The sequence below is a fragment of the Streptomyces sp. NPDC046860 genome (assembly GCF_040645115.1).
In the GTDB taxonomy this organism is placed as follows: domain Bacteria; phylum Actinomycetota; class Actinomycetes; order Streptomycetales; family Streptomycetaceae; genus Streptomyces.
The window spans coordinates 167,503-222,639 of sequence record NZ_JBEYXQ010000009.1 but is presented as its reverse complement, the minus strand read 5'-3'; the positions used below and the strand labels follow the sequence as shown (position 1 = coordinate 222,639).

The following is a 55,137-nucleotide window of genomic DNA, read 5'->3' as shown; positions in this document are numbered from 1 at the left end:
GAGGTGGCGACCCGGTCGCGGGAGGTCTGCACGGCCGCGGACAGGATGTTGACGTGCTGGTCGGACAGGACCCGGGTGACGTCGGAGAGCAGCCGGGAGCGGTCCAGCGCCTCGACCTGGATGGCGACCAGGAAGACCGAGGACTGGGTCGGCGCCCACTCGACGTCGAGGATGCGCTCCGGCTCCCGCGACAGCGACTCCACGTTGACGCAGTCGCTGCGGTGCACCGAGACGCCGCTGCCCCGCGTGACGAAGCCGATGATCGGGTCGCCGGGGACCGGGGTGCAGCAGCGGGCCAGCTTGACCCACACGTCGTCGACGCCCTTGACGACCACACCGGGGTCGGAGCTGGAGCGGCGCTTGCGGCTGCGGCGCGTCGGCGGGACCGGCTCCTCGATCTCCTCGGTGGCCGCCTCCTCGCCGCCCAGCGCCTGGACCAGCTTCTGCACGATGTTCTGCGCGGAGACATGGCCCTCGCCGATCGCCGCGTACAGCGCGGAGATGTCGGAGTACCGCATCTCGTGCGCGAGCGTGACCAGGGAGTCGCCGGTCAGGATGCGCTGGATCGGAAGGTTCTGCTTGCGCATGGCACGGACGATCGCGTCCTTGCCCTGCTCGATCGCCTCGTCGCGGCGCTCCTTGGAGAACCAGCCGCGGATCTTGTTGCGGGCGCGCGGCGACTTGACGAAGCCCAGCCAGTCGCGGGACGGCCCGGCGCCGGGCGCCTTGGAGGTGAAGACCTCCACGAGGTCGCCGTTGTCCAGGGTGGACTCCAGCGGGACCAGGCGCCCGTTGACGCGTGCCCCTATGGTCCGGTGGCCGACCTCGGTGTGCACGGCGTAGGCGAAGTCGACCGGTGTGGCACCGGCCGGGAGCGCTATGACGTCGCCCTTGGGCGTGAAGACGAAGACCTCGTTGCGGGAGAGGTCGAAGCGCAGGGACTCCAGGAACTCGCCGGGGTCCTCGGTCTCCTTCTGCCAGTCCAGCAGCTGGCGCAGCCACGCCATGTCGTTGAGGTGGTCGTCCTTGCCCTTGCCGGACGACTTGGGCGCGTCGGTGCGCACCTTGGAGGCGCCGGCGACGGCCTCCTGCTTGTACTTCCAGTGCGCGGCGATGCCGTACTCGGCGCGGCGGTGCATGTCGAAGGTGCGGATCTGCAGCTCGACCGGCTTGCCGTTGGGTCCGATGACCGTCGTGTGCAGCGACTGGTACATGTTGAACTTCGGCATCGCGATGTAGTCCTTGAACCGGCCGGGGACCGGGTTCCATCGCGCGTGGATCGTGCCGAGCGCCGCGTAGCAGTCCCGGACGGTCTCCACCAGGACGCGGATGCCGACCAGGTCGTAGATCTCCGCGAAGTCACGGCCACGGACGATCATCTTCTGGTAGACGCTGTAGTAGTGCTTGGGGCGCCCGGTGACGGTCGCCTTGATGCGGGCGGCGCGCAGGTCGGCCTGCACCTCGTCGGTGACTATGGCCAGGTACTCGTCGCGCTTGGGGGCGCGCTCGGCGACCAGCCGAACGATCTCGTCGTACATCTTGGGGTAGAGGATCGCGAAGGCGAGGTCCTCCAGTTCCCACTTGATGGTGTTCATGCCCAGGCGGTGGGCGAGCGGCGCGTAGATCTCCAGGGTCTCGCGCGCCTTCTTCTCCTGCTTCTCGCGCTTGAGGTAGCGCATGGTGCGCATGTTGTGCAGGCGGTCGGCGAGCTTGATGACCAGGACGCGGGGGTCCTTGGCCATGGCGACGACCATCTTGCGCACGGTCTCGGCCTGCGCCGCCTCGCCGAACTTGACCTTGTCCAGCTTGGTGACGCCGTCCACGAGCAGCGCGACCACGTCGCCGAAGTCCCGGCGCAGGTCGTCCAGGCCGTACTCGGTGTCCTCGACGGTGTCGTGCAGCAGCCCGGCCATCAGGGTCGCCGGGTCCATGCCCAGCTCGGCCAGGATGGTGGTGACGGCGAGCGGGTGCGTGATGTACGGGTCGCCGCTCTTGCGCTTCTGGCCGCGGTGCCAGCGCTCGGCGACCTGGTAGGCGCGCTCGATCTGGCGGAGCGTCGCGTTCTCGATCTTGGGGTCGTTGCTGCGCACTATCCGCAGCAGCGGCTCCAGCACCGGGTTGTACGGGTTGGCGCGCTGCACGCCGAGGCGGGCCAGGCGGGCGCGGACGCGGTTGGAGGAGCCGGAGCGGGGCGCGGTCTGGCCTGCCGCCGGGCGCACCGGGGCCGGCTTGGGGCGCGCGGTGTCGGCGGTCTTCTCCACCGGCGCCGACTGGGCGTGCTCGACCGAGCCGTGCCGGTCGTTCTTCGCGTCGGACGCGTTCGGCGCGGGCTTCACCGCGGGCGCGGAGGCGGACTCCGGCTTTGCGGCGGTCAGTGGCTGGGCCTCGTCTGGCAAGAGGACTCCTAGTGCGCGATCCGGGTCCCCCGGTCAGGCTCCGGAAACCCCATGGTAGCGATCCCGTGCCCCGCCATCGTCTTCAGGCCGGGGGGAGAGCGGTCCACCAGGGGAACGCGTGGGGCGGGTGGTGGATTCCGGGAAGGCGGGGCGGAACGCGGAACGGCCGCGAGCACCGGCCGGGGCGAAGCCCCCGGCGCGCTCGCGGCCGCTCACGGTCCGTTCCGCTCCGTCACACCTGGAGCAGCGCCTCCAGGGGCGCGCCGTTCAGGGCGGACTCCAGACGGGCGCGGCCTTCGAGGAAGCCCAGCTCCATGAGGACGGCGACACCGGAGACCTGCGCGCCGGCCCGCTCGATCAGCTTGATCGCGGCCTCGGCGGTGCCGCCGGTGGCGAGCACGTCGTCCACGATGAACACGCGGTCGCCGTCGGACAGGTCCTCGGCGTGCACCTCGATCTCGGCGGAGCCGTACTCCAGGTCGTACGCCTGGCGCAGGGTCGCCCCGGGGAGCTTGCCGGCCTTGCGGACGGGGATGAAGCCGAGGCCCGCGCGGACGGCGACGGGCGCGCCCAGGATGAAGCCGCGCGCCTCCAGGCCGACGATCTTGGTCGCCCCGGTGTTGGCGGCGAGCTCCGCGAGGTTGTCGGTGAGGGCCGTGAACGCGGCGGGGTCGGCCAGGAGCGGGGTGATGTCCTTGAACATCACGCCCGGCTCCGGGTAGTCGGCCACGTCGCGGATACGGCTGAGCAGCAGCTCCTGGATGGAGGTCATCGGCGCTTTCCAGAGGGTCGGCCGCGGCCCCGGTTGCGGGGCGCGGACTGGTCGCGCGGGCCCACCACGGAGGGCGCCGCGTCGTCGGACGGTTCTCCGGTGGCGGACCGGGACTCCCCGTGGGCCTCTCCGGCCGCGGCCTGGGCACGCTTGGCCAGGACCCGCTTCCTGAGGGCCTTCATAGCCGGCTCGCGCTCCTTGAGGTCGGCGACGAGCGGCGTGGCGATGAAGATCGAGGAGTACGCGCCGGCCGCGAGGCCGACGAACAGCGACAGGGAGATGTCGTTGAGGGTGCCCGCTCCGAGGAAACCGCCGCCGATGAACAGCAGGCCCGCCACCGGGAGCAGTGCGACCACCGTGGTGTTGATGGAGCGCACCAGGGTGCTGTTGATCGAGTGGTTGGCGATGTCGCTGTAGGTGAAGCGGGTCTGCTTGGTGATGTCCTTGGTCTGTTCCTTGAGGCTGTCGAAGACCACGACCGTGTCGTAGAGCGAGTAGCCGAGGATGGTCAGCAGACCGATGACCGTGCCGGGCGTGACCTCGAAGCCGACGAGGGCGTAGATGCCGACGGTGATGGTGATGTCGTGGATCAGCGCGACGAGGGCCGCGACGGCCATGCGCCACTCGAAGGCGATCGCCAGGTAGATCACCACGAGCACCATGAAGATCGCCAGGCCCTGCCAGGCCTTGTTGGCGATCTGCTCGCCCCAGCTCGGGCCGACCAGGTCGGCGTTGAGCCGCTCGGAGTCGATCTTGAGGTCGTCGGCGAGGGTCTGCTTGATCTCGTCCGACCTGCCGGTGTCGATCCCGGCGATCTGGATGCGCAGGCTGCCGTTGCCGAGCTTCTGCACGACCGCCTCGTGACCGGAGGCTTCCTGGGCGTACTCCTCGACCTGGGCGACCGAGGCGCTCATCTTGGTCGGGGTGGTGAAGACGGCGCCGCCCTGGAAGTCGATGCCCATGTTCAGCCCGCGCACCGCCAGGCCGAGGATGGCCGTGATGGTGATCAGGATGGAGACGCCGTACCAGATCTTGCGCTTGCCGATGAAGTCGTAGCTGACCTCACCACGGTGCAGCCGCGCGCCGAGGTTACCGAGTTTCGACATCGCTCACGCCCCCTTGGGGTCGACGGGGCCCGCGGTGGGACCGGAGGGACGGCGGGTGCGGCGCAGCGGGGGCTTGGCACCCAGGCTCTTCGGGTCGAGCCCGGACCACTTGTGGCCGTCGGCGAAGAACCTGCGGCGGGCCAGCAGCGTCATGAGCGGCTTGGTGAAGAAGAAGACCACCACGACGTCGAGGACGGTGGTCAGACCGAGCGTGAACGCGAAGCCCTGGACCTTGCCGACGGTGACGATGAAGAGCACCACGGCGGAGAGGAACGACACGAAGTCGGAGACCAGGATCGTGCGCCGGGCACGTGGCCAGGCGCGCTCCACGGCGGGGCGCAGCGAGCGGCCCTCGCGGATCTCGTCCCGGATGCGTTCGAAGTACACGATGAACGAGTCCGCGGTGATACCGATGGCGACGATGGCACCGCAGACGGCGGGCAGGTTCAGCGCGAAGCCGATGGCCGGGCCGAGCAGCGACATGATCACGTAGGTGAGGATCGCGGAGACCAGCAGGGAGGCCAGGGCCACCAGCGACAGACCGCGGTAGTAGGCCACCAGGTAGATCACGACCAGGACGAGGCCGATGGCGCCCGCGATGAGGCCGGCCTGGAGCTGCTCGCCACCGAGCGCGGCGGTGACCGTGGTGACGGTCTCCTCCTGGAAGGACAGCGGGAGCGCGCCGTAGGACAGCATGTTGGAGAGGCTCTGGGCCTCCTCCTGCGTGAAGCGGCCGGAGATCTCGGCCTGGCCGCCGGTGATGGCCTGCTGCACGTACGGGCTGGAGACCACGTCGCCGTCGAGGACGATGCCGAACTCGTTCTGCGGCTGCTGGTTCTTGGCGAGCTCGCCGGTGATGTCGGCGAACTTCTTGGCGCCGGAGGAGGTGAAGTTCATCTGCACCTGCCAGCCGGAGGCGCCCTGGGTGTCGAAGACCGCCTGGGCCTTCTTCACCTCGGTGCCGTCCACGGCGGCGGGGCCGAGGAGGTACTTGTACCAGACCTTGTTGATCTCGCCGCAGGCCACGGTGGGCTCACCGGGCTTGCCGGACTGGCCGACCTTGGCGCGCTCGGCGGGCTTGGTGCAGTCGAGGGCCGCGTACTGGGCCTGGAGCTTGGCGGTGTCGCCGGAGCCGCCGGAGGCGGACGGGCTCGGGGCGCCGGAGGACTTGGCGCTCGGGGAGCCGGTGGGCGAGGGGGTGGCGTCGGCCTTCAGCGCGTCGCTGACGGCACGGCCCTGCGAGGTGGCCGTGGCGGTCGGCGAGGCGCTGCCGGCGGGCGAGGATGCCTTCTGGTCCCCGGAGGGGCTGCCGGACGGGCTCGGCGAGCCGCTGGCGCCGGAGGAGGTGCTCGGCGACGGCTTGGGGGTGGCGCCGCCGCTGGGCTCGCTGGCCAGGACCGGGCGGAAGTACAGCTTGGCGGTGGTGCCGACCTGCTGCTGGGCCTCCCGGGAGTTGGTGCCCTTGGGGATGTTGACGATGATGTGATCGTCGCCCTGGGTCTGCACCTCGGCCTCGGAGACACCCAGACCGTTGACACGGCGGTTCATGATGTCGACCGCGGTGTCCATGTTGGCCTTGTTGATCGCCGACCCCTGGTCGGCCTTCGCCTTGAGCGTGATGCTCGTACCGCCGGCAAGGTCGATGCCGAGACGCGGGGTGGTGTGACCGGAGAGGAACATGCCTCCGGTCATCGCCACGATGGCGATCAGGATGAGGACCAGCGAGCGCCCTGGCTTGCTCTGGGTGCTCGCGCCCCGGCCCTTCTTAGGTGCTGCCACCTTCTCGTACTCCCTCTCGGGCCGCCCGGTGCGCCGTGGGCGCCGGTGGCCATGACATGGTGTCGGGATTCCGTGCGGGGAACGACGGCGTCCGGGGCGTACCCGCGCCAGGTGAAAGGCGCCGGGACGCCCCGGAGACGTGACTACTTCGCGTCGGACTCGCCGTCGGTCTTCTTCGGCGTCTCGGCGGGCTCGGCGGCCTCGGGCTTGTCGGCCTTGCCGGCCACCGTGTCGTCCGCGGCCTCGGGCTTGTCGGCGACGGCCTCGGCCTCGGCGGGCTCGGCGTCCTTCTTGCCGAAGTCGACGGCCTTGTGCTCGGCGTCGGTCCCGGTGAGGGAGGACGCGTCGTCCGGGACGACCTCGGAGTCCGACTTCAGGTCGTGCTCGACGCCGTGGATGATCCGGTTGTACTCGTCGTCGGAGAGGACGGCGCCGATCGCGTTCTTGGCGAAGATCAGCTCGACGCCCGGCCCGGCGTCGAGGAGGACGGTGTCCTCCGTGACCTCCTTGACCGTCGCGTACATTCCCCCGATCGTGCGCACACCCGAGCCGGGCTGCATCTCGTTCCGCATGTTGGCGGCCTGCTGCTGCTTCTTCTTGGCCGAGCGCGTCATCAGGAACATGACCGCGATGAGCACGATGAAGGGGAGAAGGGTATAGACATTCACGAGACGGAATTTCCTTCGCGTGACCGCGCGGTGAGCGGCCTGTTGGAGGGGGCTGGTCGGCGTCGCCCACAAGGGCGGCATCGGCGGAGTCTAAGCGAGTCCGCGTGCATGGAACAACGCTCAGCATGGCACCAGGGTTCCGTCTGGGGCCAATGCGACCGTCTCACGCCCCGAACAGGTCCCCTTGTCCGTTTCCCGTGGCCTGGCCCCGGGGCGGGGTGAGACCGAGGTGCGCCCAGGCCGCCGGGGTGGCCACGCGGCCGCGCGGGGTGCGGGCGAGCAGGCCCTCGCGCACCAGGAACGGTTCGGCGACCTCCTCCACCGTCTCCCGCTCCTCCCCCACCGCGACGGCCAGCGTGGACAGGCCCACGGGACCGCCGCCGAACAGCTTCAGCAACGCCTGGAGCACGCCCCGGTCCAGCCGGTCGAGGCCGCGCTCGTCCACCTCGTAGACGGCGAGGGCGGCGGCCGCGACGTCCCGGGTGATCAGGCCGTCCGCCTTGACCTGGGCGTAGTCCCGCACGCGGCGCAGCAGGCGGTTGGCGATACGGGGCGTGCCGCGGGAGCGGCCGGCGATCTCGGCGGCGCCGGCCGGCTCGATCCCGACGTCCAGCAGGGCGGCCGAGCGGTGCACGACCCGCTCCAGCTCGTGGGGCTCGTAGAACTCCATGTGCGCGGTGAAGCCGAAGCGGTCGCGCAAGGGGGGCGGCAGCAGGCCCGCGCGGGTGGTGGCGCCGACCAGGGTGAACGGGGGCAGCTCCAGCGGGATGGCGGTGGCGCCGGGGCCCTTGCCGACGATGACGTCGACCCGGAAGTCCTCCATCGCCATGTACAGCATCTCCTCGGCGGGCCGGGACATGCGGTGGATCTCGTCCAGGAAGAGGACCTCGCCCTCCTGGAGGGAGGAGAGGATCGCGGCGAGGTCCCCGGCGTGCTGGATGGCGGGGCCGGAGGTGATGCGGATGGGGGCGCCCATCTCGGCCGCGATGATCATCGACAGGGTGGTCTTGCCCAGGCCGGGGGCGCCGGAGAGCAGGACGTGGTCGGCGGTGGCGCCCCGCGCGCGGGCGGCCCGCAGCACGAGGTCGAGCTGTTCGCGGACCTTCTCCTGGCCGATGAACTCGCCGAGGTCCTTGGGGCGCAGGGCGGCTTCGACGGCCTGGTCCTCCCGGTCGGCCGCGGTGTCCACCAGCCGTTCCGCGGCGACGCCGTCCGTCGTGTCGTCCCAGTTCACTTCAGGTGCTCCTAGCGGTGGCGCGCGGTCAGCGGGCGCGGTTCAGGGTCTGGAGGGCGGCCTTGAGCAGCTGGCCGACCTGGGGGGTGCCGCCCGCCGCCTCGGCCTGGGGGGTCACGGCGGTCACGGCCTCGTCCGCCTCGCGGGTGGCGTAGCCCAGCCCGATGAGGGCCGCGTGCAGCTGGTCGCGCCAGCCCTGGGTGACCGGGGCGCCGACGACGGGGGTGCCGACGGGCGCGCCGAGCCGGTCCTTCAGCTCCAGCAGCAGTTTCTGGGCGCCCTTCTTGCCGATGCCGGGCACGGCGGTCAGCGCCTTCTCGTCGGCGGTGGCGACGGCGCGGCGCAGGGCGTCCGGGCGGTGGGTGGCCAGCATGGCCTGGGCGAGGCGGGGGCCGACACCGCTGGCCGTCTGGAGCAGTTCGAAGACCTGGCGCTCGTCGTCGTCGGCGAAGCCGTACAGGGTGAGCGAGTCCTCGCGGACCACGAGGGAGGTGTGCAGCCGGGTGTCCTGGCCGACGCGGAGCTTCGCCAGGGTGTCCGGCGTGCACTGGACGGCCATGCCGACCCCGCCCACCTCGACGACCGCCGAGTCGGGGGCGAGGGCGGCGACGGTGCCGCTGACGAAGGCGATCATGCCGTTCGGCCTTTCGTTGCCTGAGGTGTGCGACGGGCCGTGTGCTCGGCGACCGCCTGCTGGAGCCGGTTCTGCGCGGGGGCGCGCCAGATGTGGCAGATGGCGAGGGCGAGGGCGTCGGCGGCGTCGGCGGGCTTGGGGGGCGCGCTGAGCCGGAGCAGCCGGGTGACCATGGCCCCGACCTGGGCCTTGTCGGCGCGGCCGGTGCCGGTGACGGCGGCCTTGACCTCGCTGGGGGTGTGCAGGGCGACCGGGATGCCGCGCCGGGCGGCGCACAGCATGGCGACGGCGCTGGCCTGGGCGGTGCCCATGACGGTGCTGACGTTGTGCTGGCTGAAGACGCGCTCCACGGCGACGAACTCCGGCTCGTGCTCGTCCAGCCACTGTTCGAGGCCCTGCTCGACGGCGAGCAGCCGGTGGCTCAGCTCGGCGTCGGGGGGTGTGCGGACGACTCCGACGCCGACCATGGTGAGCGGCCGCCCCGCGACCCCGTCGACCACGCCGACCCCGCACCGTGTCAGTCCGGGGTCCACCCCGAGCACTCGCACCTGTCGCCCCCTGGGCTCGATCATTTGTTTGTGCAGGCTATCGGGTGCCACCGACAACGCCCCGCAACCGGGCCCCGGCAACGGCGACGGGCCGGCGGGTTTCCCCGTCGGCCCGTGAACCTGGTGAAGCGCCGCAGGCGTTACGCGTCGACCTTCTCCATGACCTCGTCGCTGACGTCGAAGTTGGCGAAGACGTTCTGCACGTCGTCGCTGTCCTCCAGGGCGTCGATCAGCTTGAAGATCTTCTTGGCGCCCTCCTCGTCCAGCTCGACCTGCATGGTCGGGACGAAGTTGGAGTCGGCGGAGTCGTAGTCGATGCCGGCCTCCTGGAGGGCGGTGCGGACCGCGACCAGGTCGGTGGCCTCGCTGAGCACCTCGAAGGACTCGCCGAGGTCGTTGACCTCCTCGGCACCGGCGTCCAGCACCGCGCCGAGCACGTCGTCCTCGGTCAGCTCGCCCTTGGGGACGATGATGACGCCCTTGCGGTGGAACAGGTACGACACCGAGCCGGGGTCGGCCATGTTGCCGCCGTTGCGGGTCATGGCGACGCGCACGTCGGAGGCGGCGCGGTTGCGGTTGTCGGTGAGGCACTCGATGAGGACCGCGACACCGTTGGGGCCGTAACCCTCGTACATGATCGTCTCGTAGTCGGCGCCGCCGGCCTCGAGGCCGCCGCCGCGCTTGACCGCGGAGTCGATGTTCTTGTTGGGGACCGACTGCTTCTTCGCCTTCTGGATGGCGTCGTACAGCGTCGGGTTGCCCTCGATGTCGACGCCGCCCATGCGGGCCGCGACCTCGATGTTCTTGATGAGCTTCGCGAAGAGCTTGCCGCGCTTGGCGTCGATCACGGCCTTCTTGTGCTTCGTCGTAGCCCATTTAGAGTGGCCGGACATCTGCCTGTCTCCTTCGCGTAACCCGATCCGATACGGACTCCCCGGGCGTGGGAGAGCCTGAGGGGTACCGCCGCAGATCCTACAAGGACTCCGGTGTCCGGTTCGCGCGGACCATGTCGGTGAAGAGCGCGTGCACGCGGTGGTCGCCGGTCAGTTCCGGGTGGAAGGAGGTGGCGAGGACGTTGCCCTGGCGTACGGCGACGATGTGGCCGTCGTGCTCGGCGAGCACCTCGGCCTGCGCGCCCACCGACTCGACCCAGGGGGCGCGGATGAAGACGCCCTCGACCGGATCGCCGTCGATGCCCTTGACGTCGACGGCCGCCTCGAAGGACTCGTTCTGCCGGCCGAAGGCGTTGCGGCGCACGATCATGTCGATGCCGCCGACGGTCTCCTGGCCCGAGCGCGGGTCGAGGATCTTGTCGGCGAGCAGGATCAGTCCGGCGCAGGTGCCGTAGACCGGCATTCCCTCGCGGACGCGGGCGCGCAGGGGCTCCATCAGGCCGAAGAGGACGGCCAGTTTGGAGATGGTGGTGGACTCGCCGCCGGGGAGGACGAGGGCGTCGACCTCGGCGAGTTCCTCGGGGCGCCTGACCGGCCTGGCCACGGCGTCGGCCGCGGCCAGGGCGATGAGGTGTTCCCGGACGTCGCCCTGGAGGGCCAGGACGCCGATGACGGGGGTGTTCATGGTGAGGGGGTCCTACCAGCCGCGGTTGGCGTAGCGCTCGGTCTCGGGCAGGGTGTCGCAGTTGATGCCGACCATGGCCTCGCCGAGGTTGCGGGAGGCGTCCGCGACGATCTTCGGGTCGTCGTAGAAGGTGGTGGCCTTCACGATGGCGGCGGCGCGCTTGGCCGGGTCGCCGGACTTGAAGATGCCGGAGCCCACGAAGACGCCCTCGGCGCCGAGCTGGCGCATCAGCGCGGCGTCGGCCGGGGTGGCGACACCGCCGGCGGAGAAGAGGACCACGGGGAGCTTGCCCAGCTCGGCGACCTCCTTGACCAGCTCGTAGGGGGCGCGCAGCTCCTTGGCGGCGGCGAACAGCTCGTTGTGGTCGCAGCCGCGGAGCTTGGCGATCTCGCCCTTGATCTGGCGCAGGTGGCGCACGGCCTCCACGACGTTGCCGGTGCCGGCCTCGCCCTTGGAGCGGATCATCGCGGCGCCCTCGGCGATGCGGCGCAGGGCCTCGCCCAGGTTGGTGGCACCGCAGACGAACGGGGTGGTGAACGCCCACTTGTCGGAGTGGTTGACCTCGTCGGCCGGGGTGAGCACCTCGGACTCGTCGATGTAGTCCACGCCGAGGGACTGCAGGACCTGGGCCTCGACGAAGTGGCCGATGCGGGACTTGGCCATGACCGGGATCGAGACGGCCTCGATGATGCCCTCGATCATGTCCGGGTCGGACATGCGGGCCACGCCGCCGTCCTTGCGGATGTCGGCCGGGACCCGCTCCAGCGCCATGACGGCGACGGCGCCCGCGTCCTCGGCGATCTTCGCCTGCTCGGCGTTGACCACGTCCATGATCACGCCGCCCTTGAGCTGCTCGGCCATGCCGCGCTTCACACGGGCGGTGCCGGTCTCGGGACCCTGGTTGTCGATGATGGACACGCGTGACCTCACTGGTGGGTAAAGACGGGTTTCTGCACCGACGAGGAAACGCGACCGGACCAGGCCACATCAAGGGCCAATGGGAAGCCGGTGGATCGTTTTGCCTGCGGAACCGCCCCGCGGGGTCCCTTCAGGCCACCCGTTCGACGAGCGCGGCGGGCGGTTCGTCGTCCATCTCGAAGGCCAGCGGGAACGGCGCGTGCCCGGCCAGCCGGAACCAGCGGACCTTGCGGTGCTCGCGCAGCCGGCGGGCGGCGCCCACGGCGTCGTTGAGGAACCGGCGGGCCATCGGCACCCGGCGGACCGCCTCGGCCAGCTCGCGGGCCGCGTCCTCGCCACCGGGGGCGGCCCGTACGCCCTCCACCTGCCGGGGGTCCTCGAAGACGGCGCGCAGCGCCTGGCTCAGCTCGCTCTCCGCCACCTCGCGGTGCTCCTCCTCGGCCTGTCTCGCGGCGTGCGCGGCCTCGTAGAGCACGATCGAGGCGGCCGGGTCCAGGACGCCGGCGGTGGCCAGTTCCTGCGCCACGGACGCCCGGCGCAGCAGTTGGGCGTCCAGGGCGGCGCGGGCGGCGTCCATGCGCACGTGCAGCCGGTCCAGCCGGCCGGCGGTCCAGCTCAGGTAGACGCCGACCGCCACCAGCGCGACGAGAATCCAGATCAGGGTGGGGATCACGCGCGAAGGTTATCGGTGGAGCGCTCGGTGCCGGGTTCCGCGTCCCGCTCCGGGTAGCGGTCGCGGGCCAGGCCGAACCTCGACCACAGGCCCGGCCGCTCGTCGGTGGCGACCGCGGTGGTGCCGGTGGTGACCGTCTCGTACACCGACAGGATGTCCGCGCCGACCGTGGACCAGTCGAAGCGGCGCACATGGGCGCTGCCCCGCTCCCGCAGCTCGGCCCGGCGCCCGGGGTCGGCGAGCAGGGCGACCGCCTTCCGGGCGAGCGCGTCGGCGTCCTCGTTGGCGAACACCTCGCCCGCCTTCCCCTGGTCCAAGACCTGCACGAAGGCGTCCAGGTCGGAGGCGAGCACGGGGGCGCCCGCCGACATCGCCTCGACCAGGATGATGCCGAAGCTCTCGCCGCCGGTGTTGGGCGCCACGTACAGGTCGACGCTGCGCAGGAAGCGGGCCTTGTCCTCGTCGCTGACCATGCCGAGGAACTCCACCCGCGAGCGCAGCTCCTCGGGCAGCTCCTCGACGGCCGCCTCCTCGTCGCCCCGGCCCGCGACCAGCAGCCGGGCCCCGGGGTGCGCGGCGAGGATCTCGGGCAGCGCCCGCATCAGCACCGGCAGGCCCTTGCGGGGCTCGTCGATGCGCCCTATGAAGCCGATCGTGCCGCCCTGCCACTCGGCCTTGGGCTCGGCGTCGGCGAAGAAGTCCACGTCGACCCCGTTGGGGATCACCACCGCGTCGCCGCCCAGGTGCTCGACCAGGGTGCGGCGGGCGTACTCGCTGACCGCGATCCGGGCGCTGATCTTCTCCAGCGCGGCCTGGAGGATCGAGTAGGCGGCGATCATCGCGCGGGAGCGCGGGTTGGAGGTGTGGAAGGTGGCCACGATGGGCCCCTGCGCCGCCCAGCAGGTGAGCAGGCCGAGGGACGGCGAGGTCGGCTCGTGGATGTGCACCACGTCGAAGCCGCCGTCGTGCAGCCACCGCCGCACCCGCGCCGCCGAGAGGAACCCGAAGTTCAGCCGGGCCACCGAGCCGTTGTACGGCACCGGCACCGCGCGGCCCGCCGAGACCACGTACGGCGGCAGCGGGGTGTCGTCGTCGGCCGGGGCCAGCACGGACACCTCGTGGCCCAGGCGGATGAAGTACTCGGCGAGGTCCCGGATGTGGAACTGGACGCCCCCGGGCACGTCCCAGGAGTACGGGCAGACGATCCCGATTCTCACGCGGGTCCCTTCGCCGGGTCGAGGTCGGCGAGCCACAGCCGCTGGAGCATGTGCCAGTCCTCCGGGTGCTCGGCGATCCCGGAGGCGAAGGCGTCGGCCAGCGCCTGGGTCATCACGGCCGTCTTCCCGGTCCGCGTACCCTCCTCGGGCACCTCGACGGGCGGGTGCACCCGGCCCTGCATGACGGGCGAGTCGTCGTACCAGAGGGTCACCGGGAGCAGCTGGGCGCCGGTCTGCTGGGCGAGCAGGGCCGGTCCCGCGGGCATCCGGGCGCGCTCGCCGAAGAAGTCGACCTCGACGCCGCTGGCGGACAGGTCCCGGTCGGCGACCAGGCAGACCAGGCCGCCGTCGCGCAGCCGCCGGGCCAGGGTGCCGAACGCGGAGCCCCCGCTGTGCGCCAGCACCTCCATGCCCAGGCCCTCGCGGTAGGCGACGAACCGGTCGTACAGCGTCTCGGGCTTCAGGCGCTCGGCGACGGTGGTGAAGGGGATGCCGAGGCTCGTGGTGACCCAGGCGCCGGCCAGGTCCCAGTTGGCCAGGTGCGGCAGCGCCAGTATCACGCCCTTGCCCTTGGCCAGGCCGTCCGTCAGGTAGTGGGCGCCCTTGGGGTCGAAGCCCGTGCGCACCCGCTCCGGGCTCCACGCGGGCAGCCGGAAGGACTCCATCCAGTACCGCAGGTAGGAGCGCATGCCCGCGCGGGACAGCTCGGCCAGCCGCTCGGGAGTGGCGTCGGGCACCACGCGCGCGTAGTTGGCCTCCAGCCGCTGGACGCCCTTGCCGCGCCGCTTCCAGGCGATGTCGGCGACGGTCTGGCCCAGCCGGGCGGCGACCGGCTCGGGAAGCTTCCTCACGGTGCTCCAGCCGAGCCCGTACAGCCCGTCGGTGAGGCGTTCGGCGGTGCTCACTTGGCCGCCTCGCTCCCGGCGCCCGGCAGGGCCGCCTCCTCGGCCTCGGCGGACTCCCGGCGCACGGTGACGACCCGCTGGACCAGCGTGACGAGACTGCCGACCGCGACGATCCACAGGGCGATCGGCAGCAGCCACTGGATGCCCGGCACACCGAACTTGTGCAGGCCCGCGAAACCGGCCGCGACCAGCGAGATCACCAGCCGCTCGGCCCGCTCGACCAGCCCGTTGACCGCCACCGGCAGCCCGATCGACTCGCCGCGCGCCTTGGTGTACGAGACCACCTGGCCGCTGGCGAGACAGAAGATGGAGACCGCGCACAGCACGTTGTCGTCGCCGTTGCCCGCATACCAGAGGGCGAACCCGCCGAAGATCGCGCCGTCCGCGACCCGGTCCAGGGTGGAGTCCAGGAAGGCACCCCAGCGGCTGGAGCGGCCCAGCTGGCGGGCCATGTTCCCGTCGACCAGGTCCGAGAAGACGAACAGCGTGATCACGATCGTTCCCCAGAAGAACTCTCCCCGGGGGTAGAAGACCAGCGCACCCGCGACCACACCGGCCGTGCCGACGAGCGTGACGGCGTCGGGGCTCACCCCCCGCCGGATGAGAAACGCGGCGAACGGCGTGAGGACACGCGTGAAGAATGCACGCGCGTACTTGTTCAGCATGGCCTTCCCGACGGTCGGTGTCGCCGTGGCCCGTGGTGGCCGTCGGCTGGCCCATCGTAGCCACGCGCGCCCGCGCACGGGGGCGCGCACCCTCGGCGGCGGCACGATCCGTGACCGCCGGCGGCCCGCGGAGGTCCGTCGTATGGACGCGGGATGACGGGAGTGGAAAGCTCGAAGGACCGCGGGCGCCGCCGGAGCCGACGCATCCACACGGGTCCCCGCCGCGTTCGCGTCCCCGATGACCTCACCGTGCACGGGAGGCAGGATCATGGGCGACAAGACTCACGCACACCCCGGAGCCGCCGGCAGGGCAGTGACGGCCGACCACCCCGCGTCCATCCGGAACGTGGTGCTGGTCGGCCCCTCCGGATCGGGCAAGACCACCCTGGTGGAAGCCCTCGCACTGACCGCGGGAGCGGTGAACCGGGCGGGCCGTGTCGAGGACGGCGCCACCCTCTCCGACTACGACGACATCGAGCACCGCCAGCACCGCTCCGTACAGCTCTCGCTGGTCCCCGTCGAATGGGACGGCGTCAAGATCAACCTCCTCGACACCCCCGGATACGCCGACTTCGTCGGTGAACTCAGGGCCGGTCTGCGCGCGGCGGACGCGGCCCTCTTCGTCGTCTCCGCCTCCGACGGCGTGGACGGCGCGACGCGGCTGGTGTGGGAGGAGTGCCAGGCCGTCGGCATGCCCCGGGCCATCGTGGTCACACACCTGGAGTCCGCCCGCGCCGACTTCGAGGAGATGACCCGGGTGTGCGCCGAGGCGTTCGGCGCCGACGACCCCGACGCCGTCCTGCCCCTCTACCTCCCGCTGCGCGGCCCCGCCGGCCCCGACGGGCACGCCCCGGTGACCGGCCTCGTCGGCCTGCTCTCCCAGAAGCTCTTCGACTACTCCCCCGGCGAGCGCAAGGAGTCCGAGCCCGGCGAGGACCAGCTCCCCGGCCTCCAGGACTCCCGCGCCCGGCTCATCGAGGGGATCATCGCCGAGAGCGAGGACGAGACCCTGATGGACCGCTACCTCGGCGGCGAACAGGTCGACGTGGGAACCCTCGTCGAGGACCTCGAGAAGGGCGTGGCCCGGGGCACCTTCCACCCCGTCCTCGCCGCCGCACCCGCCGCCGAGGGCGCCCGCCAGGGCCTCGGCACCGTGGAACTCCTCGAACTGGTCACCCGGGGATTCCCCACCCCCTTCGAGCACCCCATGCCGGAGGTCACCGGCATCGACGGCACCCCCCGCCGCCTGAGCCCCTGCGACACCGACGGCCCGCTGGTCGCCGAGGTCGTCAAGACCTCCTCCGACCCCTACGTGGGCCGCATCTCCCTGGTCCGCGTCTTCTCCGGCACCCTGCGCCCCGAAGACACCGTCCACGTCTCCGGACACGGGCTCGCCGACCGCGGGCACGAGGACCACGACGTCGACGAGAAGTCCGGCGCCCTCAGCATGGCCTTCGGCAGGCAGCAGCGCCCGGTCACCCAGGCCGTCGCCGGCGACCTCGTCTGCGTCGCCAAGCTCGGGCGCGCCGAGACCGGCGACACCCTGTCCGCCAAGGACGACCCGCTGCTCATGGAACCCTGGCGGATGCCCGACCCGCTGCTCCCCCTCGCCATCCAGGCCCACAGCAAGGCCGACGAGGACAAACTCTCCCTCGGGCTGTCCCGGCTCGTCGCCGAGGACCCGACCATGCGCCTCGAACAGAACCAGGACACCCACCAGGTCGTCCTGTGGTGCCTGGGCGAGGCCCACTCCGACGTCGCGCTGGAACGGCTCCGCAGCCGCTACGGCGTCCAGGTCGACGTCGTCCCGCACAAGGTGCCGCTGCGCGAGACCTTCGCCGGCAAGGCGGCCGGACGCGGCCGGCACGTCAAGCAGTCCGGCGGCCACGGGCAGTACGCCATCTGCGAGATCGAGGTCGAACCGCTGCCCGGCGGCTCCGGCATCGAGTTCGTCGACAAGGTGGTCGGCGGCGCGGTGCCCCGCCAGTTCATCCCCTCCGTCGAGAAGGGCATCCGCGCCCAGGCCGCCAAGGGCGTCGCCGCCGGCTACCCCCTGGTCGACCTGCGCGTCACCCTGCTCGACGGCAAGTCGCACTCGGTGGACTCCTCCGACGCCGCCTTCCAGACCGCGGGCGCGCTCGCCCTGCGCGAGGCGGCCGGCGAGACCCGCATCCACCTGCTCGAACCCGTCGCCGAGGTCGGCGTCCTGGTGCCCGACGACTACGTCGGCGCCGTCATGAGCGACCTGTCCAGCAGGCGCGGCCGGGTCCTCGGCACCGAGCAGACCGGCTTCGGCCGCACCCTGATCCGCGCCGAGGTGCCCGAGTTCGAGATCGGCCGGTACGCCATCGACCTGCGCTCCCTCTCCCACGGCACGGCCACCTTCAGCCGCGCCTACGCCCGCCACGAACCGATGCCCCCACAGGTCGCCGAGCGGCTGCGCGAACAGGCCGGCCACACCCCCTGACCCGGCGCCGGCGGGCGGCTTCGGCCGTCCGCCGACGCGCGGGGGGCGGCTGCGGATACGCTTGCGACGCCGGTCCCGGCCCGGCCCGACCGGCGCCGTGGCCACCGGACTTCGCAACGATGTCCGGTTCGGCAGGTGTGCGCGGCGGGGAAGCCGGGAAGGCCGCAGGAGCGACACGGCGGCGATGGGGGCGGGAATGTCGGTAGGTACGGAGTGGGACGGTCCTCAGGTGCCCGTCTCCGGGGACGAGGGCCAGGCGGCCACCCTCGCGCTGGCCTCGGCGGCCTACCGGGACAACGCGATGGCGGACATCAAGAACGCCGACAACGAATGGCACGCGTCCACCGTCAAGCCCGGACGCGTTCCGCTGTTCCGCCCCAACCTGGGCGAGGCGTTCTCCCGCGCCGTGGCCGACCGCATGCTCGCACCGGGCCGCAAGCCCCTGATCCAGTCCTTCGGCGCCGAACCCCAGGTCGTCGTGGAACACTGCCTGGCCGCCAACAACATCCGCCGCGAGCGCGACAACAAACTGTCCCTCGTCATGGTCGTGTGCGGCCTGATCTTCCTGCCCGGCCTCCTCGCCTGGCTCCTCGTCTTCCTCCTGCGCTCCTTCCTCGCCAAACGCGAGGGCCGGGCCGGAGCCCTGGGCACCGCCCTGCTCGCCGGGGTCGGCGTCCTCGCCGTGCTCTTCCTGCTGAAGCTGCCCTTCGGCGGCATCCTCGGCTGGTACGTCCGCGCGGCCGTCGTCGCCCCGGTGCTGGGCTGGTTCTGGGCCCGCCGCATCTGCGAGCGCACCGCCGCCGATCTGCGCGAACGCTGGGCCGGACTGCTGTCGGGCAGCAGCGTCGGCGCCAAGGTCCCCGAGGCCGTGCCCCGCAGCCCCGGCGAGACCGCCGCCGAACAGCTGCGCCAGTCCCTGGCCCGGCTCGGCGCCGAACAGCGCTCCAACTCCGTCTTCTACGCCGGACCCAAGGGCATCCTCGGCATGGGCACCCGCTGGGGCTCCTGGCAGCTCGCCGAGGACCTCGTGTCGGCCGACCCGCCGCGCGAGATCCACCCCTTCAGGAGCTGGGACGTCATCCGCGCCATCCACGACCAGCTCAGCCTGCTGGAGCGCGGCCCGCTCAACACCGGCGGATTCCCCCGCCCGTCGATACGGCACTGGATCGTCACCCCGATCGGCGAGAAGGCCGACGCGGTCTCCCGCCCCGAGGGCACGGACGTCGAGGCGTTCCAGATCAAGCCGCACGCCATACAGGAGATCTGCAACAAGCAGCAGTTCGGCAGCGGCGACCGCCACTACCTCGGCGTCCAGTGGACGCTGTGGGACGGCCAGCTCGTCCTCACCATGATGATCACGGTGACCGTCCTGCACGAGACGCTGCGCATCGAGGTCACCGGCCACGCGCTCGGCCCGGTCAACCCCCTCTTCCACGCCAAGCCCGCGGCCCCCACCAAGGAGGTCGCCAAGTCCCTCAAGCCGTGGGAGAACCGCACCGTCAAGCTCCCCCTGGTCCCCACCGACGAGGTCGTACGGCTCGCCGTCCGCGCCCCGCTCACCTGGTACACCCCGGCCCTGAACTGGCTCGGCGGCTCCATCGCCCTCCCCGAGCCCTTCGGCCTGCGGCACGCCTGGGCCGACCAGCCCTGGCGCCACCGCTTCATGGCCGACGACGCCCTGCGCGCCGCCACCCCGGTGCTGCGGGTGGTGCACTCGGCCGCGATCAAGGTGCTCAAGGAGAACGGCGTGGACACCGAGAAGTTCGGCGCCCGCTCGGCGTTCCTCAGCGGCTTGGTCCAGGACCCGAGCCCGAGGAAGGCCGACCTCTACGACGCGTGACCTTCTGGCGCTCCCCCCGGGAGCGCCGGTCAGGTCAGGCGGCCGGCCACGCCTGCGCGAGCATCTCGCGGGTGTCGCCGAGCAGTTGCGGCAGCACCTTGGTGTGTCCCACCACCGGCATGAAGTTCGTGTCCCCGCCCCAGCGCGGCACGATGTGCTGGTGCAGATGGGCGGCGATGCCGGCACCGGCCACCGCGCCCTGGTTCATGCCGATGTTGAAGCCGTGCGCGCCGGACGCCGTGCGCAGCGCCGTCATCGCCTGCTTGGTCAGCTCCGCCAGCTCGGCGGTCTCCGGCCCGGTCAGATCGGTGTAGTCGGCCACGTGCCGGTACGGCACGGTCATCAGATGGCCGCCGTTGTACGGGTAGAGGTTGAGCACCGCGTACACGTGCTCACCGCGCCGGACGATCAGACCGTCCTCGTCGGACTTGGCCGGGATGGAACAGAACGGGCAGCCGTCGTCCGCACCCGGACCGCTCGGCTTGTTCTCGCCCTGGATGTAGGCCATCCGGTGGGGCGTCCACAGGCGCTGGAACGCGTCCTGCGTCCCCACTCCGATCTGCTGTTCCGGCTCACTCGTCATGCAAGGCAGCATATTACTTCGCCCGTTCGCGGCGTGTCGCCGGGGCGGCGGGGCGGCGGCGAGCGGCGAAGCTGGGCCGGTGCACCCCGACCGCTCCAGGACGCGCTGGGAGATCCGCGCCGAGATGCCCCTCACGGTGGCGTCGCTGACCTTCCTCGGCTCGTACGCCGCGCTCGTGCTCGCCCCGCGCCCCGGCACGGCGTGGGAGGACCTGTGGATCGCGCTGCTGCTGGCCTGCTGGGCCCTGTTCGCCGTGGACTACGCGGTGCGCTGGCGGCTCAGCGGCCAGGGCCCGAGTTTCGTGCACACCCATCTGCTGGACACGCTCGTGCTGATCCTGCCGCTGCTGCGCCCGCTGCGGATCGTGCGGATCTACGAGACGCTCCAGCACCGGCGCGGGCTGCCCCGGCTGCCTCTGTACTCGCGGGTGATCGCCTACTCGGGCCTGTCCACGCTGCTCATGGGGTTCACCGGCGCCCTCGCGGTCTACCAGCAGGAGCGGGGCGCGCCCGGCTCGAACATGCGGAACTTCGGGGACGCGGTCTGGTGGGCCTGCTCCACCCTCTCCACGGTCGGCTACGGCGACATCGTCCCGGTGACCACCGGCGGCCGGGTGATCGCGTCGGCGATGATGGCCGGCGGTCTGGCGCTGCTGGGCGCGGTGACGGGGTCGTTCTCCTCGTGGCTGCTGCAGGTGTTCTCGCGGGAGGAGGACTAAGAACCCCCGGGGCGGCGTTGACGCCCCGGGGGTTCTTCGTCAGCCGGTCGTGGATCAGACCTGGACCCGCTCCGCCACGACCTTCTCGATCTTGGCGATGGCGTCCTCGAAGGGGATGCCGTTCTCCTGCGAGCCGTCGCGGTAGCGGAAGGAGACGGTGTCCGCGTTCATGTCCTCGTCACCGACGATGATCATGAACGGCACCTTCTGCTTCTGCGCGGTGCGGATCTTCTTCTGCATCCGGTCGGAGGAGGAGTCCACCTCGACCCGCAGGCCCTTGCGCTTGGCCGCGGCCGCGAACTTCTCCAGGTACTCGACGTGGGCGTCACCGATCGGGATGCCGACCGCCTGCACGGGGGCGAGCCACGCCGGGAAGGCACCCGCGTAGTGCTCCAGGAGCACGGCGAAGAACCGCTCGATGGAGCCGAACAGGGCGCGGTGGATCATCACCGGGCGCTGCTTGGTGCCGTCGGGGCCGGTGTACTCCAGGTCGAACCGCTCGGGCAGGTTGAAGTCGAGCTGGATGGTCGACATCTGCCAGGTCCGGCCGATGGCGTCCTTGGCCTGGACGGAGATCTTCGGGCCGTAGAACGCGGCGCCACCGGGGTCGGGGACGAGAGGCAGACCCTGCTTCTCGGCGACCTGACGGAGGGTCTCGGTCGCCTCCTCCCACGCCTCGTCGGAGCCGACGAACTTCTCCGGGTCCTTGGTGGACAGCTCCAGGTAGAAGTCGGTCAGACCGTAGTCGCGCAGCAGGCCGAGGACGAAGGTGAGGGTCTTGTCCAGCTCCTCCGACATCTGCTCGCGGGTGCAGTAGATGTGCGCGTCGTCCTGGGTGAAGCCGCGGGCCCGGGTGAGGCCGTGTACGACGCCCGACTTCTCGTACCGGTACACGGTGCCGAACTCGAAGAGGCGCAGCGGCAGTTCACGGTACGAGCGGCCGCGCGCGTCGAAGATCAGGTTGTGCATCGGGCAGTTCATGGGCTTGAGGTAGTAGTCCACGCCCTCGTCGAGCTGCATGGGCGGGTACATGCCGTCGGCGTACCAGTCCAGGTGGCCCGAGGTCTCGAAGAGCTTCCCCTTCGTCGCGTGCGGGGTGTAGACGAACTCGTACCCCTCCTCCTCGTGGCGGCGGCGGGAGTAGTCCTCCATGACCCGGCGGATGATGCCGCCCTTGGGGTGGAAGACGGCGAGGCCCGAGCCGATCTGCTCCGGGACGGAGAAGAGGTCCAGCTCGTTGCCGAGCTTGCGGTGGTCGCGCTTCTCGGCCTCGGCGAGGAACTCCAGGTGCGCCTTCAGCTCGTCCTTGGACGGCCAGGCGGTGCCGTAGATGCGCTGGAGCATCGGGTTCTTCTCGCTGCCGCGCCAGTAGGCGGCCGCGTTGCGCATCAGCTTGAACGCCGGGATGTTCCGGGTGGAGGGCAGGTGGGGACCGCGGCAGAGGTCCTTCCAGCACAGCTCGCCGGTCTTGGCGTCCAGGTTGTCGTAGATGGTCAGCTCGCCGGCGCCGACCTCGACGTCCGCGCCGTCGTCGGAGGAGGCCGAGCCCTTGAGGCCGATCAGCTCCAGCTTGTACGGCTCGTCGGCCAGCTCGGCGCGGGCGTCCTCGTCGGAGACCACGCGGCGGGAGAACTTCTGGCCCCGCTTCTGGATCTCCTGCATCTTCTTCTCGATGGCCTTGAGGTCATCGGGGTGGAAGGGCTTCTCGACGTCGAAGTCGTAGTAGAAGCCGTCCTTGACCGGCGGACCGATGCCGAGCTTGGCCTCGGGGAACAGCTCCTGCACGGCCTGGGCCATGACGTGCGCGGTGGAGTGGCGCAGGATGGCGAGACCGTCCTCGGAGGAGATCTCGACGCCCTCGACCTCGTCGCCGTCGGACAGCTCGTAGGAGAGGTCCTTCAGCTCGCCCGCCACGCGCGCGGCGATGACCGAGCGCTCGCCCGGGAAGAGGTCGGCGGCGGTAGTGCCCGTCGTCACCACGCGCTCTTCCCGCTCGGAATCGCGTTGGATGATCACACGGACGTCTGACACCGGTCTCTCCTGACTGAAGGCTTGAGTGCGGCGCCGTACGAGGAGCGCGCGCACAAGGGATCGTACCGACCCGCCCCCGCCGACCGCGAAACGGTTACTTTCCGTCCCCGTCCTCGTACGCCTCCACCGCCTCCGCGCACGCCTCCTCCGGGAGGCCGGCGTTCTCCTGGAGGGTCTTCATCAGCCGGTCGCGTTCGGTCTCGTCGACCGGGACCGGGGCGACGCCCCCGGCGCCGGTGAGCCTGCGGAAGCCGCCCCGGCTCTCCAGCCGGCCGCGCACCCGCACGGGCAGGCCGACGAGGTGGGCGTGACCGGCGACGCGGTAGTCCTCCTCGCCGAGGGTGAGCCGCAGGTGCGGCACCTCGGCGCCCGCGAGGACCCGCAGGCGTACGGTGCCCGGCCCGCGGGGCCCGGAGCGGCGCAGCCGGACGACGACCCCGGTGACGGTGACCGGCACGGACGGTTCGGCGCGCAGGTAGCGGGTGCCGGCCGCGCGCAGGGCGGGGAGGTCGCCGGGCGAGAACTCCACGGGGCCCGTGACGGCGGCGCAGCCCTCGGGCACTCCGGCGGCGGGCGCCCAGGAGATGGCGACACGGGCGCCCTCGGTGCCCCGGACGAGCGCGGTGAGCGCCTCGGTGAGCTCGCGGCTGACCCCCGCGCCGACCGCGCCGTCGAAGGCGTCCGGGGAGCCGGTGGCCCGCTGGTAGTCGATGGCCTCGCGGGTGGCGTGCAGGGCGTGGTGGAGCCGGACGGCGAGGGGGCGGCCGGCGGGGAGCGGGGCGAAGGCGGTCAGGGCGCGGCCCTCGGTGGCGGGACCGACGAGGACGCCGGCGAGCAGGGCGCCGGCCGGGCCGCGGTGCCGGGCGCCGTGGTAGCCGGTGCGGGCGCGGGTGGCGAGGGCCGCGGCGAGGAGGGTCCGGCGGGCGGCGGTGCGCAGGTGCTCGTCGAGGGTCCAGGGGGCGGCGCCGTCGACGGGGCCGCCGGGGGTGTCGCGGTACCAGCGGATCTCGTCGGCGGGGACGGCGAGGGCGATGAGGATCTCGCGGGCGGAGGGCGCGGCGGTGCGGTCCAGGGCGTGGAGGGCCTCGCCGAGCAGGTCGTCGGCGTCGGGGAAGGCCCGGCTCTCGGGGACGAGGAGGCTGGTGGGGCCGTCGGCCGGGGCGGGCGGCGTCCAGCGGCCGTAGCGTCCGGGGACCCCGCCGCGCCGCTGCCAGCCGTGGCGGCGCAGCAGGGTGCCGAGGTGGGCGGGGTCGACGCGGGCGGGGTCGGGGGGCCGGTGCCAGGCCGGGTCGTCGGGGTGGGCGCGCAGGCGGCGGACGGGTTCGCCGGGGCCGGTCATGGTCTGCCTCCCGTACCGACCCGCGTCATGATCTCGCACAGGGCCCGGTCGTCGAAGATGCGCGCGGTGGGGACGCGGACGGTGGTGCGGGTGCGTCCGGTGACGGGGTGTCCGGCGAGGTTGACCCAGTAGCAGCAGTGTCTGAGGTCGAGCCGGTCGTGTCCGGCGCGCAGCCAGTCGTCCTGGGAGCGCGGGACGATCATGACGACGAGGATCTTGTGCACCGAGACGGGGGTGCGGGCGAGTTTGCGCAGGTGGTCGTTGTCGAGGGTGAAGGAGAAGAAGGGGCCGGGGGGCCGGGGGGCGATCTGGTAGGTGCACTTGAGCTGCACCTTGATGGTGACCTCGTCGTCGACGGTGTGGCCGGGGGCGCTGTGGCTGACGTGCCAGTCGATGCCGTTGTCGGGGAACGGCTGGGACAGCGAGCAGCCGGCCGCGGCGGCGACCGCGTGCAGATAGCCGACCTGCAGGGTCTCCATGCAGGCGGTGGTGGCGAGGGTGCCGCGAAGGTGGCCCGCGCTGTCGGGCAGCAGCCCGCTCCGCTCGGGCTGCGCCATGGCCATGAACAACAGCCTTCCGAACCAGGGGTTTCCCCACTGCGGGCCGCTGAACTGCAAAGACCCGTACTCCTGTTGTCTCCTCCCGGCGTACGGCGCAAACGGGCCGGGTATCACCAAACGGGCAGAAGACGGAACGTCAGCCGTCGAGCGTGGACGAGGAGTTGGGTTGGTATGACGTGCTGGTACGAGGGGGCGCTGGCCGCCTTCGACACGGAGACGACGGGCGTGGACGTCGAGACCGACCGGATCGTGTCGGCCGCGGTCGTCGTGCAGGACGCGCCGGGGACGCGGCCGCGGGTGAGCCGCTGGCTGGTGAATCCGGGGGTGCCGGTGCCCGAGGGGGCGACGGCGGTCCACGGGCTGACGGAGGAGCACCTCCAGCACAACGGGCGCTGGCCGGCGCCGGTGGTGTACGAGATAGCCCAGCAGCTGGCCGAGCACACGGCGATGGGCCGGCCCCTGGTGGTGATGAACGCGCCTTTCGATCTGACGCTGCTGGACCGGGAGTTGCGCAGGCACCGGGCGTCGTCGCTGGACCGTTGGTTCGACTCGGCGCCGCTCAGGGTGCTGGACCCGAGGGTGCTGGACAAGCATCTGGACCGCTACCGCAAGGGCCGCCGCACGCTGGGCGATCTGTGCGAGCAGTACGGGGTGGCGCTGAGCGACGCGCACGACGCGGCGGCGGACGCGATGGCGGCGCTGGACGTCGTACGGGCGGTGGGGCGGCGGTTCGCGGCGCGGCTGGAGCGGCTGTCCCCGGCGGAGTTGCACGCGTTGCAGGTCGGCTGGCACGCGGCGCAGGCGCGGGGGCTCCAGGCGTGGTTCGCGCGCAGCGGTTCGCCGGAGCTGGTGAGTACGGAGTGGCCGCTGCGGCAGGAGTTGTCGGCGGCGGCGTAGCCGGGGCGTGCCCGGACAGCGGAAGAGCCGGCCCGCTGTGTGCGGACCGGCTCCTCGTGCCGGTGGGCGATACTGGGTTCGAACCAGTGACCTCTTCGGTGTGAACGAAGCGCTCTCCCACTGAGCTAATCGCCCGGCAACGCACTGAACCATACAGGTCCGGGCGGGGCGAGTCCAAACCGTCCGGGGGCGGCCGGCCGGCCCTGGCGCCGGGCGCGCGGGGCGGGGGCGGTGGTGACCGGGAATCAGAAGGGTGCGCACAAAGGGGACTTGGCGGCTCCGGGAATTCGCATGTTGTCGCACTTGCGGGAAATCCGGACGCTTTCCCTCGGAATATCGTCGGCATTTCCGCCGTCGGCCGGAATCGGCCGCTCCCGGGTGCGGTCCGGTTCGCCCGGAAGGGGACCTTGACGAAGCCCGCCGCTTTTTACGTGCACACGCCGAAGGCCCGCCTGCTGTTCGCAGACGGGCCTCCGGTCCAGGGTGGGCGATACTGGGTTCGAACCAGTGACCTCTTCGGTGTGAACGAAGCGCTCTCCCACTGAGCTAATCGCCCTGGGCACAGGAAGAACATTACCCCATGTCAGAGGGTGCCTGTGACCACCTGCGGACCTGCCTCACTGGTCCTGGATCTTCCAGGGCACGACGACGCCGAACTTCCAGAGGTAGATCCCGGCGAGCACGCCGATGATCATCAGGCCGATCACGGTGAGCGTGATGTTCCGGCGGCGTACGCGCGGGTCCAGGGCCTTCTGCGCAGCCTCGGTCACCTTGCGCTTCGTCCAGCGCAGCACGAGCTGGGCCCAGACGAACTCGGTCGCCCAGATCGCCATGCCGCCGAAGATCACGACCCAGCCGGGTCCGGGCAGCGGGAGCATCACGATGCCGGCCGCGACCACGGCGAGCCCGATCACGAAGACGCCGACCTGCCAGCTCAGGTGCAGGGCCCTGCGTCTCTTGACGAACCGCGGCGCCCGCGAGCCTAGACCGTCCCCGGCCGGCTCACTGTCCGGCCCCGTCCTGTCCGGCGCCACGGCGACCTCACCAGGCTCGTCACTCTGTGTATTCATAGGGTCAAACCCTACCGGAGCGAATGAGTCACTGGAATGGTGGCAGATCTCGTACAACTTCTCGGCCGGAAGAGGTACGTAAAGCCACGCAAAACCCTCAGAGGGGTTTACAACGGCACCGTAGGTGGCATGTCGATTTCGCCGACGTGCGAATCCCCGAGCGCACACTGAGCGAAAGGCCCTGGCGCTTATGAACACCACGGTCAGCTGCGAGCTGCACCTGCGCCTCGTTGTGTCGAGCGAGTCCTCCCTGCCTGTCCCCGCAGGCCTGCGGTACGACACGGCCGACCCCTACGCCGTGCACGCCACCTTCCACACCGGAGCCGAGGAGACCGTCGAGTGGGTGTTCGCCCGCGACCTCCTCGCTGAGGGGCTGCACCGCCCCACCGGTACCGGCGACGTCCGCGTCTGGCCGTCGCGCAGTCATGGTCAGGGCGTCGTCTGCATCGCCCTCAGCTCTCCGGAGGGCGAGGCTCTGCTGGAGGCCCCCGCGCGGGCCCTGGAGTCCTTCCTGAAGCGGACCGACGCCGCCGTGCCGCCCGGCACGGAACACCGGCACTTCGATCTCGACCAGGAGCTGTCGCACATCCTGGCGGAGAACTAGGCCACGACACCCCACCGAGCCGCCCGGCGCCGTCCACTCGGGGAGACGGCGCGGGCCGAGACAACCGCATAGGGCACCCAGCGGCGTCGCCACCGTGAGCGTTCACGGGGCGGCGCCGCTGTGCGCTGCGGGCCGCGCGGGAGCCCGTGCGGGAACCACAGGGGCCGGGCGGGCGTTGCACGGGCAGGGGAGGCCGCGGGGCGGCCCCCGGTGGGGCGGGCGCGGTTGTCGCTACCATCTGCCCCCATCGGCGGGCGCTCGCCCGACCCTCAGGCCAGGGAGCGAAACGTGCTGATCACCCACGACACCCGGTGCGCGCTCGACACCGTGGTGGATCTGGTGAACACCGCGCCGGAGGACGACACGGCGGCGGACGGGCTGCTGGACGTGGCGGCGCTGGCGGAGTTCACGCGGGGCCACGCCGTCAGTGACATCGGCACGCTGTCCGAGTCGGACCTGTCGGCCGTGCGCGAGATCCGGGGGCGGTTCGCAAGCATTTTCGCGGCGCCGGACGCCCGCGCGGCGGCAAAGATGATCAACGAGCTGGTCGCGGCCGCGGGCACCACGCCGCGCCTGACGGACCACGACGGCTACGACTGGCACGTGCACTACTTCGCCCCCGGCGCCTCGCTGTCCGACCACCTCGCCGCCGACTGCGGGATGGCGCTGGCCTTCTTCGTGGTGGCCGGGGAGCAGGAGCGGCTGCGGCGGTGCGAGGCACCGGACTGCCGGCGCGCGTTCGTGGATCTCTCCCGCAACCGCTCGCGCCGCTACTGCGACAGCCGGACCTGCGGGAACCGGCTGCATGTGGCGGCCTACCGGGCGCGTCGCAAGGAGGCGGCGGGCTGAGCGGGTCCCGGCGCGGGGCCGGTCGGGCCGACGTCCGTCCCGGCGGGTGACGCCGGGACGGACGCGTACGGCTCACAGCAACAGCAGGTCGTGCAGCGCAGCCATGAGGATCAGGCCCCCGATCACCGCCAGGAAGATCATCAGCGGTGGCTGGGAAAGGGCGAAGAGGCACCCGCGCGGCTCGTCCTTCTGCGGCGCGGCCTCGCTCTGTGTCGTGTCGACCATCTCGCGGTGATGATGACCCAGGTCAGGCCCTGTACGCGATCAACACGCACGTAAAGTGCGGGACTTCGCCGAATTCGTACCGTAGCTTTCGCGTCGCTCCGCGTGGTGAACGGTTTCGTGCGTGTGGTGACGGTATGTGGCGAGGCGTCCGTCATGCGCAGGTCATCGGTGTCGGCATATGCCGTCGCTCATATGCCGTTGTTCATATGCCGTGTTTCTTGAGGATCGCCTCGATGTCGCTGAAGTCCTCCGAGGAGGAAGAAGGAGAGGCGGCGGCAGAGGAGGGCTTGCCCGGCCGGGCGTCGCGGCCGGTGCCCCGGCCGAGCGCGGGAGCCGAGGCGGAGGGGCTCGCCGGAGCGGCCTTGGCCTCGCCGGTACCCGCCCGTCCGGCACGGAGGCCCCGGCGGCGCTCCACCGCGCGGGTGAGGGCGAAGAGCGCCCAGGACGCGCCGAGCACCCCGAAGCCGGCCCAGGCCAGGGGGCTGAAGGCGGTGCGGGCGAGCCAGGCGACGGCTCCGGTCATCACCAGGCCGACCGGGATCAGCGAGTAGGCCGTGATGCGCAGGGCGGTCAGGAAGCGCTTGCGGTAGGCGGTGACCGCGGCGATGCCCAGGCCCGCCGCGGACACGGCGGAGCAGATGGTCTCGGCGAGCATCCGGTCCTCCTGGCGGGGTCGGTCGGTCCCCGGTCCGGTGCTCCGGGCCGAGGGGCGGCGAGTGAACCGGCGGGTGCGCTTGCACCGACGGTCCGCTTCGCCCCTTCCATCCTGCACCGTCCGGCACCGGCGGGGCCATGGTGCGGCCCGGAGATCAGGGACTTCTCAGGGATGTCCCCGGAACCGTCCCGGGGTGGCCCGGATCGGGCCGGACGCGTCCGCCTGGAAGACTGGGCGGCATGAGCGACACCTCCCCCGCACAGTCCGAGCCCGTCGTGCTCGACATCTGGTGCGAACTGCAGTGCCCCGACTGCCGCGGCGCCCTCGACGACGTACGCGCCCTGCGCGCCCGCTACGGCGACCGGCTGGAGATCCGGCTGCGGCACTTCCCGCTGGAGAAGCACAAGCACGCCTTCGCCGCCGCCCAGGCCGCCGAGGAGGCGGCGGAGCAGGGGCAGGGCTGGCCGTACATCGAGGCCGTGCTGGCGCGGGTCGAGGAGCTGGACCGGCGGGGCGAGGCCGTACTGGTGGACATCGCCCGTGAACTCGGCCTGGACGCCGAGGAGTTCGACGTCGCCCTCATCGACGGACGGCACATCCTGATCGTCGACGCCGACCAGGCCGAGGGCAAGGCGATCGGCGTCACCGGCACCCCGACCTACGTCATCGGCGGCGAGCGCCTGGACGGCGGCAAGAGCCAGGAAGGGCTGCGCGGGCGGATCGAGGACATCGCCGACCGTCTGCTGGGCGGACCGGCGGCCTGAGCCGCTACAGCAGCGGCTTGTACAAGGTGCGGCGGGTCGTCTCGTAGCCGAGCGACTCGTACAGCCGCTCGGCCGGGGTGTTGCCCGCGAAGACGTTGAGCATGAGCGTGGGCTCGCCCCGGCCGATCGTGCGGGCCTCCGCCAGCAGCAGGAGCGTCCGGCCGTGGCCCCGGCCGCGCAGGGCGGCCTCGGTCTCGACGTCGAAGATCCAGGTCTCGCCGTCACGGGGGGCGAGCCACAGGTGTCCCACACGCGTCCCCTCGTGCTCCAGGACGCCGAACCACACCCCGGTGGTGCCGAGCCCGTCCGGGAGCAGTGCCGCGTGGTCGGCGGCGGACTTGGCGCGCGCGTCCGCCTCGGACAGACCGCGCGAGGCCCACTGGCGCGCGTACCGCACCGTCTCGGCGGCCTGCCAGGCCGCGAACTCCTCCTCGGTCATCGGCCGCACCCGGCTGCCTGGCGGCAGCTCGGGCGGGACCTCGCCGAGCCGCTTGCGCATGGTGCGGTTGCGCAGGGTGTAGCCGAGGGAGTCGGCGAGCCGGAGGGCGGCGTCGGCCCCGGCGGGGATCAGCAGCTCGACCTGGCCGCAGCCCCAGCCGCGCGCGACCTCCTCGGCGGCGAGCATGGCCACCGTGCCCCGGCCCCGCCGCCGGTCCGGCTCGTCGATCCGCAGCCCGGTGACGCGGGCCACCGAGGGGCCGAGGGCCGGGGAGGTCTCTATGTGGATCTCGCCGGCCGGACGGCTGTTCACACATACCTGGAAGCGGCGCGAACGGGCGCCGCCCGCCTGCTGCTGAAGCGGCTCGGTCGGCCGCAGTGTCGTCGTCATCACGGGAGTTGTACCCGTTCCGCGGCCCGGATTCAGCTGGATTCAGCGCGCCCGCCGGGCCGAGGTGACCCTACGGGTTCATGTCGGCGCGCGAGCGCTCCTCGAAGATCCGCATCGCCTTCGCGGTCACCGGCCCCGGCGCGCCCGGCAGTTCACGGCCGTCGACCCGGTGCACGCCCTGCACGTCACGCAGCGAGGAGGTCAGGAAGACCTCGTCGGCGCGCTCCAGCACGTCCAGCGGGAGGTCGGTCTCCCTGGCGCCCGTCCACTCGACGGTCAGCGCGCGGGTGATGCCGGCCAGGCAGCCGGAGGGGACCGGCGGGGTGTGGATCTCGCCGTCGAGGACGACGAAGACGTTGGAGCCGGTGCCCTCGCAGAGCTGTCCCACGGAGTTGGCGAACAGCGCCTCGGACGCGCCCTGTTCGTGGGCGCGGGCGAGGGCGACGACGTTCTCGGCGTACGAGGTGGTCTTCAGGCCGGTGAGGGCGCCGCGTTCGTTGCGGGTCCACGGGACGGTGACGGTGGCCGTGGAGTCGGGGCGGCGGGTGGTCTCGCTGATCGCGACGACCAGGGTCGGACCGTGCGCGCCGCGCTCCGAGCCGAGGGGCGCCTGCCCGCCGGTGTACGTGACGCGCAGCCGCCCGAGCGGCATGGGGTTGGCCTCCAGCACGGCCGCGCAGGCGCGGGCGACCTCGTCGTGGTCGGGGTCGGGCAGACCGAGGCCGCGGGCGGAGCGGGTCAGCCGGTCGAGGTGCCGGGTGAGCGCGAACGGCTTTCCCTCGACCGCCTTCAGCGTCTCGAAGACGCCGTCGCCCACGGTCAGTCCGTGGTCGAAGACGGAGACGCTCGCGGTCGTGGCGTCCCGCAGGGCGCCGTCCAGCCAGATGCTCATGTGCGGGCCTTTCCACTGTCCGTGTACTGCCCCGACGCTACCGTGAGCAGCCGGGACGCCTTGAGTTCGGTCTCGCGCCACTCCCCGTCGGGGTCGGAACCCCAGGTGATCCCGGCGCCGGTGCCGAAGCGCAGGGTGGCGGTGCCGTCGGGGGTCCGCTCGATCCAGAAGGTGCGGATGCCGACGGCCAGCTCGGCGGTGCCCCGGTCGGCGTCGACCCAGCCGATGCCTCCGCAGTAGGGGCCGCGCGGCGCGGTCTCCAGGGCGGCGATGATCGTGAGCGCGCTCGGTTTGGGGGCGCCGGTGACCGAGCCGGGCGGGAAGGCCGCTTCGAGCAGTCCGGGCCAGCCGGTCCCTTCGCGCAGTTCGCCGCGCACGGTGGAGACGAGGTGGACCAGGCCGGGGTGCTTCTCGGTGACGCACAGGTCGGGGACGGTGACGCTGCCGGTGGCGCAGACGCGGCCGATGTCGTTGCGGACCAGGTCCACGATCATCACGTTCTCGGCGTAGTCCTTCTCCAGCAGGTCAGCCTCCGTACGGCCGGTCCCCTTGATGGGGCCGGACTCGACGGTGCGGCCGTCCAGCCGCAGGAAGAGCTCCGGCGAGGCGGTGGCTATCTCCACCCCGTGCGCGGGCAGCCGTACGGTGCCCGCGTAGGGGGCGGGGTTGCCGCGCGCCAGGAGGGAGGTGAGGGCGTCCACGTCGGCGTCGGCGTCGACCGGCGCGCTCAGCACCCGGCAGAGGTTGGCCTGGTAGACCTCGCCGGCCGCGATGTGTTCCCGGATGCGGTGCACGGCCCGTACATAGGCGGCGCGGTCCAGGGAGGTCGTCCACTGCTCGGGCGCGGGTCCCCGCCAGGCGCCCGGCACCGGGGCGGGCACCGGCGCGTGCCGTACGTCGGCGAAGCGCGCGCAGGTCAGCCCGCCCTCGTAGTCCGCGACGACGGCCCAGAAGCCGGTGGAGTCGAGGGCGGCGGGGTCACTGGTGACGTCCAGGAGGCCGGTGGCGACGCGGTCGCCGAAGCGGGCCAGAGGAGCCGGGAAGGGGGCGGCGGCCGGGAGGTGGAGCACACGGCCGAGTCTAGGCCGGGTGTGCGGAAGCCGAGCCGGACAGGCGCCTTGTGGGGTCCTCGGCGATGGCGTCCGCCGGGTGCACCGCAGCACGCTGCGCAAACGCGTTTTTGTGCTGGCTCAGGAATCCGCTAGAGTTCAACACGTCGCCGGGACGCGCAAGCCGACCGAAACGACAAGCGGACGTAGCTCAGTTGGTAGAGCGCAACCTTGCCAAGGTTGAGGTCGCGAGTTCGAGCCTCGTCGTCCGCTCGCAGGAACTAGGGGTCTTCCCGATCCCCTACACTCCTGGTGGAGTGGCCGAGAGGCGAGGCAACGGCCTGCAAAGCCGTCTACACGGGTTCAAATCCCGTCTCCACCTCCAAGGACGATTAGCTCAGCGGGAGAGCGCTTCCCTGACACGGAAGAGGTCACTGGTTCAATCCCAGTATCGTCCACTGGATCTTCTCGAAGGTCCCATCCCGCGCGATTAGCTCAGCGGGAGAGCGCTTCCCTGACACGGAAGAGGTCACTGGTTCAATCCCAGTATCGCGCACGCAGTGCCCATGATCCACTCCGACGAGCGACGTCGAGTGACATCGAGTGATCGTGGTCCCGAGGACGATTAGCTCAGCGGGAGAGCGCTTCCCTGACACGGAAGAGGTCACTGGTTCAATCCCAGTATCGTCCACACACCGAAGAAGCCCCGGCCGTCTCGTACGGCCGGGGCTTCTTCGTGTCTCAGCTCGAGAAGAGCATGTGGCCGAAGCTCTTGTGGCGGTGGTGGCCGCCGTAGTGGCCGCCGCCGTGATGACCGCCGTGCGGGGTGCCCCACGCGGGCGCGGGCGGGGCGGCGGCGGGGTAGCCCTGCTGGGCGGGCGGCGGCGGGCCGGGCTGGGTCCACTGGGACTCCATACGGGTCAGCGCCTCCAGCTCGCCGTAGTCGAGGAAGATGCCGCGGCAGCCGTTGCACTGCTCTATCTGGACGCCGTTGCGGTTGTAGGTGTGCATCGGCGCATGGCACTTCGGACACTGCATGGTTCGGCTCAACTCCTCGCCGTCGGGTACTGCTTGGTGTTTCCCCAGGACAGACTCCGTCCTGCCCCGGTCGGTTGCAGCCTATTCCGGGAATTCGCGGTCCAACTGGGCGGGGGCACCCGTCATTCGCGCGCAGGCGTCCACGACAGCCCGCTCCACCTCGTCCAGCGGACGGCCCGCCGTGAGGGCCTTGGTGAGAGCGAGGGCCGCGGTCTGCACGGTGAGCGCGCGGGCCGGGACGTCCAGCACGGGCCAGGGGTCGCCGTCCTCCGGCACGGCCGGGCCGCCGGCCGCCTGGTAGGCGGTCAGGAAGCGGAGCCATTCGTCGGGCGGGAGGAGGCCGCAGGCGTACCAGGCGGCGGGGCGGGCGAGGTCCCAGGCGGGGGTGCCGACTCCGAGGTCGTCGACGTCGATCAGGCGCCAGGGGCCGTCGGGGGCGGGGTGACGGACGAGCTGGCCGAGGTGCAGGTCGCCGTGGCAGAGCGCGGGGGTGCCGGGGGCGGAGGCTTCGGCACGGGCCCAGGGCGGGAGGGCGGCCCAGGCGGCCAGGACGGGCGCGGCTTCGGCGGAGGTGGGCGCGGGGGTGGAGGTGGGCGCGGGGGTGGAGGTGCGGTCGCGGAGGGTGCGGCGCAGGCGGGATATCGCCTGGGCCGCCTTGGCGGGGCCGCGCATCGGGGGCAGTCCCTCGGGTGGAGGGGTGCGGTGGAGGCGGGCGAGGAGGCGGGCGGTCTCTTCCCAGGGGGCGGCGTCGGGGTCGTCCCGGTCCACCGGGGTGCCGTAGGGCCAGTGGGTGACGAGGCGGTCGTCCAGGTGGGCCGGGGCGGGGGTGAGCGGGGACAGCAGGACGCCCGGGAGGCGGGCGGCCACGGTCAGGCGGAGGGTCAGCTCGCGCGGGTCGGTGCCTGGGGCGTGGGCCTTGGCGACCGTCGTGCCGTGCCGGACGACGGTGGCGTCCGGGCGGTCGGCCAGCGGGCCGCAGACACAGGCGCACGGGCCCGCGCCGGGGTGGACGGCCGTGCGGAGCCGGGCGGTCAGGGCCGGGGCTGCTTCTCGGGTCACAGCAGGTGAGCGTAGTGGGGGCGCCGGAAACGCAATGCCGGCGCAGCTCCCCAGCTGCGCCGGCATTGCGTGCCGTCCGTCGCACCCCCGTCCCCACGGGGTTTCCTGGATGGGAGGGGTATCCCGCCCGGACCGCTCTTCCGGGCCTGGGTCCGCTTCTCAGCGCCCCAGCATCGCACCCACGGACGACGCCTGTGTGGCCACCGTCTCCCAGCCGTCGAAGACGAGCAGGAGCAGGGCCGCCAGGGGAAGGGCCATGAGCGTCGCCACCACTGGGTGGCGGCGGCCCGCCGGACGGCGAGCGAGTGCGTCGCGCCTCGGTGCCGTGTGGACCATGGTCCCTCTCCCCGGCCGATTCGGTTGTTGGCAGCGGCGGGCGTCATGCCTCGGGGGGCGAGCGCCGCACCCGCCGCTTGTGTACAAATCTAGGGACGTGGGGTGGGGCGGACGTCATGCCCTCGTACCGAATGGCGGGCCTCCCGGAGGATGAGCCTCCTCTCCCCGACTACTCCCCTGGGTGGAGACGCGGGGCGAAGTCTCAGGGTGTTCCCGGAGGGGTGGCGGGCGCCCGTACCCGTTCCTCCTCCCAGAGATGGACGGCCGTGACTTCAGTCACTTCGGCCGCAGGGGCCGGGGGCTTGACGGCGGGGCGGCCCCGTGAACGGCCGGGGCGCCGGCCGTCCGCTCCCGCCCCGGTCCCCTCCGGGTCGACCCGTCCGACCGATTGACTTAAAGTCAACCTCCGTGCCAGGTCAGAGGGTTGATCACGTCCTCACACCAACCACACAGCAAGATCCGTGTCGCTGACCGCGTTTCACCTCGGGCATGGGGTAGGCGCAATCCATCGGCCCGAGAGGGCGCGGCCTCTGCGCGCGGGCGGCCGTGGAAACGTAAGCTGGGCACGTCACAGGGACCGGGCAGCGGGGATGAACATGGCGATGATGCGCCTGAGGCGCGAGGACCCGCGCGTCGTCGGCTCGTTCAGGCTTCACCGACGGCTCGGCGCGGGCGGGATGGGCGTGGTCTATCTCGGCTCCGACAAGAAGGGCCAGCGGGTCGCGCTGAAGGTGATCCGGCCCGATCTCGCGGAGGACCAGGAGTTCCGGTCCCGTTTCGCACGCGAGGTGTCGGCGGCCCGGCGTATCCGGGGCGGCTGCACGGCGCGGCTGGTGGCGGCGGACCTGGAGGCCGAGCGGCCGTGGTTCGCCACGCAGTACGTGCCCGGCCCCTCCCTGCACGACAAGGTCGCCGAGGAGGGCCCGCTGTTCGCGGCCGACGCGGCGGCGATCGGCGCGGCCCTGTCCGAGGGGCTGGTGGCGGTGCACGAGGCCGGTGTGGTGCACCGGGACCTCAAGCCGTCCAACATCCTGCTGTCCCCCAAGGGCCCGCGGATCATCGACTTCGGCATCGCCTGGGCCACCGGCGCCTCCACGCTCACCCACGTCGGCACGGCGGTCGGCTCCCCCGGCTTCCTGGCACCGGAGCAGGTGCGCGGCGCGGCGGTCACCCCGGCCACGGACGTGTTCTCGCTGGGGGCGACCCTGGCGTACGCCTCGACCGGTGACTCGCCCTTCGGGCACGGCAGTTCCGAGGTCATGCTGTACCGGGTGGTGCACGAGGAGCCGCAACTGCACGGGGTGCCGGACGCGCTGGCGCCGCTGGTGCGGGCCTGCCTGGCGAAGGACCCCGAGGACCGGCCGAGCACGCTCCAACTGTCGCTGCGGCTCAAGGAGATCGCGGCCCGCGAGGCGCAGGGTCTCGGCGAGGTGCGGCCGCCCGGACCGCGGGCGCCGATGCCGGACCGGCCGTCCGGGCGGCTGGCGGACACCTCGGCCGACCAGCAGCGCACCACCCAGCGGCGGGCCGCTCCCGGCACCCCGCCGCCACGTGGCGGCGCGCCCTCCCGCGGCGGCGCCCCTTCGCGCGGCGCGGTCGCGTCCCGTCCCGGTGTCCGGCCCGGTCCGGCCGCGCGCGGCACGGGCAACCGTCCCGCTCCGCGCAGTGGTACGGGCCGTCCGGCTCCGCGCGCCACGGGGACCAAGCTGCGTCCGGCCAACCCCCGGCTGCTGCGGCAGCGGCTGTTCGTGTTCGTGGTGGTGACTCTGCTGGTCGCCCTGGGCATCGCGGTGGCCCAGGGCTGCACGGGTCCGGCCCGCGGCCTGGGCGGGGGCGACGGCGAGCGGCGTACCGGCGTCCAGCAGGGCTCCGTACCGGGGGACGGGTCCGGGGCGCTGCCGCCGCAGTACGATCCGACGCCGAGGCCCTCGCCCCGGGGGCAGTGAGGCCGAAGGGTCAGGGGCGGGTCACGTAGAAGGCGACCGCCGAGGCGGCCGCCACGTTCAGGGAATCGACGCCCGCCTCCATGGGGATGCGCACGTGGACGTCGGCCGCCGCGAGCGCGGCCGGGGACAGCCCCTCGCCCTCGGTGCCCAGCATCAGGGCGAGCTTCTCCGGGCGGCGGGCGGCGAGTTCGTCCAGGGTGACGGAGTCGTCCGACAGGCACAGGGCGGCCAGCTCGAAGCCGTGCGCGCGGAGCGTGTCCGCGTCGTGCGGCCAGGATTCCAGCCGGGCGTACGGCACCGCGAAGACCGTACCCATGGACACCTTCACCGAGCGCCGGTAGAGCGGGTCGGCGCAGCGCGGGGTGAGCAGGACGGCGTCCACGCCGAGGGCGGCCGCGTTGCGGAAGGCGGCGCCCAGGTTGGCGTGGTCGACCATGTCCTCGAAGAGGGCGACCCTGCGCGGGGTGCCGTGGGGTCCGGCGGACTCGAGCAGTTCGGCCGGGGTGGGCAGCGGCTTGCGGGCCATCGAGGCGAGGGCGCCCCGGTGGACGTGGTAGCCGGTGACGCTCTCGGCCAGTTCGGGTGTCACGACGTGGATCGGGCAGTCCGCCTCGTCGATCACGTCGGCCATGGTGTCGGCCCACTTGGGCGTGAGCATCATCGAGCGCATGCCGTAACCGGCGTTCCGCGCACGCCGGATGACCTTCTCGCCCTCGGCGATGAACAGTCCCTCGGCGGGCTCGCGCCTGCGGCGCAGGGCCACGTCGGTGAGGTCGGTGTAGTCGTGCAGGCGCGGGTCGGCGGGGTCGTCGACGGTGATGAGCTGGGCCACGGGGTGCTGGTGCCTTGTTCTTCGGAAGGGGTGGATCAGGGCTGTTCGGCGGGCGGGTTCACGTCCACCACGGCGCCGATGACGATGACCGCCGGGGGCTTGACCGCCTCGGTCCGTACGGTCTCCGCCACGGTGGCGAGGGTGGCGTCCACCCGGCGCTGGGCGGCCGTGGTGCCCTCCTGGACGAGGGCGACGGGGGTCTCGGGGGCCTTGCCGTGCGCGATCAGGGCCTCGGCGATCTTGCCGATCTTGTCGACGCCCATGAGGACGACCAGGGTGCCGGTGAGGCGGGCCATCGCGGCCCAGTCGACCAGCGAGCGCTCGTCGTCGGGGGCGACATGGCCGCTGACCACGGTGAACTCGTGGGCGACCCCGCGATGGGTGACGGGTATCCCGGCGGCGGCCGGCACGGATATCGAGCTGGAGATGCCGGGGACGACCGTGCAGGGGATGCCGGCCTCGGTGAGCGCCTGCACCTCCTCCATGCCCCGGCCGAAGACGAACGGGTCGCCGCCCTTGAGCCGCACCACGGACCTGCCCTGCTTGGCGTGCTCGATCAGGGCGTCGTTGATGGCCTCCTGGGCCATGTAGCGCCCGTAGGGGATCTTGGCCGCGTCGATGACCTCGACGTGCGGCGGGAGTTCGGCGAGCAGGTCGCGCGGGCCGAGCCGGTCGGCGATGACCACGTCCGCCTCGGCGAGCAGGCGCCGTCCCCGGACGGTGATCAGGTCGGGGTCGCCGGGGCCGCCTCCGACCAGGGCGACGCCCGGGGTGCGGGTGCGGTGGTGGGGGGCGACCAGGGTGCCGTCGGCGAGGCCCGCCACGACCGCGTCGCGGATGGCGGCGGTGTGCCGGGGGTCGCGGCCGCTGGCGCTGGTGGTGAGCACGGCGACGGTCACGCCCTCGCTCGTGCCCGTGGCGGGCGTCCACGCGGTGGCCTGGTCGGCGTCGTCGGAGCGGACGCACCAGACGCGGTGGCTCTCGGCCTCGGCGGAGGCCGTGGTGTTCGCGGCGGGGTCGCTGGTGGCGATCAGGGCGTACCAGGCGCCGGAGAGGTCGCCCTCGGCGTACGGGCGGCGCAGCCAGGTGATCTCACCGGCGTCGGCCATCGCCTCGACGGAGGGGGTCGCCTCCGGGGAGACGAGGAGGATGTCGGCACCCGCCGCGATCAGCGCGGGCAGCCGGCGCTGGGCGACCTGGCCGCCGCCGAGGACGACCACGCGGCGACCGGTCAGGCGCAGGCCCACGGGGTAGGCGGGGTGTTCGGCCATGAGGGGCGGCTCCTCGTACAGCTTGCGGTGGGCGCGCCGCGTCGTCGGAGCGGCCCTGACGTGCGGAATCCTAATGTCTGGGCCGGTCGGAGGGCACGGGTGGTCCGGCAGGTGAACGCCGGACCGCCCGTGCCGGCCGGTTACTTCTCGGTGACGCCGGCCGAGTCGAACGTCGCCACCTCGTGCATGGCACGGGCCGTGCTCTGCACCAGCGGCAGCGCCAGCAGCGCGCCGGTGCCCTCGCCCAGGCGCAGGTCGAGGTCGACCAGCGGGCGCAGCCCCAGCTTGTTGAGCGCGGCCACATGGCCGGGCTCGGCGCTGCGGTGACCGGCGATGCAGGCGGCCAGCACCTCGGGGGCGATGGCCCGGGCGACGAGCGCGGCGGCGCCGGCACTCACCCCGTCCAGGATCACCGGGGTGCGCAGGGAGGCGCCACCCAGCAGCAGGCCGACCATGGCCGCGTGCTCGAAGCCGCCGAGGGCCGCGAGGACGCCGATCGGGTCGTCCGGGTCCGGCTGGTGGAGTTCCAGCGCGCGGCGGACCACCTCGGTCTTGCGGGCCAGGGTCTCGTCGTTGATGCCGGTGCCCCGGCCGGTGACCTCGGCCGGGTCGGCGCCGGTGAAGACGGAGATCAGCGCGGCGGAGGAGGTGGTGTTGGCGATGCCCATCTCGCCGGTGAGCAGCGCCTTGTTCCCGGCGGCGACCAGGTCGCGGGCGGTCTCGATGCCGACCCCGATGGCGGCCCTGGCCTCCTCGCGGGTCATCGCGGGCCCGGTGGTCATGTCGGAGGTGCCGCCGCGGATCTTGCGGGGCAGCAGGCCGGGGGTGGCGGGCAGGTCGGCGGCGACACCGACGTCCACGACGCACACCTCGGCGCCGACCTGGTTGGCGAAGGCGTTGCAGACGGCGCCGCCGCCCAGGAAGTTGGCCACCATCTGCCCGGTGACCTCCTGCGGCCACGGGGTGACGCCCTGGGCGTGCACACCGTGGTCACCGGCGAACACGGCCACGGCCGCGGGCTCCGGGATGGGCGGCGGGCACTGGCGGGACAGGCCCGAGAGCTGGGCGGAGATGATCTCCAGCATGCCCAGCGCGCCGGCCGGCTTGGTCATGCGCTTCTGGCGCTCCCACGCCTCGCCGAGCGCCTTGGCGTCGAGCGGGCGGATCTGTGCGACGGTCTCGGCAAGCAGGTCGTGGGGTTCCTCTCCGGGCAGGGCGCGGCGGCCGTACGTCTCCTCGTGCACCACCCAGGACAGCGGCCGGCGCTTGGACCAGCCGGCCTGCATCAGCTCGGGCTCGTCCGGGAACTCGTCGACGTACCCGACGCACAGGTAGGCGACGACCTCCAGGTGCTCGGGCAGGCCGAGCGCGCGGACCATCTCCCGCTCGTCGAAGAAGCTGACCCAGCCGACGCCGAGGCCCTCGGCGCGCGCGGCGAGCCAGAGGTTCTCGACCGCGAGGGCGGAGGAGTAGGGGGCCATCTGCGGCTGGGTGTGCCGGCCGAGGGTGTGGCGGCCGCCGCGGGTGGGGTCGGCGGTGACGACGATGTTCACCGGGGTGTCGAGGATGGCCTCGATCTTCATTTCCTTGAACTGCTTGGCCCGGCCCTTGGGCAGCGACTTGGCGTACGCCTCGCGCTGGCTCATGGCGAGGTCGTGCATCGCGCGCCGGGTGTCGGCGGAGCGGATGACGACGAAGTCCCAGGGCTGGGAGTGGCCGACCGAGGGGGCGGTGTGGGCCGCCTCCAGCACGCGCAGCAGCACGTCGTGCGGGATCGGGTCGCCGCGGAAGCCGTTGCGGATGTCGCGGCGCTCGCGGATCACCTTCAGGACGGCCTCGCGCTCGGCGTCGTTGTACGCGGGCGCGGCGGGCCCCAGGGGCAGGGCCGGCTCCGCCTCGGCGTGCGCGGCCTCCTCGTCCTGGTCGGCGTCGGTGGTGGCCAGGTCCTCGGCGTGCTGCACGAGGACGAGGTCGGCCTCGGGCAGGTCGGCCGCGCGCGGAGCGGGCACGGCGGCCACCGGCTCGTGCGGGGCGGCCTGCTCCGGGTCGGGCAGGATCAGCGGCTGCGGCGGGGTGGGTGCCAGGTGCGGGGTGGTCGGCACCTGGCCGTCGACCGCGACGAACTGCCCGAGCTGCTCGGGGAGCGGCTCCGGCGGCAGTCCGGAGGGCAGGGGCCCGGCGGGCGCGGGGAACTCTCCGAACTCTCCGGGAGCCTGGAGCTGGGGGCCCGCGGGGGCTTCGTGGGCGACCGGAGGCGCCTGGGCGGCGAGCGGCTCGGCGGGGAGCGGCCCGGTGGCGAGGGGCTCGGTGGCGAGGGGCACGGCGGGGGCCGGGGCGGCCGGGGGCAGGGACTGCTCGGGGGCCTCGAAGACGGGGGGTACCGGCGCGGCCACCGGGATCTCCTCGGGGTCGGCGAGTTCCTCGGGCTCGGGGAGGAGGATCTCCTCGGGGGCGACCAGGACCTCGGGCTCCGGGAGGAAGGTCTCCTCGGGGGCCGGCAGGGGCTCCGCCTCGGGGACCTCGGCGGGGGCGACCCCCTGCGGGGCGGGTTCGGCCGCGGCCTCGGCCGGCTCCTCCGCCGGGGCCGCGGGGGCCTCGGCCTCCGGAGCCGCGACGGGCTCGGCGGACTCTGCGGGCTCTGCCGGCTCGGCGGCCTGCGGAGCCTCTTCAGCGGGGGCGGCGGCCAGGTCCTCGGGAGCCGCGGGCGCGGGCTCGGCCTGGGGCTCGGGAGCCGCGAGCTGCTCGGCGGGCGCCTCGGTGACCTCGGTCTCCACGGCGGCCTCGGCCTCGTGGACCGGGACACTCTCGGGCGCGGGCTCCGCGCTCTCGACGGCCTCGGCGACCGGCTCGGCCTCCACGACCGGCTCGGCCTCGGCGACCGGCTCGGCCTCGGCGGCGGGCTCGGCCGTCTCCGGCTCCGGTGCCTCGGTCACGACGGGCTCGGCGCTCTCCGGCGCCTCCTCGACGACGGCCTCGGCCTCGGCCTGGGCGGTCAGCCGGTCCACGGCCGCCTGCGCGGCGGCAGCGGCCTCGACGGGCGCGGCCTCCGCGTCCGGGACAACCGTTTCGGCGGCCGGTGCCACGGCCTCCACCGGGGCGGTGCCCCAGGGGGCGGCGGCCTGCGGGACCGGGTCGGGCAGGGCCTGCACCTCGAGGTACTCGGGACCGGCCGCGGGACGCACCGGCGCACCGGCGGGACCCCGGTCGGCGAGCGAGCGGACGGGGCTGGCGGAGGCGTCCGGGATCGGCGGGCCGAGGTGCAGCGGGCGGCGCGGCGGCTGCACGGCCGCCGGTGCCTCGTGTCCGGCCGGAGGCACGGGGCCGGGGCCCTGGTCGGGCAGCCGTACGCCGGTGAGGTCGACGGAGCCGGTGTCACGGCCCGCCGTCTCGTGGGCACCGGGCTGCTGGACGGTCTCGACGATCGGTGCCGGGGCGGGCGGCGGCATCTCGTTGCCCCACGCTCCCTGAGCACCCGGCAGCAGCAGGTCCTCGTCCTCGGCGGGCGCCTCGGCGAGGTAGGTGTACGCGCCGTGCCCGAGGCCCGGCTGCTCCACCATGCCTGCGCTCTCCGGCTGTCCCTCGGCCGGGACCTGGCCGGTGTCGGTCATGCGTACCCCTCGCCCATCGGTTTAGTGCTCCTACGACCAGCTCACCCGGAACGGCGCACCGACCGCCCCGTAGTGAGAACGAGCGTCCGTGCGCATCGGCACGAACGACCGGCCAGAAATGGCGACAAAGCCATTCGGTGGCATTCTCGCGGCCGTCGTGCCGTCATGACAGCGAGATCGGCGACAGCCCGTTGTGGACTGCGCCACGTCGCGCGTCCTCCGGTTTTGCCGTACCTCACCCACCGCCCCAAAGCGGGCGAGCTTTCCGGACATTGACGAACGAACTTCCGGACCGCGGGTGCGGTACAACGATCGGCCAGCCTACCGCGCGCGGTACGACAAGCCGATCACGGGGCGAGGCCGGCCGGGAGATCCGGCGGTGGTTCAGCGCGCGGTCTCGCGCGGCGGGAGTTCGCCGGTGAGCAGGAAGACGACGCTCCGCACGTTCTCCGTCCAGGACTTCGTGTCGAGTCCGACGGACTGGAGCAGGGCGCACTCGACGCGGTAGCCGTGCTCGGTGAGGTCCCTGCCGATGAGTTCGGCGGCGTCGCGGGTGGCCGCGTGGGCGACGATGCGCTGCGGGCGCCGGTCGGCCACGGCCGAGACGACGGCCGCTCCCCCGCCGCCGACGCGTACGACGTCCGGCTCGGGCAGGTTCTCCAGGATGTGCGGTGCCTCGCCGCGCACGATCTGGAGCTGGACGCCGAACTGGCGGGCTACGGCGTCGGTCCGGGCGCAGGACGCGGGGTCCTGGTCGACGGCGAGCACGGCCGCGCCCGCGCGTGCGGCCTCGACGGCGAAGGCGCCGGAGCCGCAGCCGATGTCCCAGACCAGGTCGCCGGTGCGCGGGCCGAGCCGGGCGAGCTGGGCGGCGCGCAGCAGTTCGTTCTCGCCCTCGCCGATGATGCCGCCGTACGCCTCGGCGGGCTGGGTCCAGCCGCGCGGGCCGGCGGCGGGGTCGCGGCCGGCGATCCAGCCGCCGCCCTCGACGGCGGCCGCGGGGCCGCCGATGACGATGACGACGTTGGGGTCGCGCCAGGTGTGGTCGGGGGCCTTGTCGGAGGTGAGGACGCTGACGCGCTCGTTCTCGGTGCCGAGTTCCTCGCAGACGACGAAGGTGCGGTGCACCCCGTCGAGCAGCAGGCCGAGTTCGGCGGGGCCGGCGCCGGGTGCGGTGAGCACGGCGACCTTGGAGTGGGCGCGGCACACGTTCACGGCGCGGCGCAGGGTGCGGGGGTGTGCGACGACCACATGGGCGTCGTCCCAGGGCATCCCCGCGCGGGCGAAGGCGGCGGCCACGGAGGAGACTCCGGGCACGACTTCGACCTCCAGGCCGAACTCCGGTGCCCGCAGGGCGCGGACGACGCCGAAGAAGCCGGGGTCTCCGTCGGCGAGCACGACGGCGGTGCCGCGGTGGGCGGCGACGCGGCGGGCGGCCAGGGGGAGGCTGCCGAGGCGGACGCGTTCGGCGGCGTCCGGGATCTCGGGAAGCGCGAGATGGTGGGGGGCGCCCGCGACGAGCGTGGCGGCGCCGAGGGCGCCGCGTGCCGCTTCGGTCAGCGGCGAGCCGTCCCAGCCGATCACCGTGACCCGGTCGGCCATCGTCGTCAGTCTCCAGGTTTCAGCGGGTCGTCAGGGGGCCTCACAAGCGGGCTTCGTGAGGGTACCTGGTGGTGCGGCGGTGCGGGGCGGCGGGGCGGGGTCAGTTCCACTGGGCGTAGCTGCCGAAGCCCCGGCTGTCGGCGAGCTGTTCGTCGCTGCCTTCGAGGTCCTCGGGCAGCAGGCTCCAGATGATGAAGTCGGTGCGCATGTCGGTCCAGGTGCCGTCCTCGGTGCGCACGTGGACTATGCAGGCGTTGCGCAGCACGCCCTCGCTGATGCAGCCGATCTTCTGGGCGACCTGCTGGGAGGCGGTGTTGTCGGCGGCGGTGCGCAGTTCGACGCGCTCGAAGCGCTGGTCGCCGAAGAGCCACTTGGCGGTGGCGAGCGCGGCCTCGGAGGCGTAGCCCTCGCCGCGGGCCCAGGGGGCGATGATATAGGACAGCTCGGTGGACCGGATGTGCCAGTTGGTCTTCCCGAGCTGGACGATGCCGACCAGCCGCTGGGTGAGGAACTCGGTGACGGCGAGGTCGAGGCCGCGTCCGGCGGCGCGCTCGGTGGGCGCGTGCTCGGTGACCCAGCGCCGGGCGCCGTCCTCGGTGAACGGCTGGGGGACGTCCGTCCAGGCGGCGACCTGTTCGTCGTTCATCATCTCGGCCAGGGCGGGCAGGTCGTCCTCGTCGAGGGGACGCAGCACCAACCGCTCCGTCGAGATGGAGATGTTGGGGAAGGTGCTAGTCATGCGCCGCTCCGTAACCTTCGAGGATTCGTGAGGGTCCGTCAGGGCCCGCTGAACTGCCCAGCATGCAGCATGACAGCACCGGAGCGCACGCACGGGCCCGCCCCCTGCCCGCGGGCCGCGGGAGGCGGGGGCGGGCCCGTGCGCGGGGGTCAGTCGCCGCTGACGGGCAGGACCGAGCCCTGGTACTTGTCCTCGATGAACTTCTTCACCTCGGGCGAGGTCAGCAGCTTCGCCAGCTTCTTCACCCGCGGGTCGTCCTCGCTGCCCTTCTTCACGGCGAGCAGGTTGGCGTACGGGTTGTTCTTCGCGGATTCCAGGTAGACGGCGTCCTTGGTGGGGCTGAGGCCCGCGTCCTGGGCGAAGTTGTTGTTGATGACCGCGGCGTCCATGTCGTCCAGGGAGCGGGGCAGCTGGGCGGCCTCCATCTCCTGGAACCGCAGGTGCCTGGGGTTCTTGGTGACGTCGGCCGGGGAGGCGTCGGCGCCCGCGCCGGGCTTCAGCCCGATGACACCGGCGGCGGCGAGGAGCTTGAGCGCCCGGGCCTCGTTGGTGAGGTCGTTGGGCACGCCGACGGTGGCGCCGTCGCGGAGCTTGGTGACGTCCTTGACCTTGTGGGAGTAGACCCCCATGGGCGGCAGGTAGGCGTCCACCACCGGCACCAGGTCCGTTCCCTTGGACTTGTTGAAGTCGTCTAGGAAGGGCTTGTTCTGGTACAGGTTCGCGTCGAGCGAGCCCTCCTGGAGCGCGGTGTTCGGCAGGACGTAGTCCGTGAACTCCTTGATCTCCAGCTTGAGCCCGGCCTTGGCGGCGAGCTTGTCGTCGATGTGGTGGAGCACCTCACCGGCGGGGACGGGGGTGACGCCGACGACGAGCGGGCCGTCGTCACCTCCCTTGCCGGCGGCCGAGCCTGAGCCGCAGCCGGTCAGGCCGAGCGTGAGGGCCGCGGCGGTGGCCGCCGCGAGCCATACGGTCTTGCGCATGTGTCGATCCCCTCGAGCGGTCGGGGTCTGGCTTGCCGGGAGGTGTCAGAACGAGGGGGTGACGGAGCCCTGGTACTTGTCCTCGATGAACTTCTTCACCTCGGGCGAGGTGAGCAGCTTGGCGAGCTTCTTGACCCGCGGGTCGTTCTCGGCGCCCTTCTTCACGGCGAGGAAGTTGCCGTAGGGGTTGTTCTCCGCGGACTCCAGGGCGATGGCGTCCTTGGCCGGCTTGAGGCCGGAGGAGATGGCGTAGTTGCCGTTGACGACCGCCGCGTCCACGTCGTCCAGGGAGCGCGGGGTCTGGGCCGCCTCGACCTCCTTGAACTTCAGGTTCCTGGGGTTCTTGGTGATGTCGGCGGGGGTGGCCTCGGAGCCGACGCCGGCCTTGAGGGTGATGAGCTTGTTCGCGGCCAGCAGCTTCAGGGCGCGGGCCTCGTTGACGGCGTCGTTGGGGACGGCGACGGTCGCACCGCTCTTGAGCTCGTCGGCCTTCTTGACCTTGTGGGAGTAGAGGCCGAGCGGTTCCAGGTGAACCGTGACGACGGGCACGATGTGGGTGCCGCGCTTCTTGTTGAAGTCGTCGAGGTACGGCTGGTTCTGGAAGTAGTTGGCTCCGACCGAGCCGTCCTCGGTGGCCGTGTTCGGCGTGATGTAGTCGGTGAACTCCTTGACCTGCAGGTCGAGTCCGGCCTTCTTCGCCAGGTTCTTCTGGACGAAGTCCAGGATCTCGGCGTGCGGGGTGGGGCTCGCGGCGACGACCAGGGGTCCGTCGGCGCCGGCGGTCCCGGAGTCCTTTCCGGAGCCGCAGGCGGAGAGCCCGAGGGTGAGGGCTCCGGCGGCGAGGACGGCGGTGGTGAGCTTGGCGGTGTTACGCACGAAAAGTGCCTTTCCTGAGGGGTGGTGCGGCCCCGGGCTTGGGTGGCCGGGGAGTGCGCGGAGGGAGAACGGGTGCGCTCAGGCGACCTTGCCGATGTCGGCGGCGGCCGGCTCCTTGGCCTTCAGCAGGCGGAGCTTCGGCACCGGTCCGGAGCCGCCGCGGCCGTGCAGGGAGCGGGCGGCGAAGTCGCCGGCGAACTGGATGAGGGAGATGACCACGGCGAGGATGCCGACGGTGATCCACATCAGTCCGGTCTCGAAGCGCTGGTAGCCGTAGCGGACGGCGAGGTCGCCGAGTCCGCCGCCGCCGACGGTGCCGGCCATGGCCGAGTAGCCGATGAGCGCGATGATCGTGGTGGTGGTGCTGGCGATCAGCGAGGGCAGGGACTCGGGGATGAGGACCTTGCGGACGATGGTCCAGCTGTTGCCGCCCATGGCCTGCACGGCCTCGACGAGTCCGCCGTCCACCTCGCGGACGGCCGTCTCGACCAGCCGGGCGAAGAACGGGATGCCGCCGATGGCGAGCGGCACGATCGCGGCGGTGGTGCCGATGGTGGTGCCGGTCACCGAGCGGGTGAAGCCCATCAGCGCGACCATCAGGATGATGAACGGCATGGAGCGGCCGACGTTCACGACCTGGCCGATCACCTTGTTGGCGACCACGTTCTGGAGCAGTCCGCCGCGTTCGGTGAGGACGAGGAGGATGCCCAGGGGCAGGCCGAGCGCGATGGCGATCAGGGTGGACCAGAGCACCATCGAGAACGTCTCGGAACAGGCCTGCGACAGCAGCGGCTGTATCTCGGTCCAGGTCACTTCGCACCCTCCTTCACCAGCACGGGCTCACCTTCGGTACCCACGACGTCGACCTGGAGACCCTGCTCGCGCAGGAAGCCGACCGGCACCACGTTGTCCTCGTAGCGGCCGGGCAGCTCGATGCGCATCCGGCCGATCTGGAGGCCGCCGACGGTGTCGATGGCCGCGCCGAGGATCGAGATCTCGATGTTGTAGGTGCGCGCCAGCTGGGAGACGACCGGCTGGGTGGCGGCCTCGCCGTGGAAGGTGATGTCCAGGACGGTGCGGTCCTCGCCGGTGGCCTCGCCGCCCACGGGGAACAGGGCGGAGGCGAGCTGGGAGCCGGGGGTGGCCAGCAGTTCGCTGACGGTGCCGGATTCCACGATGCGTCCCTTCTCCATGAGCGCGGCGGAGTCGCAGATCGACTTCACCACGTCCATCTCGTGCGTGATCAGCAGGACGGTCAGGTCCAGCTGTCGGTTCAGGTCGCGCAGCAGCTGGAGGATGGACCGGGTGGTCTCCGGGTCGAGGGCGCTGGTGGCCTCGTCGGAGAGGAGCACCTTCGGGTCGCCGGCCAGGGCGCGGGCGATGCCGACGCGCTGCTTCTGTCCGCCGGAGAGCTGGGCCGGGTAGGACTTGGCCTTGTCGGCGAGGCCGACCAGGTCCAGCAGTTCCAGCGCCTTGCGGGAGCGCTCCTTACCGGACTTGCCGAGGATCTCCAGCGGCAGCTCGACGTTGTCCTGCACGGTCCGGGAGGACAGCAGGTTGAAGTGCTGGAAGACCATGCCGATGTGGCTGCGCGCCTGGCGCAGTTCCCGGCCGGCGCGCGGACCGCGGCCCGCGAGGGCGGTGAGGTCCTGTCCGGCGACGGTCACGGTGCCGGCGGTGGGGCGCTCCAGCAGGTTGACGCAGCGGATCAGGGAGGACTTTCCGGCGCCGGACTGGCCGATGACGCCGTAGACCTCTCCTTCGCGGACGTGGAGGTCGACGCCGTCGAGGGCGGTGACCTCGCGGCCGCGCGAGCGGTAGACCTTGGTCAGGCCCGAGGTGGTGATCACAGGGGGTTTCCGTCACTGTCGAGTGCCGGGCGCGGGTATGCCGGGCACAGGTGCAAGGGGTTGCATTTCAGGACGCGTCACGGTTCTCGCGGTGGCGAGTGAACCGGGGAGAACAGCGTGTGCGCGAACGGCACGAGCTCCGGTACGCCGGTGTTCCGGAGACGGGCCGGGCCATGGCTCTCGCTTCGGGGCGCGAGGCTCTTCGGTGGTGCGGGGGCCCTCTAGAAGGCGCGCATTCGGCACGTCATGCGACACATACAACGAGCACCGGGCGTGTTGGTCGCCTCGGTCGCAGGGGTGCGGCTGCTCGTGGTGGTCATGCGGTCAGTAAACCAGACCGGTCACGCGGGCCGGCGAGTCCTGTCCGCATGCTGGACACGCGTGGATGGTGCCGGTGAGACGCAGCGGCCCAGGTGGGCGCCGCGTCACCCGCGTCAGCAAGGGGCAGGAGCCGGTCCGGGGCGGGCGCCGGCCGGCCCCCTCACGCGGACGGCTGTGGCCAACGCCACGGCCCCTGCCCGCACGCCGGGGGCGGCGGCGGGCGTCCGATTCGGCCGTAATAAGGTCTCCGCATGCTCAATGCCCTGACGCTGGCGACCGGGATCGCCGCGCTGCTGCTGGCCGCCTGGTGCGGCTGGGCCGCGCACCGCGACCAGCCGACCAAGGACTGGCACTTCATCGGCATGGCCGTGGTGTCCGTGCTGGCCGTGATCCAGCTGGTCGTCGGGATCGCGCTGCTGGCGCGGGGCGAGAAGCCGGACCAGGGCACGACGATCTTCGTGGCGTATCTGCTGGGCGCGCTGGCGTGCGTCCCGGCGGCGGGCTTCATGTCGCTGGCCGAGCGCACGCGCTGGGGTTCGGTGACGGTCGCGGCGGGCGGCGTGGTGCTGGCCGTTCTCGAAGTACGGCTCTTTGACATCTGGGGAGGCTGACATGACGGCGCTGGAGGAGAAGCCGGCCCGGCTGATCAGCGGGCCGGGCATGCTGCTGGTCTGGTTCTACGGCGTGATGGTGGTCGGTGCCGTGTCGCGCTCGGTCTACCAGATCGCCACGGAGTTCGACCGGGCCCCGCTGGCGTACTCGCTGTCGGCGCTGGCCGGCGTGGTGTACGGGTTCATCACGTACACGCTGGTCAGGGGTGGCGAGCGGGCCCGCCGGGCGGCGGTGGTGTGCTGCGCCGCCGAGCTGGCCGGGGTGCTGGTCGTCGGCACCTGGACGCTGGTCGAGCCGTCCGCGTTCCCGGACGCGACCGTGTGGTCGGACTACGGCATGGGGTACGTCTTCATCCCCGTACTGCTGCCGCTGACCGCGCTGTACTGGCTGCGCGCGGCGCGGCGGCGGCAGGCGACCTGAGACCGCCTGCCCCCGGGGCGCGTCAGGCCGTGGCCGCGTAGGCGGCGGCCGGCTTCTCCAGCACGATCATCTCGACGCCGTCGGCGCCCAGCGAGCGGCCCACGGCCCGGTAGCCCAGCTTGCGGCACAGGCGCAGCCCGCTCTCGCTGCGGTGGCCGGTGCGCAGCCGGTAGGTGGTGGCGCCCCGCTGCTCGGCGAGCGCCTTCTCGGCCGCGCCGAGCAGGCGGGCACCGATGCCGTGCCCCTGGAGACGGGGGTGGACGCAGAGCGTGCCGATGGCCGCGGCGCCGTCCTCGGTGAGCCTGCCGCGCACCGAGCCGACCACTTCGTCCCCGAGCCGGGCGACGAAGACGCAGTCGGCGGCGACCTCCTCGCGGACCTCGTCCAGGCTCTGCACGAGCGGGTCGATGCGGTAGTTGCCGTAGCGCGCTGCCTCGCTCTGGAAGCAGAGGTACTGGAGGCGGAAGATCTGCTCCGCGTCCGGCCCGGTCGCCGCCGAGATGGTCACGCTCATGCCCATGTGCGCATGCCTCCCGCTCACCTGATCACTGTTGTCCCCCACCTCTATCCCCGTGCGCCGGGACTGGCAACCTCCGCCGCGAGCATTCGTCGCAGACATCCCAGACATCTGGAGCGTTCCGGTCCGAGGCTGCCCTGTGAGATGCCCAACTCCCCCGCGATCTCGCGGTAGGTGAGGTCGCGCGGGGAGAGCAGCGCCTCCATGAGCCGGGGGCAGCGGCCGGGGAGTCTGCGGACCGCCTCGCGCACCAGCCGCTGCCGGGCGGCGCGCAGCGCGAGCTGTTCGGGGCCGTGCCGGGTGTCGTCGGCGGGTTCGCCGTCGTAGGGACGCTCGGCGCCGTGGGCGCGGCGGCTGATCCGTCCCTCGTCGCGGACGGCGTCGCGCAGCCACCGCGAGGGGTCCGGCGGCGGGCCCTGGCTCTCCAGCCGCTCCAGGAGCCGCAGCCAGACGGCCTGCTCCAGATCGCCGGGTTCGCTCCCGGAGGCGTGTGCCTCGGCGGACGCCTCCGCGCTGAGCAGCGGGCGCAGATCGGTGAGCAGGTCATGGGTCATGTGCGTCGAGACGCGCCGTCCCGGGCGGCGGGTTTCCGGGACGGCGCGCTGTCACCCTCATCGGGGTGTGCGGGGCCTCGGGTTGACGCCCCGCCCGGTCTCAGTGCTCCGGGTGTCCGAGGAAGTCGGCGCGGGCCAGCACGCCGGTGTCGGCGTTGTCGGTGAAGACGCCGTCGATCCCGGTGGCGAAGTAGGTGCGGTACGCGCCGAAGACGTCGCCGTAGCCGTCGGCGGCGGTGCCCTTGCGGAACTCGGCCGGGAGGAAGGGGTTCTCGTTGCGCAGGGTGTACGGGTGGAGGATCAGGCCGACCTTGTGCGCGTCGGCGACCAGCCGGGTCGGCTCGCCCAGGGTGCCGTCGGACTTCCTGGGGATGACGAGGTCCAGGGTGGGGCCGATGCCCTGGGCGTAGCCCGCGATCTCGCGCAGGCCCCGGGGGGTGACGAGGTCGGCCACCGTGCGGGGGTCGCCGGTGGCGACGAAGTCGTACGGGCGGCTGGTGGCGGCGTCGAGCAGGACGACGAGCGGGTTGTCGACGATCCGGCCCAGCCGCTCGATGCTGGTCGGCTCGAAGGACTGGAGGACGACCGGCGCGTGGCGGCCCTCCTTCCCGTACTTGCGCAGCACCTTGGCCACCCGCTCCTCCAGGCCCAGGCCGAGGCGGCGGAAGTAGGTGGGGTGCTTCAGCTCGGGGTAGATCCACACCTGGCGGCCGCGCTCACGGGTGCGGGTGTCCTGCCACTTCAGCACCTCCTCGAAGGTGGGGATCTCCCAGCGGCCGTTGTAGAGGGTGTTGTGCGGGCGGTTGGCCGGGATGCGCTCGACGGCCCGCAGCGTCTTCAGTTCGGCGAGCGTGAAGTCCTCGGTGAACCAGCCGGTGACGGAGACCCCGTCGAGCACCTTGGTGGTCCTGCGGCCGGCGAACTCGGGGTGCGAGGCGACGTCCGTGGTGCCGCCGATCTCGGGCTCGTGGCGGCAGACGAGATGCCCGTCCTTGGTGGGCACCAGGTCACCCGCCTCCACGATGTCGGCGCCGAGTTCGAGCGCGAGGTCGTAGGAGCCGAAGGTGTGCTCGGGGCGGTAGCCGCTGGCACCGCGGTGGCCGATGATCGTCGGCACCGGCAGGCCCTTCAGGCCGCGCCCGCCGGACCGGGCCGTCCGGGTGCCGGCCGCGTGGGCGGCCGAGGGCGGTCCGAGGACCGCCCCGCCCGCGCCGAGCACCGCCGCACCGAGGACCGCGCGCCGTCCGGTCGCACGCGAGGGCTGGTTGGTCCGGTCGCTTTCCATACGCGTCTCCCGCTGTCGTCTCTTCGGTCGTCCCGTGTCTGACCTGGCTGTGTCTGTTGGGTGCGCGCCGATCGTAGGGGCGTGGACATGACGGAGGGGAGACCTCGGCGGGAACACCCGGGTGACGCCTGATGTCCCGGGGGATGTGCCGCCCGAGGTGAGCCCGTGTCAACAACACGTAAGACCTCGGTGAATCGCGCGGTCCGATGTGCGCTTTTCCCATAGCCGCGAGTAATGTCCTCACCTGCACAGACTCATATCGTCCGCTCGGCCTGGAGGACCCGTTGTCCCGCTTCGCGCTCATCAAGGCAGTGCTCGCGCCGGTCATGCGCCTGATGTTCCGCCCCCAGGTGGAGGGGCTCGAGCGCATTCCCGGCGAGGGGCCGGTGATCCTGGCGGGCAACCACCTCACCTTCATCGACTCGATCGTGCTCCCGGTGGTCTCCAGGCGGCAGGTGCAGTTCATCGGCAAGGACGAGTACGTCACCGGCAAGGGGATCAAGGGCCGTGCGATGGCCTGGTTCTTCACCGGCGTCGGCATGATCCCGGTGGACCGGGACGGCGCGAACGGCGGCGTGGCCGCGCTGATGACCGGCCGCCGGGTGCTGGAGGAGGGGAAGGTCTTCGGGATCTACCCCGAGGGCACCCGCTCCCCCGACGGACGGCTGTACCGGGGGCGTACGGGTATCGCGCGGCTGACCCTGATGACGGGGGCGCCGGTGGTGCCGTTCGCGATGATCGGCACGGACAAGCTCCAGCCCGGGGGCAAGGGGTTTCCCCGGCCGGGGAAGGTCACGGTCCGCTTCGGCGAGCCCATGGAGTTCTCCCGGTACGAGGGGATGGACCGGGACCGGTATGTGCTTCGCGCTGTGACGGATTCTGTGATGGCTGAGGTCATGCGGTTGTCCGGGCAGGAGTATGTGGACATGTACGCCACCAAGGCCAAGGCTGCCTGAGGTCTTTTTGCGGGTGCGGGTGCGCTGTGGCTGGTCGCGCCCACGCGGCGGTAGCCGCAAAATCGATACAGCCCCGCGCCCCTGAAGGCAAGAAGCTAGAAGCCCCTGTCCAGGCGTTCGTTCTTCAACAGGAACCATGCCGCCGCCGACGTCGCCAGCAGGACCGCCGCTCCCGCTCCTGACGCCAGGTGCAGGCCGTGTACGAACGACTCCCTGGCCGCCTCCAGCAATGCCTGGGACGTCGGGGCGGGCAGCCCCGCCGATGCCTCCACCGCCGCGCCCAGGGACTCGTGGGCCGCTTCCGGGGTGCCCGCCGGAGCCGTGAAGTCGCGGTAGGCCGCCGTCACGATCGAGCCCAGCAGGGCGATGCCCAGGGCCGCGCCCAGTTCGTAGGCCGTCTCCGAGACCGCAGAGGCGGCGCCCGCGCGGTTCTTGTCCACGCTGGAGAGGATCACGTCGGAGGTGACGGTGAAGGAGAAGCCCGCGCCGACGCCGACGACCAGCAGGGCGGCACCGAGCAGCGGATAGCCGGTGGACTCGTCGAGCGTGGTGAGGACGGCGAGGGCGAGACCGATCGCGGCGAGGCCGCCGGAGACCACCGCGCGCACCGAGAAGCGGCGCGCGGCGCGGCCCGCGACCAGCCCGGCCACCACCGCGCCGACGGCGGCGGGCAGTTCGGCCAGGCCCGCCTCGAACGGGTGCCTGCCCTGGACGAGTTGCAGGAACTGGGACAGGAAGAACACCAGCCCCGACATCCCGAGCACGGTCAGCAGATCGGCGAGCACCGCCCCGCTGAAGCCCCGGTGCCCGAAGAGCCGCATGTCGAGCAGCGGGGTCGGCAGGGTGAGCTGACGGCGGACGAAGCCGTACAGCGCGGCTGCGCCCAGCAGGCCTGCGGCCAGGGTGAGCGGGCCGAAGCCGTGGGTGGCGGCCTCCTTGACCGCGTACACCAGCGCGAGCATGCCGACCAGCGACAGCAGCACGCTGACCAGGTCCCACGGGCCGGGGTTCGGGTCGCGGGACTCGGGCAGGGTGCGGACGCCGACCAGCACCAGGACCGCCATCACCGGCAGGTTGATCAGGAACACCGAGCCCCACCAGAAGTGCTCCAGCAGGAAGCCGCCCACGATCGGGCCGACGGCCGTGCCGGCGGAGGCGGTGGCGCCCCAGACGCCGATGGCGAGGCTGCGCTCGCGCGGGTCGTGGAAGAGGTTGCGGATCAGGGCGAGGGTCGCGGGCATCAGGGTCGCGCCGGCGACGCCGAGCAGGGCCCGCGCCAGGATCATCAGGCCGGGCGTGCTCGCGTAGGCGTTCAGCACCGAGATCGCGCCGAACGCGGCCGCGCCGCACAGCAGGACGCGCTTGCGGCCGACGCGGTCGCCGAGGCTGCCCATGGAGACCAGCAGTCCGGCGATGACGAAGGAGTAGACGTCCCCGATCCACAGCAGCTGGGTGCCGGAGGGGTGCAGATCCTCGCTGATGTAGGGGGTGGCGAGGCCGAGGACGGTGGCGTCGACGGCGACGAGCAGGACGGCGAGGACCAGCACGGCGAGCGCCAGCCAGCGGTCCGGACGCGGCTCGGCCCCGGTCACCGCGGGCTGCCGCAGGGTGCTGGTCATGACTCCGCCCTGCGCAGCGCGCCGCCGAGCAGCAGCTCGGCCACCATGGTGGGGAAGTCGCGGGAGGCGACCCGGCCGTCCACCGCGGCCCAGGCGCATGAGGTGATCAGCCCGTAGAAGGCCTCGGTGAGCCAGCCGGGGGTGAGGTCGATGCGGAGTTCGCCGTCGCGCTGGCCGCGCTGGAAGAGGGCGCTGATCCGGGTGTCCAGGCCCAGCCAGCCGGTGTTCTGCCCCTCGCCCTCCCAGAGCTG

Annotated in this window: 52 protein-coding genes and 7 tRNA genes (2 of these 59 cut by a window edge); 16 read left to right on the top strand and 43 right to left on the bottom strand. The window is 72.2% G+C overall.

Going from position 1 to position 55,137, the window contains the following annotated elements; genetic code table 11:
• From ABZ898_RS16115 to pgsA, 15 genes are all read right to left on the bottom strand, one after another.
• On the bottom strand, positions 1-2,396 hold the 5' portion of the coding sequence (locus ABZ898_RS16115; protein ID WP_361658275.1) for a RelA/SpoT family protein. Its footprint begins 118 nt before the window's first position; only the first 2,396 of its 2,514 coding nucleotides appear in the window; its start codon is at positions 2,394-2,396; its stop codon lies off the left edge, out of view.
• A gap of 232 nt (positions 2,397-2,628) precedes the next feature.
• On the bottom strand, positions 2,629-3,168 hold the full coding sequence (locus ABZ898_RS16110) for an adenine phosphoribosyltransferase (RefSeq protein ID WP_361658272.1): 540 nt from the start codon (positions 3,166-3,168) through the stop codon (positions 2,629-2,631).
• Positions 3,165-4,274: a protein translocase subunit SecF gene (gene secF / locus ABZ898_RS16105; RefSeq protein WP_361658269.1), complete on the bottom strand. Its 1,110-nt coding sequence runs from the start codon at positions 4,272-4,274 to the stop codon at positions 3,165-3,167. The genes ABZ898_RS16110 and secF overlap by 4 nt, the downstream gene beginning before the upstream one ends.
• Positions 4,275-4,277: 3 nt before the next feature.
• Positions 4,278-6,053: a protein translocase subunit SecD gene (gene secD, locus ABZ898_RS16100; protein ID WP_361658267.1), complete on the bottom strand. Its 1,776-nt coding sequence runs from the start codon at positions 6,051-6,053 to the stop codon at positions 4,278-4,280.
• Positions 6,054-6,196: 143 nt separating this feature from the next.
• The gene (yajC, locus tag ABZ898_RS16095) at positions 6,197-6,721 is read right to left on the bottom strand and encodes a preprotein translocase subunit YajC (protein WP_361658264.1); all 525 of its coding nucleotides are present in this window, start codon (positions 6,719-6,721) and stop codon (positions 6,197-6,199) included.
• A 163-nt stretch (positions 6,722-6,884) separates the two neighbouring features.
• On the bottom strand, positions 6,885-7,955 hold the full coding sequence (gene ruvB / locus ABZ898_RS16090; RefSeq protein WP_361658261.1) for a Holliday junction branch migration DNA helicase RuvB: 1,071 nt from the start codon (positions 7,953-7,955) through the stop codon (positions 6,885-6,887).
• A gap of 28 nt (positions 7,956-7,983) precedes the next feature.
• Entirely contained in the window at positions 7,984-8,589 is a 606-nt protein-coding gene (gene ruvA / locus ABZ898_RS16085) for a Holliday junction branch migration protein RuvA (RefSeq protein WP_361658258.1), read from the bottom strand.
• The gene (gene ruvC / locus ABZ898_RS16080; protein ID WP_361658418.1) at positions 8,586-9,137 is read right to left on the bottom strand and encodes a crossover junction endodeoxyribonuclease RuvC; all 552 of its coding nucleotides are present in this window, start codon (positions 9,135-9,137) and stop codon (positions 8,586-8,588) included. The genes ruvA and ruvC overlap by 4 nt, the downstream gene beginning before the upstream one ends.
• A gap of 140 nt (positions 9,138-9,277) precedes the next feature.
• Complete coding sequence (locus ABZ898_RS16075; RefSeq protein WP_361658255.1) at positions 9,278-10,030, bottom strand: YebC/PmpR family DNA-binding transcriptional regulator; 753 nt, start codon at positions 10,028-10,030, stop codon at positions 9,278-9,280.
• A gap of 79 nt (positions 10,031-10,109) precedes the next feature.
• Entirely contained in the window at positions 10,110-10,715 is a 606-nt protein-coding gene (gene pdxT / locus ABZ898_RS16070; RefSeq protein WP_361658252.1) for a pyridoxal 5'-phosphate synthase glutaminase subunit PdxT, read from the bottom strand.
• A 12-nt stretch (positions 10,716-10,727) separates the two neighbouring features.
• The gene (gene pdxS, locus ABZ898_RS16065; protein ID WP_356429871.1) at positions 10,728-11,633 is read right to left on the bottom strand and encodes a pyridoxal 5'-phosphate synthase lyase subunit PdxS; all 906 of its coding nucleotides are present in this window, start codon (positions 11,631-11,633) and stop codon (positions 10,728-10,730) included.
• A 130-nt stretch (positions 11,634-11,763) separates the two neighbouring features.
• Positions 11,764-12,306: a hypothetical protein gene (locus tag ABZ898_RS16060; protein WP_361658249.1), complete on the bottom strand. Its 543-nt coding sequence runs from the start codon at positions 12,304-12,306 to the stop codon at positions 11,764-11,766.
• A complete protein-coding gene (locus ABZ898_RS16055; protein ID WP_361658247.1) occupies positions 12,303-13,523 on the bottom strand; it encodes a glycosyltransferase family 4 protein in 1,221 nt (406 codons plus the stop codon). The genes ABZ898_RS16060 and ABZ898_RS16055 overlap by 4 nt, the downstream gene beginning before the upstream one ends.
• Positions 13,520-14,428: a phosphatidylinositol mannoside acyltransferase gene (locus ABZ898_RS16050; protein ID WP_361658244.1), complete on the bottom strand. Its 909-nt coding sequence runs from the start codon at positions 14,426-14,428 to the stop codon at positions 13,520-13,522. Before ABZ898_RS16050 ends, ABZ898_RS16055 begins: the two co-directional genes overlap by 4 nt.
• Positions 14,425-15,093, bottom strand: coding sequence for a phosphatidylinositol phosphate synthase (gene pgsA / locus ABZ898_RS16045; RefSeq protein WP_361658242.1), 669 nt, complete (start codon positions 15,091-15,093; stop codon positions 14,425-14,427). Before pgsA ends, ABZ898_RS16050 begins: the two co-directional genes overlap by 4 nt.
• 268 nt (positions 15,094-15,361) lie before the next feature.
• On the opposite strand from pgsA, the gene ABZ898_RS16040 reads away from it, so the two are divergent.
• Positions 15,362-17,560 (top strand): elongation factor G-like protein EF-G2, encoded by a 2,199-nt coding sequence (locus ABZ898_RS16040; RefSeq protein ID WP_361658240.1) that lies wholly within the window; start codon positions 15,362-15,364, stop codon positions 17,558-17,560.
• Between the two features lie 196 nt (positions 17,561-17,756).
• The gene (locus ABZ898_RS16035; protein WP_361658238.1) at positions 17,757-19,400 is read left to right on the top strand and encodes a hypothetical protein; all 1,644 of its coding nucleotides are present in this window, start codon (positions 17,757-17,759) and stop codon (positions 19,398-19,400) included.
• 34 nt (positions 19,401-19,434) lie between these two features.
• On the opposite strand, the gene ABZ898_RS16030 is transcribed toward ABZ898_RS16035, so the two are convergent.
• Positions 19,435-19,995 carry an HIT domain-containing protein gene (locus ABZ898_RS16030; protein WP_361658236.1) on the bottom strand — a complete coding sequence of 187 codons (561 nt, stop codon included), beginning with the start codon at positions 19,993-19,995 and terminating at the stop codon, positions 19,435-19,437.
• Positions 19,996-20,107: 112 nt separating this feature from the next.
• Here ABZ898_RS16030 and ABZ898_RS16025 point away from each other — a divergent pair, with 112 nt between their 5' ends.
• A complete protein-coding gene (locus ABZ898_RS16025) occupies positions 20,108-20,701 on the top strand; it encodes an ion channel (protein WP_361658415.1) in 594 nt (197 codons plus the stop codon).
• 54 nt (positions 20,702-20,755) lie between these two features.
• On the opposite strand, the gene thrS is transcribed toward ABZ898_RS16025, so the two are convergent.
• The 3 genes from thrS to ABZ898_RS16010 form a co-directional block, all read right to left on the bottom strand.
• Positions 20,756-22,732 carry a threonine--tRNA ligase gene (gene thrS, locus ABZ898_RS16020; RefSeq protein ID WP_361658234.1) on the bottom strand — a complete coding sequence of 659 codons (1,977 nt, stop codon included), beginning with the start codon at positions 22,730-22,732 and terminating at the stop codon, positions 20,756-20,758.
• Between the two features lie 94 nt (positions 22,733-22,826).
• Positions 22,827-24,071 carry a hypothetical protein gene (locus tag ABZ898_RS16015; protein ID WP_361658232.1) on the bottom strand — a complete coding sequence of 415 codons (1,245 nt, stop codon included), beginning with the start codon at positions 24,069-24,071 and terminating at the stop codon, positions 22,827-22,829.
• Complete coding sequence (locus ABZ898_RS16010; protein WP_217460888.1) at positions 24,068-24,634, bottom strand: DUF4365 domain-containing protein; 567 nt, start codon at positions 24,632-24,634, stop codon at positions 24,068-24,070. The genes ABZ898_RS16015 and ABZ898_RS16010 overlap by 4 nt, the downstream gene beginning before the upstream one ends.
• A gap of 168 nt (positions 24,635-24,802) precedes the next feature.
• Here ABZ898_RS16010 and ABZ898_RS16005 point away from each other — a divergent pair, with 168 nt between their 5' ends.
• A complete protein-coding gene (locus ABZ898_RS16005) occupies positions 24,803-25,528 on the top strand; it encodes a 3'-5' exonuclease (RefSeq protein ID WP_361658228.1) in 726 nt (241 codons plus the stop codon).
• 63 nt (positions 25,529-25,591) lie between these two features.
• On the opposite strand, the gene ABZ898_RS16000 is transcribed toward ABZ898_RS16005, so the two are convergent.
• From ABZ898_RS16000 to ABZ898_RS15990, 3 genes are all read right to left on the bottom strand, one after another.
• A tRNA-Val gene (locus ABZ898_RS16000) sits at positions 25,592-25,663 on the bottom strand.
• A gap of 349 nt (positions 25,664-26,012) precedes the next feature.
• Positions 26,013-26,084: transfer RNA gene (locus tag ABZ898_RS15995), tRNA-Val, on the bottom strand.
• A 61-nt stretch (positions 26,085-26,145) separates the two neighbouring features.
• On the bottom strand, positions 26,146-26,598 hold the full coding sequence (locus tag ABZ898_RS15990) for a TIGR02611 family protein (RefSeq protein WP_361658225.1): 453 nt from the start codon (positions 26,596-26,598) through the stop codon (positions 26,146-26,148).
• A gap of 190 nt (positions 26,599-26,788) precedes the next feature.
• Between ABZ898_RS15990 and ABZ898_RS15985 the strand changes: the two genes are divergently transcribed.
• Both ABZ898_RS15985 and ABZ898_RS15980 read left to right on the top strand, forming a co-directional pair.
• Positions 26,789-27,202 (top strand): SsgA family sporulation/cell division regulator, encoded by a 414-nt coding sequence (locus tag ABZ898_RS15985; protein WP_010351314.1) that lies wholly within the window; start codon positions 26,789-26,791, stop codon positions 27,200-27,202.
• Positions 27,203-27,490: 288 nt separating this feature from the next.
• Positions 27,491-28,051, top strand: coding sequence for a CGNR zinc finger domain-containing protein (locus tag ABZ898_RS15980; protein ID WP_361658223.1), 561 nt, complete (start codon positions 27,491-27,493; stop codon positions 28,049-28,051).
• Between the two features lie 72 nt (positions 28,052-28,123).
• On the opposite strand, the gene ABZ898_RS15975 is transcribed toward ABZ898_RS15980, so the two are convergent.
• Together ABZ898_RS15975 and ABZ898_RS15970 are read right to left on the bottom strand one after the other, a co-directional pair.
• The gene (locus ABZ898_RS15975) at positions 28,124-28,276 is read right to left on the bottom strand and encodes a hypothetical protein (RefSeq protein ID WP_361658220.1); all 153 of its coding nucleotides are present in this window, start codon (positions 28,274-28,276) and stop codon (positions 28,124-28,126) included.
• 202 nt (positions 28,277-28,478) lie between these two features.
• Positions 28,479-28,931, bottom strand: coding sequence for a hypothetical protein (locus ABZ898_RS15970; RefSeq protein WP_361658217.1), 453 nt, complete (start codon positions 28,929-28,931; stop codon positions 28,479-28,481).
• A 239-nt stretch (positions 28,932-29,170) separates the two neighbouring features.
• On the opposite strand from ABZ898_RS15970, the gene ABZ898_RS15965 reads away from it, so the two are divergent.
• Positions 29,171-29,695: a DsbA family protein gene (locus tag ABZ898_RS15965; RefSeq protein ID WP_361658214.1), complete on the top strand. Its 525-nt coding sequence runs from the start codon at positions 29,171-29,173 to the stop codon at positions 29,693-29,695.
• Between the two features lie 4 nt (positions 29,696-29,699).
• Here the strand turns inward: ABZ898_RS15965 and ABZ898_RS15960 are convergent, their stop codons facing one another.
• From ABZ898_RS15960 to ABZ898_RS15950, 3 genes are all read right to left on the bottom strand, one after another.
• Positions 29,700-30,524, bottom strand: a complete 825-nt coding sequence (locus ABZ898_RS15960) for a GNAT family N-acetyltransferase (protein WP_361658211.1) — start codon at positions 30,522-30,524, stop codon at positions 29,700-29,702.
• Positions 30,525-30,594: 70 nt separating this feature from the next.
• Positions 30,595-31,416 carry an aminodeoxychorismate lyase gene (locus tag ABZ898_RS15955; protein ID WP_361658208.1) on the bottom strand — a complete coding sequence of 274 codons (822 nt, stop codon included), beginning with the start codon at positions 31,414-31,416 and terminating at the stop codon, positions 30,595-30,597.
• On the bottom strand, positions 31,413-32,486 hold the full coding sequence (locus tag ABZ898_RS15950; protein WP_361658206.1) for a chorismate-binding protein: 1,074 nt from the start codon (positions 32,484-32,486) through the stop codon (positions 31,413-31,415). Before ABZ898_RS15950 ends, ABZ898_RS15955 begins: the two co-directional genes overlap by 4 nt.
• Positions 32,487-32,665: 179 nt before the next feature.
• Here ABZ898_RS15950 and ABZ898_RS15945 point away from each other — a divergent pair.
• The 5 genes from ABZ898_RS15945 to ABZ898_RS15925 all read left to right on the top strand — a co-directional run bounded on the left by ABZ898_RS15945 (position 32,666) and on the right by ABZ898_RS15925 (position 33,156).
• A tRNA-Gly gene (locus ABZ898_RS15945) sits at positions 32,666-32,738 on the top strand.
• Positions 32,739-32,776: 38 nt separating this feature from the next.
• Positions 32,777-32,850: transfer RNA gene (locus ABZ898_RS15940), tRNA-Cys, on the top strand.
• A gap of 1 nt (position 32,851) precedes the next feature.
• Positions 32,852-32,923: transfer RNA gene (locus ABZ898_RS15935), tRNA-Val, on the top strand.
• 26 nt (positions 32,924-32,949) lie between these two features.
• Positions 32,950-33,021: transfer RNA gene (locus ABZ898_RS15930), tRNA-Val, on the top strand.
• Between the two features lie 63 nt (positions 33,022-33,084).
• Positions 33,085-33,156, top strand: a tRNA-Val gene (locus tag ABZ898_RS15925).
• Positions 33,157-33,206: 50 nt separating this feature from the next.
• Here ABZ898_RS15925 and ABZ898_RS15920 read toward each other — a convergent pair.
• Entirely contained in the window at positions 33,207-33,503 is a 297-nt protein-coding gene (locus ABZ898_RS15920) for a zf-TFIIB domain-containing protein (protein WP_361658203.1), read from the bottom strand.
• 81 nt (positions 33,504-33,584) lie between these two features.
• Positions 33,585-34,562 (bottom strand): phosphotransferase, encoded by a 978-nt coding sequence (locus tag ABZ898_RS15915; protein WP_361658200.1) that lies wholly within the window; start codon positions 34,560-34,562, stop codon positions 33,585-33,587.
• Positions 34,563-35,488: 926 nt separating this feature from the next.
• Here ABZ898_RS15915 and ABZ898_RS15910 point away from each other — a divergent pair.
• Entirely contained in the window at positions 35,489-36,844 is a 1,356-nt protein-coding gene (locus tag ABZ898_RS15910; RefSeq protein ID WP_361658198.1) for a protein kinase, read from the top strand.
• A 10-nt stretch (positions 36,845-36,854) separates the two neighbouring features.
• On the opposite strand, the gene ABZ898_RS15905 is transcribed toward ABZ898_RS15910, so the two are convergent.
• The 9 genes from ABZ898_RS15905 to ABZ898_RS15865 form a co-directional block, all read right to left on the bottom strand.
• On the bottom strand, positions 36,855-37,676 hold the full coding sequence (locus ABZ898_RS15905; protein ID WP_361658195.1) for an RNA methyltransferase: 822 nt from the start codon (positions 37,674-37,676) through the stop codon (positions 36,855-36,857).
• 35 nt (positions 37,677-37,711) lie between these two features.
• Positions 37,712-38,947 (bottom strand): uroporphyrinogen-III C-methyltransferase, encoded by a 1,236-nt coding sequence (gene cobA, locus ABZ898_RS15900; RefSeq protein ID WP_361658193.1) that lies wholly within the window; start codon positions 38,945-38,947, stop codon positions 37,712-37,714.
• A 140-nt stretch (positions 38,948-39,087) separates the two neighbouring features.
• On the bottom strand, positions 39,088-42,555 hold the full coding sequence (gene cobT / locus ABZ898_RS15895; protein ID WP_361658190.1) for a nicotinate-nucleotide--dimethylbenzimidazole phosphoribosyltransferase: 3,468 nt from the start codon (positions 42,553-42,555) through the stop codon (positions 39,088-39,090).
• Between the two features lie 384 nt (positions 42,556-42,939).
• Entirely contained in the window at positions 42,940-44,157 is a 1,218-nt protein-coding gene (cbiE, locus tag ABZ898_RS15890) for a precorrin-6y C5,15-methyltransferase (decarboxylating) subunit CbiE (RefSeq protein ID WP_361658188.1), read from the bottom strand.
• 100 nt (positions 44,158-44,257) lie between these two features.
• Positions 44,258-44,896 carry a GNAT family N-acetyltransferase gene (locus ABZ898_RS15885; RefSeq protein WP_361658185.1) on the bottom strand — a complete coding sequence of 213 codons (639 nt, stop codon included), beginning with the start codon at positions 44,894-44,896 and terminating at the stop codon, positions 44,258-44,260.
• A gap of 149 nt (positions 44,897-45,045) precedes the next feature.
• Positions 45,046-45,876, bottom strand: a complete 831-nt coding sequence (locus ABZ898_RS15880) for a MetQ/NlpA family ABC transporter substrate-binding protein (RefSeq protein WP_361658183.1) — start codon at positions 45,874-45,876, stop codon at positions 45,046-45,048.
• A 45-nt stretch (positions 45,877-45,921) separates the two neighbouring features.
• Positions 45,922-46,752, bottom strand: a complete 831-nt coding sequence (locus ABZ898_RS15875) for a MetQ/NlpA family ABC transporter substrate-binding protein (RefSeq protein ID WP_361658180.1) — start codon at positions 46,750-46,752, stop codon at positions 45,922-45,924.
• A gap of 78 nt (positions 46,753-46,830) precedes the next feature.
• Positions 46,831-47,565, bottom strand: a complete 735-nt coding sequence (locus tag ABZ898_RS15870) for a methionine ABC transporter permease (RefSeq protein WP_361658178.1) — start codon at positions 47,563-47,565, stop codon at positions 46,831-46,833.
• Positions 47,562-48,602, bottom strand: coding sequence for an ATP-binding cassette domain-containing protein (locus ABZ898_RS15865; protein WP_361658175.1), 1,041 nt, complete (start codon positions 48,600-48,602; stop codon positions 47,562-47,564). The genes ABZ898_RS15870 and ABZ898_RS15865 overlap by 4 nt, the downstream gene beginning before the upstream one ends.
• Positions 48,603-49,174: 572 nt before the next feature.
• On the opposite strand from ABZ898_RS15865, the gene ABZ898_RS15860 reads away from it, so the two are divergent.
• Together ABZ898_RS15860 and ABZ898_RS15855 are read left to right on the top strand one after the other, a co-directional pair.
• A complete protein-coding gene (locus ABZ898_RS15860) occupies positions 49,175-49,534 on the top strand; it encodes a hypothetical protein (RefSeq protein WP_361658173.1) in 360 nt (119 codons plus the stop codon).
• Position 49,535: 1 nt separating this feature from the next.
• Complete coding sequence (locus tag ABZ898_RS15855) at positions 49,536-49,955, top strand: hypothetical protein (RefSeq protein ID WP_361658170.1); 420 nt, start codon at positions 49,536-49,538, stop codon at positions 49,953-49,955.
• A 22-nt stretch (positions 49,956-49,977) separates the two neighbouring features.
• Here ABZ898_RS15855 and ABZ898_RS15850 read toward each other — a convergent pair whose 3' ends face one another.
• From ABZ898_RS15850 to ABZ898_RS15840, 3 genes are all read right to left on the bottom strand, one after another.
• On the bottom strand, positions 49,978-50,475 hold the full coding sequence (locus tag ABZ898_RS15850) for a GNAT family N-acetyltransferase (RefSeq protein WP_361658413.1): 498 nt from the start codon (positions 50,473-50,475) through the stop codon (positions 49,978-49,980).
• Positions 50,476-50,519: 44 nt separating this feature from the next.
• Positions 50,520-51,026, bottom strand: a complete 507-nt coding sequence (locus tag ABZ898_RS15845) for a sigma-70 family RNA polymerase sigma factor (RefSeq protein ID WP_361658167.1) — start codon at positions 51,024-51,026, stop codon at positions 50,520-50,522.
• A 100-nt stretch (positions 51,027-51,126) separates the two neighbouring features.
• Entirely contained in the window at positions 51,127-52,311 is a 1,185-nt protein-coding gene (locus ABZ898_RS15840; RefSeq protein ID WP_361658165.1) for a glycerophosphodiester phosphodiesterase, read from the bottom strand.
• A 206-nt stretch (positions 52,312-52,517) separates the two neighbouring features.
• Between ABZ898_RS15840 and ABZ898_RS15835 the strand changes: the two genes are divergently transcribed.
• Positions 52,518-53,267 (top strand): lysophospholipid acyltransferase family protein, encoded by a 750-nt coding sequence (locus ABZ898_RS15835; RefSeq protein WP_361658162.1) that lies wholly within the window; start codon positions 52,518-52,520, stop codon positions 53,265-53,267.
• Positions 53,268-53,362: 95 nt separating this feature from the next.
• Here the strand turns inward: ABZ898_RS15835 and ABZ898_RS15830 are convergent, their stop codons facing one another.
• Positions 53,363-54,886 (bottom strand): MFS transporter, encoded by a 1,524-nt coding sequence (locus ABZ898_RS15830; RefSeq protein WP_361658159.1) that lies wholly within the window; start codon positions 54,884-54,886, stop codon positions 53,363-53,365.
• A protein-coding gene (locus ABZ898_RS15825; protein WP_161202684.1) for a TetR/AcrR family transcriptional regulator crosses the window boundary here: on the bottom strand, positions 54,883-55,137 show its end. It continues 297 nt past the right edge of the window; only the last 255 of its 552 coding nucleotides appear in the window; its start codon lies off the right edge, out of view; its stop codon occupies positions 54,883-54,885. The genes ABZ898_RS15830 and ABZ898_RS15825 overlap by 4 nt, the downstream gene beginning before the upstream one ends.

What these genes read in the sequence shown, in the direction of transcription:
- ABZ898_RS16110 (WP_361658272.1), bottom strand. Translation starts at nt 3,168, where the DNA reads ATGACCTCCATCCAGGAGCTGCTGCTCAGCCGTATCCGCGACGTGGCC.
- secF (WP_361658269.1), bottom strand. Translation starts at nt 4,274, where the DNA reads ATGTCGAAACTCGGTAACCTCGGCGCGCGGCTGCACCGTGGTGAGGTC.
- ruvA (WP_361658258.1), bottom strand. Translation starts at nt 8,589, where the DNA reads ATGATCGCCTTCGTCAGCGGCACCGTCGCCGCCCTCGCCCCCGACTCG.
- ABZ898_RS16075 (WP_361658255.1), bottom strand. Translation starts at nt 10,030, where the DNA reads ATGTCCGGCCACTCTAAATGGGCTACGACGAAGCACAAGAAGGCCGTG.
- pdxT (WP_361658252.1), bottom strand. Translation starts at nt 10,715, where the DNA reads ATGAACACCCCCGTCATCGGCGTCCTGGCCCTCCAGGGCGACGTCCGG.
- pgsA (WP_361658242.1), bottom strand. Translation starts at nt 15,093, where the DNA reads ATGCTGAACAAGTACGCGCGTGCATTCTTCACGCGTGTCCTCACGCCG.
- ABZ898_RS16040 (WP_361658240.1), top strand. Translation starts at nt 15,362, where the DNA reads ATGGGCGACAAGACTCACGCACACCCCGGAGCCGCCGGCAGGGCAGTG.
- ABZ898_RS16035 (WP_361658238.1), top strand. Translation starts at nt 17,757, where the DNA reads ATGTCGGTAGGTACGGAGTGGGACGGTCCTCAGGTGCCCGTCTCCGGG.
- ABZ898_RS16030 (WP_361658236.1), bottom strand. Translation starts at nt 19,995, where the DNA reads ATGCTGCCTTGCATGACGAGTGAGCCGGAACAGCAGATCGGAGTGGGG.
- ABZ898_RS16025 (WP_361658415.1), top strand. Translation starts at nt 20,108, where the DNA reads ATGCCCCTCACGGTGGCGTCGCTGACCTTCCTCGGCTCGTACGCCGCG.
- ABZ898_RS16015 (WP_361658232.1), bottom strand. Translation starts at nt 24,071, where the DNA reads ATGACCGGCCCCGGCGAACCCGTCCGCCGCCTGCGCGCCCACCCCGAC.
- ABZ898_RS16010 (WP_217460888.1), bottom strand. Translation starts at nt 24,634, where the DNA reads ATGGCCATGGCGCAGCCCGAGCGGAGCGGGCTGCTGCCCGACAGCGCG.
- ABZ898_RS16005 (WP_361658228.1), top strand. Translation starts at nt 24,803, where the DNA reads ATGACGTGCTGGTACGAGGGGGCGCTGGCCGCCTTCGACACGGAGACG.
- ABZ898_RS15990 (WP_361658225.1), bottom strand. Translation starts at nt 26,598, where the DNA reads ATGAATACACAGAGTGACGAGCCTGGTGAGGTCGCCGTGGCGCCGGAC.
- ABZ898_RS15985 (WP_010351314.1), top strand. Translation starts at nt 26,789, where the DNA reads ATGAACACCACGGTCAGCTGCGAGCTGCACCTGCGCCTCGTTGTGTCG.
- ABZ898_RS15975 (WP_361658220.1), bottom strand. Translation starts at nt 28,276, where the DNA reads ATGGTCGACACGACACAGAGCGAGGCCGCGCCGCAGAAGGACGAGCCG.
- ABZ898_RS15970 (WP_361658217.1), bottom strand. Translation starts at nt 28,931, where the DNA reads ATGCTCGCCGAGACCATCTGCTCCGCCGTGTCCGCGGCGGGCCTGGGC.
- ABZ898_RS15965 (WP_361658214.1), top strand. Translation starts at nt 29,171, where the DNA reads ATGAGCGACACCTCCCCCGCACAGTCCGAGCCCGTCGTGCTCGACATC.
- ABZ898_RS15960 (WP_361658211.1), bottom strand. Translation starts at nt 30,524, where the DNA reads ATGACGACGACACTGCGGCCGACCGAGCCGCTTCAGCAGCAGGCGGGC.
- ABZ898_RS15955 (WP_361658208.1), bottom strand. Translation starts at nt 31,416, where the DNA reads ATGAGCATCTGGCTGGACGGCGCCCTGCGGGACGCCACGACCGCGAGC.
- ABZ898_RS15920 (WP_361658203.1), bottom strand. Translation starts at nt 33,503, where the DNA reads ATGCAGTGTCCGAAGTGCCATGCGCCGATGCACACCTACAACCGCAAC.
- ABZ898_RS15910 (WP_361658198.1), top strand. Translation starts at nt 35,489, where the DNA reads ATGAACATGGCGATGATGCGCCTGAGGCGCGAGGACCCGCGCGTCGTC.
- cobA (WP_361658193.1), bottom strand. Translation starts at nt 38,947, where the DNA reads ATGGCCGAACACCCCGCCTACCCCGTGGGCCTGCGCCTGACCGGTCGC.
- cobT (WP_361658190.1), bottom strand. Translation starts at nt 42,555, where the DNA reads ATGACCGACACCGGCCAGGTCCCGGCCGAGGGACAGCCGGAGAGCGCA.
- cbiE (WP_361658188.1), bottom strand. Translation starts at nt 44,157, where the DNA reads ATGGCCGACCGGGTCACGGTGATCGGCTGGGACGGCTCGCCGCTGACC.
- ABZ898_RS15885 (WP_361658185.1), bottom strand. Translation starts at nt 44,896, where the DNA reads ATGACTAGCACCTTCCCCAACATCTCCATCTCGACGGAGCGGTTGGTG.
- ABZ898_RS15880 (WP_361658183.1), bottom strand. Translation starts at nt 45,876, where the DNA reads ATGCGCAAGACCGTATGGCTCGCGGCGGCCACCGCCGCGGCCCTCACG.
- ABZ898_RS15860 (WP_361658173.1), top strand. Translation starts at nt 49,175, where the DNA reads ATGCTCAATGCCCTGACGCTGGCGACCGGGATCGCCGCGCTGCTGCTG.
- ABZ898_RS15855 (WP_361658170.1), top strand. Translation starts at nt 49,536, where the DNA reads ATGACGGCGCTGGAGGAGAAGCCGGCCCGGCTGATCAGCGGGCCGGGC.
- ABZ898_RS15850 (WP_361658413.1), bottom strand. Translation starts at nt 50,475, where the DNA reads ATGGGCATGAGCGTGACCATCTCGGCGGCGACCGGGCCGGACGCGGAG.
- ABZ898_RS15845 (WP_361658167.1), bottom strand. Translation starts at nt 51,026, where the DNA reads ATGACCCATGACCTGCTCACCGATCTGCGCCCGCTGCTCAGCGCGGAG.
- ABZ898_RS15840 (WP_361658165.1), bottom strand. Translation starts at nt 52,311, where the DNA reads ATGGAAAGCGACCGGACCAACCAGCCCTCGCGTGCGACCGGACGGCGC.
- ABZ898_RS15835 (WP_361658162.1), top strand. Translation starts at nt 52,518, where the DNA reads ATGTGCGCTTTTCCCATAGCCGCGAGTAATGTCCTCACCTGCACAGAC.
- ABZ898_RS15830 (WP_361658159.1), bottom strand. Translation starts at nt 54,886, where the DNA reads ATGACCAGCACCCTGCGGCAGCCCGCGGTGACCGGGGCCGAGCCGCGT.